55 protein-coding genes (1 of these 55 cut by a window edge) are annotated in these 57671 nt (G+C 41.4%); 17 read left to right on the top strand and 38 right to left on the bottom strand.

Annotated features, from left to right (window positions below):
* Window positions 1-626: 626 nt before the first annotated feature.
* The 4 genes from ACRYKC_RS12770 (at window position 627) to ACRYKC_RS12755 (ending at window position 4357) form a co-directional block, all read left to right on the top strand.
* Entirely contained in the window at window positions 627-1445 is an 819-nt protein-coding gene (locus ACRYKC_RS12770) for a glutamine ABC transporter substrate-binding protein (protein WP_433807114.1), read from the top strand.
* A gap of 107 nt (window positions 1446-1552) precedes the next feature.
* Window positions 1553-2209, top strand: a complete 657-nt coding sequence (locus ACRYKC_RS12765; RefSeq protein WP_433807113.1) for an amino acid ABC transporter permease — start codon at window positions 1553-1555, stop codon at window positions 2207-2209.
* Window positions 2209-2931 carry an amino acid ABC transporter ATP-binding protein gene (locus ACRYKC_RS12760; RefSeq protein WP_433807133.1) on the top strand — a complete coding sequence of 241 codons (723 nt, stop codon included), beginning with the start codon at window positions 2209-2211 and terminating at the stop codon, window positions 2929-2931. The genes ACRYKC_RS12765 and ACRYKC_RS12760 overlap by 1 nt, the downstream gene beginning before the upstream one ends.
* A gap of 229 nt (window positions 2932-3160) precedes the next feature.
* Window positions 3161-4357, top strand: coding sequence for a S8 family peptidase (locus ACRYKC_RS12755; RefSeq protein ID WP_433807112.1), 1197 nt, complete (start codon window positions 3161-3163; stop codon window positions 4355-4357).
* A gap of 203 nt (window positions 4358-4560) precedes the next feature.
* Here the strand turns inward: ACRYKC_RS12755 and ACRYKC_RS12750 are convergent, their stop codons facing one another.
* Entirely contained in the window at window positions 4561-4983 is a 423-nt protein-coding gene (locus ACRYKC_RS12750; protein ID WP_433807111.1) for a CBS domain-containing protein, read from the bottom strand.
* A 429-nt stretch (window positions 4984-5412) separates the two neighbouring features.
* On the opposite strand from ACRYKC_RS12750, the gene ACRYKC_RS12745 reads away from it, so the two are divergent.
* Window positions 5413-6273, top strand: coding sequence for an STAS domain-containing protein (locus tag ACRYKC_RS12745; protein ID WP_433807110.1), 861 nt, complete (start codon window positions 5413-5415; stop codon window positions 6271-6273).
* A 173-nt stretch (window positions 6274-6446) separates the two neighbouring features.
* Here ACRYKC_RS12745 and ACRYKC_RS12740 read toward each other — a convergent pair whose 3' ends face one another.
* The 4 genes from ACRYKC_RS12740 to nagA are packed head-to-tail and all read right to left on the bottom strand — an operon-like array spanning window position 6447 to window position 9855.
* Window positions 6447-7187 (bottom strand): SIS domain-containing protein, encoded by a 741-nt coding sequence (locus tag ACRYKC_RS12740; protein WP_433807109.1) that lies wholly within the window; start codon window positions 7185-7187, stop codon window positions 6447-6449.
* Window positions 7188-7201: 14 nt separating this feature from the next.
* Complete coding sequence (locus tag ACRYKC_RS12735) at window positions 7202-7924, bottom strand: GntR family transcriptional regulator (protein ID WP_433807108.1); 723 nt, start codon at window positions 7922-7924, stop codon at window positions 7202-7204.
* 27 nt (window positions 7925-7951) lie between these two features.
* On the bottom strand, window positions 7952-8677 hold the full coding sequence (gene nagB, locus ACRYKC_RS12730) for a glucosamine-6-phosphate deaminase (protein ID WP_433807107.1): 726 nt from the start codon (window positions 8675-8677) through the stop codon (window positions 7952-7954).
* A gap of 5 nt (window positions 8678-8682) precedes the next feature.
* Window positions 8683-9855, bottom strand: coding sequence for an N-acetylglucosamine-6-phosphate deacetylase (nagA, locus tag ACRYKC_RS12725; RefSeq protein ID WP_433807106.1), 1173 nt, complete (start codon window positions 9853-9855; stop codon window positions 8683-8685).
* Between the two features lie 217 nt (window positions 9856-10072).
* Here nagA and nagE point away from each other — a divergent pair, with 217 nt between their 5' ends.
* Entirely contained in the window at window positions 10073-11443 is a 1371-nt protein-coding gene (nagE, locus tag ACRYKC_RS12720; RefSeq protein WP_433807105.1) for an N-acetylglucosamine-specific PTS transporter subunit IIBC, read from the top strand.
* Window positions 11444-11531: 88 nt separating this feature from the next.
* On the opposite strand, the gene ACRYKC_RS12715 is transcribed toward nagE, so the two are convergent.
* The 14 genes from ACRYKC_RS12715 to ACRYKC_RS12650 form a co-directional block, all read right to left on the bottom strand.
* A complete protein-coding gene (locus tag ACRYKC_RS12715) occupies window positions 11532-12116 on the bottom strand; it encodes a double zinc ribbon domain-containing protein (RefSeq protein ID WP_433807104.1) in 585 nt (194 codons plus the stop codon).
* Between the two features lie 71 nt (window positions 12117-12187).
* The gene (locus ACRYKC_RS12710) at window positions 12188-12994 is read right to left on the bottom strand and encodes a DUF6574 domain-containing protein (RefSeq protein WP_433807103.1); all 807 of its coding nucleotides are present in this window, start codon (window positions 12992-12994) and stop codon (window positions 12188-12190) included.
* Window positions 12995-13030: 36 nt separating this feature from the next.
* Entirely contained in the window at window positions 13031-14449 is a 1419-nt protein-coding gene (locus ACRYKC_RS12705; protein WP_433807102.1) for a TcaA NTF2-like domain-containing protein, read from the bottom strand.
* A 180-nt stretch (window positions 14450-14629) separates the two neighbouring features.
* Window positions 14630-15322 (bottom strand): hypothetical protein, encoded by a 693-nt coding sequence (locus ACRYKC_RS12700; RefSeq protein WP_433807101.1) that lies wholly within the window; start codon window positions 15320-15322, stop codon window positions 14630-14632.
* A 181-nt stretch (window positions 15323-15503) separates the two neighbouring features.
* The gene (locus ACRYKC_RS12695; protein ID WP_433807100.1) at window positions 15504-15800 is read right to left on the bottom strand and encodes a VanZ family protein; all 297 of its coding nucleotides are present in this window, start codon (window positions 15798-15800) and stop codon (window positions 15504-15506) included.
* A 185-nt stretch (window positions 15801-15985) separates the two neighbouring features.
* On the bottom strand, window positions 15986-16885 hold the full coding sequence (locus tag ACRYKC_RS12690; protein WP_433807099.1) for an AEC family transporter: 900 nt from the start codon (window positions 16883-16885) through the stop codon (window positions 15986-15988).
* Window positions 16886-16945: 60 nt separating this feature from the next.
* Complete coding sequence (locus ACRYKC_RS12685; protein ID WP_433807098.1) at window positions 16946-18379, bottom strand: aldehyde dehydrogenase family protein; 1434 nt, start codon at window positions 18377-18379, stop codon at window positions 16946-16948.
* A gap of 21 nt (window positions 18380-18400) precedes the next feature.
* Window positions 18401-19291 carry a class II fructose-bisphosphate aldolase gene (locus ACRYKC_RS12680; RefSeq protein WP_433807097.1) on the bottom strand — a complete coding sequence of 297 codons (891 nt, stop codon included), beginning with the start codon at window positions 19289-19291 and terminating at the stop codon, window positions 18401-18403.
* A gap of 15 nt (window positions 19292-19306) precedes the next feature.
* On the bottom strand, window positions 19307-20038 hold the full coding sequence (locus ACRYKC_RS12675; RefSeq protein ID WP_433807096.1) for a GntR family transcriptional regulator: 732 nt from the start codon (window positions 20036-20038) through the stop codon (window positions 19307-19309).
* The gene (locus ACRYKC_RS12670; RefSeq protein ID WP_433807095.1) at window positions 20022-21194 is read right to left on the bottom strand and encodes a diphosphate--fructose-6-phosphate 1-phosphotransferase; all 1173 of its coding nucleotides are present in this window, start codon (window positions 21192-21194) and stop codon (window positions 20022-20024) included. Before ACRYKC_RS12670 ends, ACRYKC_RS12675 begins: the two co-directional genes overlap by 17 nt.
* 14 nt (window positions 21195-21208) lie before the next feature.
* Window positions 21209-22552 carry a sulfoquinovose isomerase gene (gene sftI, locus ACRYKC_RS12665; RefSeq protein WP_433807094.1) on the bottom strand — a complete coding sequence of 448 codons (1344 nt, stop codon included), beginning with the start codon at window positions 22550-22552 and terminating at the stop codon, window positions 21209-21211.
* Window positions 22553-22620: 68 nt separating this feature from the next.
* A complete protein-coding gene (locus ACRYKC_RS12660; RefSeq protein WP_433807093.1) occupies window positions 22621-24684 on the bottom strand; it encodes an alpha-glucosidase in 2064 nt (687 codons plus the stop codon).
* Between the two features lie 28 nt (window positions 24685-24712).
* Entirely contained in the window at window positions 24713-26467 is a 1755-nt protein-coding gene (locus ACRYKC_RS12655) for a solute:sodium symporter family transporter (RefSeq protein WP_433807092.1), read from the bottom strand.
* 22 nt (window positions 26468-26489) lie between these two features.
* Complete coding sequence (locus ACRYKC_RS12650; RefSeq protein ID WP_433807091.1) at window positions 26490-27155, bottom strand: DUF4867 family protein; 666 nt, start codon at window positions 27153-27155, stop codon at window positions 26490-26492.
* Window positions 27156-27566: 411 nt separating this feature from the next.
* Here ACRYKC_RS12650 and ACRYKC_RS12645 point away from each other — a divergent pair, with 411 nt between their 5' ends.
* Window positions 27567-27953: an ABC transporter permease subunit gene (locus tag ACRYKC_RS12645; protein ID WP_433807090.1), complete on the top strand. Its 387-nt coding sequence runs from the start codon at window positions 27567-27569 to the stop codon at window positions 27951-27953.
* Between the two features lie 17 nt (window positions 27954-27970).
* On the top strand, window positions 27971-28114 hold the full coding sequence (locus ACRYKC_RS12640) for a hypothetical protein (RefSeq protein WP_433807089.1): 144 nt from the start codon (window positions 27971-27973) through the stop codon (window positions 28112-28114).
* A gap of 160 nt (window positions 28115-28274) precedes the next feature.
* Here the strand turns inward: ACRYKC_RS12640 and ACRYKC_RS12635 are convergent, their stop codons facing one another.
* The 3 genes from ACRYKC_RS12635 to ACRYKC_RS12625 all read right to left on the bottom strand — a co-directional run bounded on the left by ACRYKC_RS12635 (window position 28275) and on the right by ACRYKC_RS12625 (window position 30721).
* A complete protein-coding gene (locus tag ACRYKC_RS12635) occupies window positions 28275-28877 on the bottom strand; it encodes a pyroglutamyl-peptidase I (protein ID WP_433807088.1) in 603 nt (200 codons plus the stop codon).
* Window positions 28878-28888: 11 nt separating this feature from the next.
* Window positions 28889-29779 (bottom strand): formyltetrahydrofolate deformylase, encoded by an 891-nt coding sequence (gene purU, locus ACRYKC_RS12630; RefSeq protein WP_433807087.1) that lies wholly within the window; start codon window positions 29777-29779, stop codon window positions 28889-28891.
* Between the two features lie 183 nt (window positions 29780-29962).
* Window positions 29963-30721 (bottom strand): fumarylacetoacetate hydrolase family protein, encoded by a 759-nt coding sequence (locus tag ACRYKC_RS12625; protein ID WP_433807086.1) that lies wholly within the window; start codon window positions 30719-30721, stop codon window positions 29963-29965.
* A gap of 141 nt (window positions 30722-30862) precedes the next feature.
* Between ACRYKC_RS12625 and ACRYKC_RS12620 the strand changes: the two genes are divergently transcribed.
* Window positions 30863-32113 (top strand): PucR family transcriptional regulator, encoded by a 1251-nt coding sequence (locus ACRYKC_RS12620; RefSeq protein WP_433807085.1) that lies wholly within the window; start codon window positions 30863-30865, stop codon window positions 32111-32113.
* Between the two features lie 108 nt (window positions 32114-32221).
* The gene (gene ald / locus ACRYKC_RS12615) at window positions 32222-33349 is read left to right on the top strand and encodes an alanine dehydrogenase (protein WP_433807084.1); all 1128 of its coding nucleotides are present in this window, start codon (window positions 32222-32224) and stop codon (window positions 33347-33349) included.
* Window positions 33350-33604: 255 nt separating this feature from the next.
* Here ald and dhaM read toward each other — a convergent pair whose 3' ends face one another.
* The 8 genes from dhaM to ACRYKC_RS12575 all read right to left on the bottom strand — a co-directional run bounded on the left by dhaM (window position 33605) and on the right by ACRYKC_RS12575 (window position 41508).
* Window positions 33605-33991, bottom strand: coding sequence for a dihydroxyacetone kinase phosphoryl donor subunit DhaM (dhaM, locus tag ACRYKC_RS12610; RefSeq protein ID WP_433807083.1), 387 nt, complete (start codon window positions 33989-33991; stop codon window positions 33605-33607).
* 6 nt (window positions 33992-33997) lie between these two features.
* The gene (gene dhaL / locus ACRYKC_RS12605; protein ID WP_433807082.1) at window positions 33998-34612 is read right to left on the bottom strand and encodes a dihydroxyacetone kinase subunit DhaL; all 615 of its coding nucleotides are present in this window, start codon (window positions 34610-34612) and stop codon (window positions 33998-34000) included.
* Between the two features lie 11 nt (window positions 34613-34623).
* Complete coding sequence (dhaK, locus tag ACRYKC_RS12600) at window positions 34624-35619, bottom strand: dihydroxyacetone kinase subunit DhaK (protein WP_433807081.1); 996 nt, start codon at window positions 35617-35619, stop codon at window positions 34624-34626.
* 81 nt (window positions 35620-35700) lie between these two features.
* On the bottom strand, window positions 35701-37194 hold the full coding sequence (gene glpK, locus ACRYKC_RS12595) for a glycerol kinase GlpK (RefSeq protein ID WP_433807080.1): 1494 nt from the start codon (window positions 37192-37194) through the stop codon (window positions 35701-35703).
* Window positions 37195-37226: 32 nt separating this feature from the next.
* Complete coding sequence (locus ACRYKC_RS12590; RefSeq protein WP_433807079.1) at window positions 37227-38057, bottom strand: MIP/aquaporin family protein; 831 nt, start codon at window positions 38055-38057, stop codon at window positions 37227-37229.
* A gap of 384 nt (window positions 38058-38441) precedes the next feature.
* Window positions 38442-39962, bottom strand: a complete 1521-nt coding sequence (locus tag ACRYKC_RS12585) for a tripartite tricarboxylate transporter permease (protein ID WP_433807078.1) — start codon at window positions 39960-39962, stop codon at window positions 38442-38444.
* Window positions 39963-39978: 16 nt separating this feature from the next.
* Window positions 39979-40482 carry a tripartite tricarboxylate transporter TctB family protein gene (locus ACRYKC_RS12580; RefSeq protein WP_433807077.1) on the bottom strand — a complete coding sequence of 168 codons (504 nt, stop codon included), beginning with the start codon at window positions 40480-40482 and terminating at the stop codon, window positions 39979-39981.
* A 24-nt stretch (window positions 40483-40506) separates the two neighbouring features.
* Window positions 40507-41508 carry a tripartite tricarboxylate transporter substrate binding protein gene (locus tag ACRYKC_RS12575; protein ID WP_433807076.1) on the bottom strand — a complete coding sequence of 334 codons (1002 nt, stop codon included), beginning with the start codon at window positions 41506-41508 and terminating at the stop codon, window positions 40507-40509.
* Between the two features lie 444 nt (window positions 41509-41952).
* Here ACRYKC_RS12575 and ACRYKC_RS12570 point away from each other — a divergent pair, with 444 nt between their 5' ends.
* Genes ACRYKC_RS12570 through ACRYKC_RS12555 form a run of 4 tightly spaced genes read left to right on the top strand, consistent with a single transcriptional unit; the run spans window position 41953 to window position 46204 of the window.
* On the top strand, window positions 41953-43707 hold the full coding sequence (locus tag ACRYKC_RS12570) for an alkaline phosphatase D family protein (protein WP_433807075.1): 1755 nt from the start codon (window positions 41953-41955) through the stop codon (window positions 43705-43707).
* 42 nt (window positions 43708-43749) lie between these two features.
* Window positions 43750-44484, top strand: a complete 735-nt coding sequence (gene tatC, locus ACRYKC_RS12565) for a twin-arginine translocase subunit TatC (RefSeq protein WP_433807074.1) — start codon at window positions 43750-43752, stop codon at window positions 44482-44484.
* Between the two features lie 28 nt (window positions 44485-44512).
* A complete protein-coding gene (locus ACRYKC_RS12560; RefSeq protein WP_433807073.1) occupies window positions 44513-45946 on the top strand; it encodes an alkaline phosphatase PhoX in 1434 nt (477 codons plus the stop codon).
* Window positions 45947-45967: 21 nt separating this feature from the next.
* Entirely contained in the window at window positions 45968-46204 is a 237-nt protein-coding gene (locus ACRYKC_RS12555) for a twin-arginine translocase TatA/TatE family subunit (RefSeq protein ID WP_433807072.1), read from the top strand.
* 484 nt (window positions 46205-46688) lie between these two features.
* Here ACRYKC_RS12555 and ACRYKC_RS12550 read toward each other — a convergent pair whose 3' ends face one another.
* Window positions 46689-46889 carry a hypothetical protein gene (locus tag ACRYKC_RS12550; protein WP_433807071.1) on the bottom strand — a complete coding sequence of 67 codons (201 nt, stop codon included), beginning with the start codon at window positions 46887-46889 and terminating at the stop codon, window positions 46689-46691.
* A gap of 273 nt (window positions 46890-47162) precedes the next feature.
* Complete coding sequence (locus tag ACRYKC_RS12545; RefSeq protein ID WP_433807070.1) at window positions 47163-47747, bottom strand: hypothetical protein; 585 nt, start codon at window positions 47745-47747, stop codon at window positions 47163-47165.
* Window positions 47748-47952: 205 nt separating this feature from the next.
* On the opposite strand from ACRYKC_RS12545, the gene ACRYKC_RS12540 reads away from it, so the two are divergent.
* On the top strand, window positions 47953-49368 hold the full coding sequence (locus ACRYKC_RS12540; RefSeq protein WP_433807132.1) for a PQQ-dependent sugar dehydrogenase: 1416 nt from the start codon (window positions 47953-47955) through the stop codon (window positions 49366-49368).
* Between the two features lie 122 nt (window positions 49369-49490).
* On the opposite strand, the gene ACRYKC_RS12535 is transcribed toward ACRYKC_RS12540, so the two are convergent.
* From ACRYKC_RS12535 to ACRYKC_RS12525, 3 genes are all read right to left on the bottom strand, one after another.
* Entirely contained in the window at window positions 49491-50165 is a 675-nt protein-coding gene (locus ACRYKC_RS12535; RefSeq protein ID WP_433807069.1) for a response regulator, read from the bottom strand.
* Entirely contained in the window at window positions 50162-51760 is a 1599-nt protein-coding gene (locus ACRYKC_RS12530; protein ID WP_433807068.1) for an ATP-binding protein, read from the bottom strand. Before ACRYKC_RS12530 ends, ACRYKC_RS12535 begins: the two co-directional genes overlap by 4 nt.
* A 101-nt stretch (window positions 51761-51861) precedes the next feature.
* Window positions 51862-52935: a YkvI family membrane protein gene (locus tag ACRYKC_RS12525; RefSeq protein WP_433807067.1), complete on the bottom strand. Its 1074-nt coding sequence runs from the start codon at window positions 52933-52935 to the stop codon at window positions 51862-51864.
* Window positions 52936-53312: 377 nt separating this feature from the next.
* On the opposite strand from ACRYKC_RS12525, the gene alr reads away from it, so the two are divergent.
* Entirely contained in the window at window positions 53313-54422 is a 1110-nt protein-coding gene (gene alr / locus ACRYKC_RS12520; RefSeq protein ID WP_433807066.1) for an alanine racemase, read from the top strand.
* 160 nt (window positions 54423-54582) lie between these two features.
* Here the strand turns inward: alr and ACRYKC_RS12515 are convergent, their stop codons facing one another.
* Complete coding sequence (locus tag ACRYKC_RS12515) at window positions 54583-55374, bottom strand: SDR family oxidoreductase (protein WP_433807065.1); 792 nt, start codon at window positions 55372-55374, stop codon at window positions 54583-54585.
* Between the two features lie 403 nt (window positions 55375-55777).
* Between ACRYKC_RS12515 and ACRYKC_RS12510 the strand changes: the two genes are divergently transcribed.
* A complete protein-coding gene (locus ACRYKC_RS12510; RefSeq protein WP_085028879.1) occupies window positions 55778-56083 on the top strand; it encodes a DUF3870 domain-containing protein in 306 nt (101 codons plus the stop codon).
* 44 nt (window positions 56084-56127) lie between these two features.
* Here the strand turns inward: ACRYKC_RS12510 and lhgO are convergent, their stop codons facing one another.
* Complete coding sequence (gene lhgO / locus ACRYKC_RS12505; RefSeq protein ID WP_433807064.1) at window positions 56128-57339, bottom strand: L-2-hydroxyglutarate oxidase; 1212 nt, start codon at window positions 57337-57339, stop codon at window positions 56128-56130.
* A 15-nt stretch (window positions 57340-57354) separates the two neighbouring features.
* Window positions 57355-57671 carry the final stretch of a glutarate dioxygenase GlaH gene (glaH, locus tag ACRYKC_RS12500; RefSeq protein WP_433807063.1) on the bottom strand. 619 nt of this gene lie beyond the right edge of the window, so 317 of the gene's 936 nt are visible here — the last part of the coding sequence; its start codon lies beyond the right edge, outside the window — the gene reads right to left on this strand; its stop codon occupies window positions 57355-57357.

Below are 57671 nucleotides of genomic sequence, written 5' to 3'. Positions count from 1 at the left end.
TTTGTAATTTTATTACTCTTACTTCCCACACATTTGAATGTAAAACCTTCCTTTTGTAAGATGTCATCAAAAATGGTATTTTTTTACTTGATTGTTACATGCAAACACAACCTTTCCCCTATCTAAATCTTGGTAAAAGCTCTCCTTATTCCCTATAAGTTACAAATATTACAAAAGAATTATTTTTGATATTTTTGTTAACTCTTAGACAGAAAAATGGGTTTTAGTTTTTAAATACCAAAAAATCTTTTCTTATTAAATGAACTGGTAACTTCTTTATGTATTCATTTCTTTCTATTTTGTACTCCCAACTTTTTTACCTCTGATAGCTCCTCTCGCTAATATAGACTCCAGTGACGTACAGCTAAATTCCTCCCTGCTAATAAAATGACTCTATTATTCTCATAGAACTCCTTCCTTATTTACCAAAAATTTGTCGAACCTCCACTAAAAAAATGAAGCATTCATGCAATAACGGAAGTAAATCATAAGAAATCGAGGTTTTCTCTTAACAAACGCCGGAATCCTATCGTTTTTTCCCAAATTAAGAATAATTATGAATTTTCAAATTAATAACACAATTTGAGATAATAGAACTGCAAAAGACTAAAGGGGGAGAAGATAAGATGAGAAAGTTTTACTTAATGGTGGCAAGTATCCTATTGGTACTTGTTCTAGCCGCATGCGGAAGCTCAGAAGAGACTTCTGGTTCCGGGGATGAAGGGTCTGATTCTGGCAGCGACGGCGGAAAGACATATACAGTCGCTACCGATAACAACTTTGTTCCTTTCGAATTTCTAAACGAAGATACTGGAAAAATGGAAGGGTTTGATATGGACTTGATCCGTGCTATCGCAGAAGAAGCAGGTTTTCAAGTTGATATTGAATCTATGAAGTTTGATGGAGTTGTCACTGGGATGCAATCTTCTAGATATGATATTGGTATTGCCGGCATGACAATTACAGAAGAACGTGAAAAGACCATCGATTTCTCTGATCCATATTACGATGCAGGTCTTATTCTTGCCGTTCGAGCAGATAATGAAGAAATAAAATCCGAAGATGATTTAGCTGGTAAAAAAGTAGCCACTCGTTCAGGTACAACAAGTGAAACGTACTTGAAAGATAACCACCCTGATGCGGAAGTCGTGACGTTCCCAGGGATTGTTGAAGCCTACATGGACCTTCAAGCTGGTCGTGTGGATGCCGTCATGTATGACGTACCTAACGTTAAATACTATGTGAATAATGATGCTAAAGGAGAACTGAAAACCGTTGGAGATGTTCTTCAAGGGGAGCAATACGGAATCGCTTTTCCTAAAGGATCTGAACTTGTGGGTGACGTAAACGAAGCCCTTCAAACCTTAATTGATAATGGAACGTATGATGATATTTATGAAGAATGGTTTGGAGAGCGTAAATACGGTACGGAATCATCTGAATAAAAAATTCCGGGAAAGCGTGGCAGGTTGGACACTTGTTACGCTTTTCCATTCTATTTACTTAACACCACTGAACTAAATACATTAAGAGATAAGGGGCGTCTTTTCACATGGAAGCAATATTAGATTCGCACTTTGTGCGGGTCCTACCCTTTTTATGGCAAGGGTTAGGTTATACCCTTCTCATAACTGCGGTAGGATTACTTTTTGGCTTCATTTTAGGAGCAATCGTTGGACTAGCACGACTATCAAAGAACAAACTTATTTATGTACTTTCTTCAATATATGTGGAAGTATTACGTGGAACACCAATTCTTGCTCAAATTCTATTTATCTACTTTGGACTTCCGGACTTACTAGGCTTTAATATTGATAAAATCACAGCATCCATCATCGCGATTGCCGTCAACGCCGGTGCCTATATCGCAGAAATCGTACGTGGTGCCGTCTACTCTATTGATAAAGGGCAGAACGAAGCTGGGCGTTCTCTTGGGTTAACAAGAGGTCAAACGATGAGATACATCATCTGGCCTCAAGCTTTCAGGAGAATGATCCCGCCGCTTGGTAACCAATTTGTGATTAGTTTGAAGGATACCTCACTATTCTCCGTTATTGCTGTCGGTGAATTGCTGTACATGGGTCAGCAATATTATGGGATAACTTTTGCAGCTTTTGAAGCTTTGACAATGGTTTGTCTCATGTATCTTGCCATCACTGTACCAACAGCGCTTTATTTACGTAGAGTAGAGAGGAGACTAGACGTATGATGATCACCGTAAAAGACTTGCATAAATCGTTTGGAAAGAATGAAGTATTAAAAGGCATTAACCTTGAAGTTGAGGAAAAAGAAGTGGTCTGTGTCATCGGCCCTTCAGGATCTGGAAAAAGTACTTTACTCCGTTGTTTAAATTTACTAGAAGAAGTAACCTCAGGCGACGTCTTTATCGAAGGAGATAATCTCACAAATCCTAAAATTAATATTAATGAAGTTCGTTCTCGTGTGGGGATGGTATTTCAGCACTTCAACCTTTTCCCGCACATGACCGTACTTGATAATATCACCCTCGGTCCTAGAAAGATTAAAGGTGTCAGCAAAGATCAGGCAGAAAAAGACGCTTACCCGCTGCTCGAAAAGGTAGGGCTATCAGATAAAGCAGATGTCTATCCGGAAAGCTTATCTGGCGGGCAAAAACAAAGGGTCGCCATTGCCCGTTCCTTAGCGATGGAACCAAAGATTATGCTTTTTGATGAACCGACATCTGCCCTTGACCCTGAGCTTGTTGGTGATGTATTAAATGTCATGAAGAATCTTGCAAAAGAAGGAATGACCATGGTGGTGGTAACCCACGAAATGGGCTTTGCCCGTGAAATGGGAGACCGTGTTATCTTCATGGACGAAGGCATCATAATGGAAGAAGACAAACCAGAAAAAATCTTTGGCAATCCTAGTAATCCACGGACACAGGAATTCTTAAGCAAAGTATTGTAACTTCATCCCCATTTCGAAACGTAAATCGTTTTGGAATGGGGTTTTTTGTCACAAATTCACTCTCCACACCCAAGTTTATTAGCCTATTTTTCTAGAACTTGGGAAAGTTGTCTTTTTTAAAGGGTCTTAGTCATAGGAACTTTGCTTAACTATCCCAAGTCCGTTTTCGCAGGAATTCACCCTAAATGTGCGAATTTATAGAGTATATATTTGATAGGAGGAATGTGTAATGAAGTTAAGAAAACTCGCTACATTAGGTCTAGCAGCCTCACTCGCTTTTTTGCCATCAGCAGGTGATGTGTTTGCTGCCAAGTCAGACACCCTGGAAAAGAAAAACTCTGTAAACGTGCAGGAAGAAAAAGGTGAGTATGTAAAAGGTGAAGTTGTCGTCAAGTTTAAAGAAGGAAAGGCATTAAAATCGAACCAACTTGAAAGCTTTGGTGCTAAAACGATTGATCAAGAAGTAGCTGAAGATGAGAATGTGAAAGTATTGAAAGTCGGAAATGTGGAAGCGGCTGTCAAAGCGCTTAATAAAAATCCAAACGTCGAGTATGCTGAACCCAATTACATATTCGAAGCGAGCTGGACTCCAAACGATACTTATTATAGCGGATACCAATACGGACCGCAAAATACAGATACAGAAGCTGCCTGGAATGTGACCCGCGGTTCCAGCAGCCAGGAGATCGCTGTAATCGATAGCGGCGTTGACTACAATCACCCTGATTTAAACGGGAAGACGATCAAAGGCTATGATTTTGTCGATAACGATTACGACCCGATGGACTTGAACAACCACGGTACACACGTTGCTGGAACAGCTGCTGCAGAAACAAATAATGCACGAGGAGTTGCGGGTATGGCTCCAAACACGAAAATTCTTGCTGTTCGCGCATTAGATGCGAATGGAAGTGGATCATTAAACGATATCGCGGATGCGATCCGTTATTCTGCTGATGCAGGCGCTGAAGTCATCAACTTGTCCCTTGGTTGTAACTGTGATACCCAAACGCTTGAAAATGCTGTTAACTATGCATGGAGCAAAGGTTCTGTCATTATTGCAGCAGCTGGTAATGACGGTGTTTCTACAACATTCGAACCTGCTTCGTATGCCAATGTCATCGCTGTAGGAGCTGTGGATCAATACAATAGAAAAGCATCTTTCTCCAACTACGGAACATGGGTAGATGTAACTGCACCAGGTGTATCAATCGCTTCTACAACACCTAATAACGGATACATGTATATGTCAGGCACATCCATGGCTTCTCCACACGTAGCCGGGCTTGCAGGTCTATTAGCTTCGCAAGGACGCTCGAACTCGAACATCCGCGCTGCCATTGAACAAACAGCAGATCCGATCAGTGGAACAGGCTACTACTTCGAGCATGGCTTGATCAACTCATATGATGCCGTAACCTATTAATCTATTTGTTGAACGACCTCCCCCCTAATATAGACGCCTGACATTGCTCAGGCGTCTTTTTAATGGAATAATCTGTCACATCAGGTCATCCATATTCTGGATGACCTGATGTGACAGGTTATGGAAATTCACTTCCATCCCCTCTCCTACATAAAAAACGCAGTAGAAGAAATTCTTCTACCGCGCCTATTTCCAGAATTTATTTAGTTATTGGCGGCACCCTTAGAGACTTCACGTACAATATCAGCTGCGGCTTCAGCGACTCCCTGGGAAGCGACATCACCTAGAGAAACTACCCCTTGGATGGATTCATTTTCTACAACTAATAAGCGCTTAATTTGATGCTCCTGCATTAAACGCGCCGCTTCTGATACGTCCATGTCAGGATAACCGGTAATGATGTTTTCTGTCATAACATCAGAAGCTTTCACATTATCAGCCGTCCCTTTTGCAAGTCCCTTCACGACAATATCACGGTCTGTGACTACCCCTACATATTTGTCCTTCTCTACTAAAGGAACAAATCCAACGTCTTCTTCTTTCATACGCTGCGCCACTGTTACCAAATCATCCGAAGAGTTACAAGTTGCAAGATTCGTTGTCATCAAATCTTTTACTACGCTCATGTTTCCATCCACCTTTCTTTTTGAGATTTAATTATTACTATATTATTCCAATTACCAAGGGTCAGGGGATGGTAAACGCTAAATTAGAAAATGCATCAATAGACTTAATACATTGTAAGCAGTTGATTCTTCAGTTTATCTAACAGATTTGTAACCACATCCATTATTAAGGTACCATTATGATAAGGGATATACCTCCGCTCAATGGCGTATTTTTAACAATGATCTATATAACAATAGAGACTTTAAAAAGAGATGTCACTATTGTTACACTCGGGTTCAAGACACAGTTGTTTTTGGACGTTCTTTAAATATCCAATACCTTCCAACTTTTTACTCTCGTCTACTACATGTGACCCTATTCGAATTTTCAGTTATTATTGTGATAGAATAAAAGAATTAGGTATAGCTTCCATTAGGAGGGCTTCTATGTCAAAAGGCTACAATTTGGATACCTCTCAATTCCATTCTTTGAGAACAGCTTCCAAAAAATTGTTCAAGACGATCAGCAACCGGTTGAACGTAAATACCGCTTATGTGACAAAGCGGGGAGAATATGAAATGACGGTGCTAAGCTCTTATAACGATAAAGAAGAAATTATTCCTGAAGGTTATTCAGTTGAGTATGGTGGGACTTACTGCCGTATTATCATTTCGAACGAAGACAGCCACATGACAACGACTGATTTAACCAGTGACGTTTTAACTAGAGACTTAGACGTGACGCCACAACTGAATGTCAAAGGATTCTTAGGGGTTACTTTGAGAGATACCAATGGCGAAGTGTTCGGTACATTATGTGTAATGGATAGAGAAGAGAAAGAATTTAGCGATGATGATATTATGTTTTTGAAGTCCATGTCCGATGTCCTTTCTCATCTGATTGAACTTGATGAAACCAAATATAATATGGGCCTTTTAAATGTTCCTATTATCCCAATTACTGAAGGAGTATCCGTTCTTACCGTTCAAGGGTTTATTGATGATTACAGGGCTAAAAAGATCCTAGAAGACGTATTAGATTATGGTGCACAGTATGAAATTGATTATTTTATTGTTGATGTATCTGGATTATCGATTATTGATAACGACTTTCCTCAAGTATTAATTGATCTCGTACAGTCATTGGAATTGATGGGTATTGAAACCATTATCACAGGCATCACCCCTGGTCTTGCAAAAAATGAAGTGAATAATACGCAACTCCATAGGTTGAATACAAAAACTGTTTTTAATTTAGAAGCAGCTATGAAATATATTGGTTTTTCATTAATTGAAAATGGCAAATAACAATAAAGCACAGGAGGCCATCGCCTCCTGTGCTTTTAACATTTAATGCCTATATTTGTCTCCTTTTGTCTCCTCAGGTCATCCAGAATTTGGATGACCTGAGGAGACAAATATATGAAAGTTATCTCAAACTAAACAAAAGAGTCTTACACTAAGCAAGACTCTTCTTTAAATCAATCTAGTTTACCAAAATCGATACGGTGTTTGTATCGTTCCATTAACTTCTGGTTGTGCTCTAAAGACCCTGCAACGTTGCCACTTAAGAACACAGGCGGTTCCTCCCCTTTATTAGCCAATAAGCCAATGGCCTCAGCAAACATCGCATTCATAAGAGTTGCACCAACAACCGTCGAAGTTGAAGAAAATCGGACACTTATAGCTTCGTGTTTTAACACAGCATCACCGATCGGGCTTCCATTATCTATTGCTAAATCAGCAACGTCACTAAGATACCTCCCACTTTTATGGCGGGAAGACTGCTGTTCCGTATAGCGGTGTGAGGAAAGAGAAATAACAAATGCTCCCTTTTCTTTTCCCCATAAAGCAACATCCACAGGTACAGGGTTTTTCCCAGAAGTAGAAATGACAATAAGCACATCTTCTGGACGTATATCTTCACCTTCCATAAAAGTTTCAGCAAGACCTTCGCGACGCTCTAAATTCGAGCTGCGTAATGCTCCTTCATGAAGCATCAAACTCTCGATAAATATCGGACGTATCGCTGCTAGTCCACCAGCGCGATAGAAGCCTTCTTCAGCGAGCATATGAGAGTGACCTGTGCCGAATAAGTGTACGACCCCGCCTTGCTCGATAGTTTTAACGATACGTTTAGCGGCATCTTCCAACATACGATATTGAGAGTCGGCTGCTCTTTCCAATAAGGCTTGCACTTCATCAAAATACTGGTGTATCAAATCGCTCTTCCTTTCTAACGCTTCATCTCAGCGACGAATTTATATCGATCACCTCTATACGTGGATTTGACGTGTTCAAAAGGTGAACCATCGCTCAAGTAAGTAGTCCGGCGCAATAACAATACCGGAGAACCGACTTCAATATTCAGCATTTCACTCTCGAGCTCCGTAGCCAAAGAAGGTTCAAAGGACTGGACGGCCCGCTCAATCGATAGCCCCATCTCTTTTTCTATATAGTTATAGAACGACCCTTTGACAATTTCCTCGGAAATAAGTGGAAGCTTTTCCTTTGGTAAACTTAGAATTTCATAAGCCATCGGTTCCCCGTCCCCTAGTCGAAGACGATTCAATTGATAGATCTCTTCTCCTTCAGGAAGCTGCAGTTCGTCACTAACTTTTGCAGAAGCTTTTACAATTTGAAACTCTTTCACAAGTGTTCCGGGTTCGATGCCCCTTCTCCGCATATCTTCTGAAAAGCTTGTCAGCTGCATAAGCGGCTGTTCTATTTTTTGCTCGGCAACAAAGCTTCCTTTTCCTTTTTCACGGACAAGCAGTCCTTCATTCGCCAGGTTTGTAATCGCCTGGCGCACCGTCATTCGGCTGATATCATACTTTTCAGCTAACTCCCTTTCTGAAGGGATGGCCTCTCCGGGGTTCAATTCTTTGTTCTCAATCATCGATCGTAAATGTTCTTGAATTTGATAATAAATCGGGATTGGGGATTGCTTATCTATCATATCTACTCACTCCGTTTAGTATTCAGTTCACAACTTAGAAGCTGCATCTTCATCTACAAAAAGAGTTACATCCGGATGATTTTTAAGTGCAGTAATTGGCCACTCCTCACTCACTTCACCGTTTACAAACTGGTAAATCGCCTCTGCTTTTCTTTCACCACTTGCAAGCAGCACAACTTTTTTTGCATCTAGAATGGTCCCTATCCCCATCGTAATCGCATGCGTTGGAACATCTTCTTTAGAGTCAAAAAAGCGCGCATTTGCTTCTCTTGTAGATTCCTTCAATCTTACTTCGTGTGTCCTCTGAGCGAAAGGAGTCCCGGGCTCATTAAATCCGATATGACCGTTTGTACCTACACCGAGGAGCTGCACATCTATTCCTCCAGCCTCGCGAATGTACTGTTCGTAACGCTTACTCTCCTCACCAGGATCATCCACACTTCCGTTGGGAATAAACGTTTGGGCCTCATTTAAACCAAGGGGCTGGTAAAAATGCTCCTTCATAAAAGTATAGAAGCTTTGTGGAGACTGTGGATCAAGCCCAATATACTCATCCAAATTAAACGATAAAAGCTTAGAAACATCCGTTTCTTCTGTTTGTATAAACTCGGTCAAATGTGTATAAAAACCGATCGGCGTGCTTCCTGTTGCTAATCCTAAGCGTAGGTTTGGATGTTGATCGATCATGTGATAGAACATTTCCGCACTCTTACGGCTCATTTCTTCATAGTCCGATACTTTAATGATTTTCATTCTATTCACCCCATTTTATCATGATTGACTTTATTCCCTCTACAGAAGGTCTGTTTTACACTAAGTTCGGAGTCTAAAACCACTAAGTCCGCGTCTTTGCCTTTTTCGATACTTCCCTTACGATCATCGACGCCTAACGATTTGGCAGCATTCCAGGAAGCCATTTTCATTACATCTAGTTTGGAGCTCTCTTCAAAAGAACTTAAGTGGCGGACGGCATCGCTCATTTTCAGCACACTTCCTGCAAGTGTCCCGTTGGCAAGACGAGCTTCTCCTTCGTTAATCGTTACCTCTTGTCCACCCAGGTCATAGGTTCCTTCTCGAAGGCACTTCCCACGCATGGAATCCGTAATCAGCATCATTCGGTCACTACCTAACGTGCGAAAAGCAAGCCGAACCATTTCATCTGTTACATGAACACGGTCAAATATGATTTCCGCAAGTAAGGATGGGTTTAGAAAAACCGCCCCAACAACTCCTGGTTCCCTGTGGTGCATCGGTCTCATAGCATTGAACAGGTGAGTCGCATGTTTGAGACCGTGGTTCACGGCTTCGCTTACTTCATCAAAAGTCGCATGACTATGCCCAATGGAAGGAATAACACCGTTATCTCTCAAGTAACGGACTAGTGCCATCCCATTTTCTTCTTCAGGAGCGAGAGTGACAACACGGATCAGCCCTTCAGCTGCTTTTTGCCACTTTTCAAAGATTTCTATAGAAGATGGAATGATGCAGGATTCAGGCTGAGCTCCAGCGTGTTGCAGGCTAATAAACGGGCCTTCTAAATGAACTCCAAGCATTTCCGCTCCATCATAATCCGTCTTGCTAAACTTTGCTGCATTTCGTAAAGCCCCTGTTATATGTTCATCTGTATCAGTTATCGTCGTCGCAAGAAAACTCGTTGTTCCCTCTTTTGGAAGAGTTTCAGCCATTACTCGTAGCGCATCCTCTGTCGCATCCATCGTGTCATGCCCAGCCGCTCCATGAATGTGAATATCGATGAACCCTGGCATGACGATATCTGTTTCATCTAATTCGATAGCTTCCCCTTCATCTTTTTGCAAGTTTCCTTTCTGACCATAGTCGACAATCTGCCCGTCTTCGATCAGGACATAACCGTTTTCAATCATTCCTGTTTCGGTAACTACTGTTCCACCAGTCAGTATCTTTCGCATCACAATCACCTGTTTTCCGTCTATTTGTTTATAGCATAGCAGGATGAACCAAAGTTGTCTATACCACTTAAACTTTTGTATAACATTATACCTATAAAAGCTGGGTAAAAGATGATCTAATAGTGATTTAATGGTATAGACAACTATAATTTTATATGATACATTTTGTTTGGAAGCGTTAACAGATTAAAAAATCACCATTAAAGAAAGGGGTACAAAAATGTTTAACTTTATTCAACGAATTGGTAAAGCATTCATGCTGCCTGTTGCTGCCTTGCCAGCGGCTGCTCTTTTGCTTCGTCTTGGACAAGATGACTTGCTTGGGATCCCATTTATGGCTGCTGCCGGAGACGCGATTTTTGCTAATCTTGCACTTATATTTGCTATCGGTGTCGCGATCGGTTTAGCTAAGGATGGAAATGGCGCAGCAGGTTTAGCAGGGGCTATTGGGTATCTGGTTCTCACAGAAGGGGCTATGGCAATAAATGAAGACATCAACATGTCAGTTTTAGGAGGAATCCTAGCAGGGGTTATTGCAGGGTTATTGTATAACCGTTTCTACGATATTAAATTACCAGAATGGTTAGGTTTCTTCGGTGGACGTCGCTTCGTCCCAATTGTTACAGGTGCCGTCATGGTTGTCCTTGCCGGACTATTTGGTTTTATATGGCCGCCAATACAAGAAGGAATCAACGCGCTAGGGGAATGGATCCTAGGAGCGGGTGCCGCAGGAGTCGGTGTGTATGGTTTCTTAAACCGTATCTTAATTCCGGTTGGATTACACCACGTCCTTAATACACTGATTTGGTTTGTGTTTGGAGAATATGAAGGAGCTACAGGGGAAATTGGACGATTCTTCGCTGGAGACCCAACGGCCGGATACTTCATGGCTGGTTTCTTCCCAATCATGATGTTCGGACTACCAGCAGCTGCCTTTGCAATGATCGCTGCAGCTAAAAAAGAAAAACGAAAAGCGATCTCAGGTGGTATGATCGGTATCGCTCTAACTTCATTTTTAACAGGGATCACAGAGCCCCTCGAATTCTCATTCATGTTCTTGTCACCACTGTTGTATTTTGTACACGCAGTACTGACAGGACTTTCTATGATTGTCGCATTCTGGCTCGATATACGTCACGGTTTCGGATTCTCAGCAGGTTTTCTTGATTATGCATTGAATTATGGAATTGCTGAAAAACCAGCCCTTCTCCTTGTACAAGGACTGGCCTTTGGGGCGATCTATTTTATCATCTTCTACTTCTTGATCGTTAAACTGAATTTGAAAACACCGGGTCGTGAAGATGAGGATACAATCGTCGAGGACAGTACTCAGCAAGGCGGAGATAAATATCAACATATGGCCGACCAATTTATCACAGATTTAGGCGGAAAAGATAATATCAGCTCTGTTGACAGTTGTGCAACGCGCCTGCGTTTACAAATTAAAGATATGAGCCGAGTGAATGAAACTGCACTGAAACAACACGGGGCTAAAGGCATTATGAAGCCTGGCGGTAATAATCTACAGGTCATTGTAGGCACGCAAGTAGAGTTTGTGGCAGATGCTATGCGCCGGTCTCATGAAAGCTAATTTGGATTATATGTAAAATATCAAACACCTCAGGTCATCCATATTCTGGATGACCTGAGGTGTTAATTATTTCCAAACTTAACTCTCATTAATGCATGTCGTAGATTAGCCACTTTCCGCTAACTCTCTCCAGTTCAGCAATGACATTGACAGGGTTATCTTCATAATAAGGTTCAGGATAAATATTCACCATGACATCAAGGGTTGCGAAGTCTCCGCTTTGCTCCTTTTGTATATCAACAATTCTTACGGAGGCGTTAGGTGGGACAAAACCTTCTGCTCCATACATGAAATCTCTTTTTACATCTGAATGAAGATAATCACTCGCATCTTCCAGTTCTCCATCAGCAAATTCATTGAAGAAATTTTTCACGGTTTGTTCAGGGGTCATAAGTGATTGAAAGACGTTTGTATTTGAGTAAAAGAGCTGAAGAATAATGGCCGCAATGGCAATTGCCCCAATTACCCACACAAAAGTGGGCACTTTTCTAAACCCTGCTTCACGTATGACTTGGTCCTCCCGAGTCAAAATTGCCACACCACATTCGGGACAAAAATGAGCCTCTACTTTTAAAGAGTACCCGCAATCGAGACACTCCTGCTGGGCACCGCATCGATTGCAGAACTTCTTTTTCTCTTCAAATTCCTCTCCACATGCCACACAAGGTTTCATAAGAGGCCTCCTTTTATGAAAAAAGAAACACACCCTTGAATGAGTAGCCCTCCACCTTTATTCAAAAAGTATTAGAACATACCAAATGGTACATTTCTTACTTCATCTACAATTCTCTCAAAAATACTCATCCATACTAAAAAGTAAATAACTGCCATAGTTAGGTTTGAAATGAACAACCCGTAAAATACATCAAGTCCTTCTTTACTCGATTTTTCTGCATTAAGGGAGAATAATAGAACAACTGTCGATATACCGAACAAACTCAATCCAATAAAAAACAAGAACGTACTAAAAGTGTTTAAAGATATTAGTCCGAACAAACTGGATAAAAAGAAGAATGTTACGGATATTGCATTTAAGGAGCCGAATTTAGCAATCACACCCGGGAATGTAACATCCGACTTCATCATTTTTGCGATTCCGAAATTAACGGCTATAAATACAGTTAGAAAAATCAGGATATAGAAGAATGGTTGAAAAACGGTAGAAAAGAAGGGAACGTCCACAAACCCACTGCTCATATCTCTCATCATTAAATAAAAAATAAAAGAGATAAAGAAAGCCAGCAAAACATTTGCAATGATTCCACTGGTCACATCACGTTCATTTACCTGCCGACTCACGCTGAATGGTGCTTTGAAGGTTTGTGCGGTAAATTGGAAAAACTGTTTACTAATAACTTTCGCTTTACCCACAAAATCACTATTCCTTTTCTTATGCTCTGTCCTCATTGGTAATCTTTGCTGAGCTTGTTGCGCTTCTTGAACATTCGCAACTGGGATCTCACGGGTTTCTTCTTGTGTCAAGGACGCTCCGCATCCCCCACAAAAGTTGGATTCTTTTTCTACCTCAGCACCACAATCTGAACAATACATAGAATCACTTTCCTTTCTAATTGATGGTGGTCAGCCTTATAAGTCACTACGCTTCGTTTCATTTATATCAATTCTATTGATTTTTAGTTCATCGGAGACTTCTTGCAAATAATAGTCTTTCTTACGGTCATAATGAGTTTGAGCGCCCTCATCATTGGTAAAGACGAAGGTTTCCTTCGTTTTGACAACTACTCCATTTCCACTTGTAGATTCGACTGAGAGAATCTCGTTATCGACAAACTCATAAGTAAATTCATTATTTACAAGTCCTTCGATGTACTCCTTCAATTCTTCCTCCGCTTTACTTCCAGATAATAAGTAAGGAGAAATAACGCTAAAATCAGTAGCATTTAACGCACTTTCATAAGCGGCACGGAAATCCAAAACAAGCATTTCAGCTTCTTCATCAAAATCTTCGTTTAAAGCAACCTCTTCTTCCTCTGGAGGGTCATTGTTTTCCTCATAAGCGTCTTCAAAGACAAAATTCAATTCACCCCAAAAAGCGCTGTTTTGGGTAACAGGCTCCGTTTTCAACATGTCTCCGTCTTTGTTTTTCCATTCTGCGTGCAGCTTCACTTCTTTATCGTCCGGAAAAGGACCTATTGTCTTGAATTCAGATAGTTTTTTCTTTGTACTCTTTCCATTCACGAAAAGAGTGGCTTCAGGATGATTTGTGAAAATGGTGAATGTTTCTTCAGGAAAAGCCGCAGTAATAGAAAAATCTCCTGCTCCAGTGGTGTCCACTACAACCTCTTGAGAAATTGTAAACTCCCCGAACTCATTAGACGCTTCCCCCTTAAGCTCATATGTTCCTGGATAAAGCTTAAGGAATTTATGATGATCTTTCGTCTTCCTCACTTCCAAGTTTTCTTTTTCAATAGTAAAAGAGGAGGGGCTGACATTCGTGGATAGGAGTAATTGATTAGGAACGGATTCTATTTCGTATGTATGGTAGAGCCCCGGCATTACCGCCACCTTTTTCATGACGAACAAATCATTTCCGTAGGAGTCATAAATTTTTCTATCAAAATCTGAGGCGTCTTTATCCTCAATGACTTGAGTCATCTGCTCGCGAACCTCTTCCCAGCCAGCCTCATCAATAAAGCGCATAAACTCTTCCTTATGAATAAGGGCTGATTCGTCCAAAGTCACATCTTCAAAAAAAGAGTTAGCATCACCTTCAGTCATTGCCCGGTCCATCATTTGGATACTTTTCACAGGATTGATTATGGACGTGATTATGAAGTGAGCTATAATCATTAATCCTATAAGCGAGCCAGTGGATATCCATACGACCTTAGCCCTTCTAGACATCGGCTTTTTTGAGAGAGTGGATGTCACTTGCTCCGGAGAAGCATTACTTTCCCCATCGTGATTACCTTGTTTCATTCCACACTCGGTGCAGAAAGCTTGGTCATCATCCAACCGATAGCCACAACCCGTACAAAATTTCAATACACAACTCTCCTCTCTAATTGGATGGAGTGCATCTAATACCCCCTTCTCTTAACAATACGACGCGTTTATATGTATGATTACTTATACTCCTTTCATAACCAATTCTCCAAATTAACTCTCCACTTTTTCCAATTCATGTAAAAACCCGGACTTAGATTTACTCAGTCCGGGGTTTTGTTACTCTACAGGTATTAATTTTACTTTGCCATGTGTCTCAATCTGATCACCATCATCTGTGAAAAACACGTAGTCCCCATAAAAATCTTCCCCAAGTATTGTATTTACTGTTGGGTAGCCACTGCTGTCGTAAACAAAAAAGTTTGTACCATCGCCTATGTTCGTTACCTGATAACGACCTGCAGGCAGGTCTTCACCGACAATATATTGACCAGCAATCAACGTTTTAGGCTCCTCCTTCGCTTTTTCCAGCTCTCCTGTCAAACGATCGATTTCTTTCTTTTTCTCGTCTACCTTGGATTGTAGTTTCTTTACTTCGTTTTCTAAACTGGCAAGCTTATCATTTTCCTTTTTCAGCTTACCTTCAATTTCCTCTTTACCCGCTTTTAACTCTTCATCTAATGTGGACTGTTTATCATCTAATTCCTTTTGCAAAGCCGCAACTTCATTAACTAATCCTTCTTTCTGATCAATTAACGCAAGAGTCTCTCTTTTATCGGTTTGTAAAGTCTTTAATTCCTCATCAAGTTGATCAATTTGTTCGTTAGCCGTTATCGCTTCTTCTTCCATTTCTTTTATATCCAGTTTCATATTATTCAGCGTCGTCTCTGCTCCAGTTTTACCAATCATGATTCCAACAAGAAAAATAACAAGAACACCAAGGATGTACCCTGAAATCTTTACGTATTTCATCCATTCCTCTCCCTGCTATTCAGTTTTGATACATCATTATACAGCTCCCCACGAAGAAACATTCTTTGAATTTAAAGATGGAATCCCTTAAATAAATTACCTCCTCAGGTCATCCAGAATCTGGATGACCTGAGGAGGTATATATTTCCAACAAAAATAGACTGTCTTCAATGAAGACAGTCTACGCATCGACCGGAGCCGATTCCTTTTTCTCTTTAAAATGATAGTAGTGGACAAAAAACCAAGTAAGCGATACTCCAAACCAATCCTTTACTAAGTCTATGAAAGTAAAAGATCTGTCGACTACATAGAGTTGATGGATTTCATCTACTAACCCATATACCATAGCAATAATTGCGGCAAATAAATTAGTAGTTTTAGAAAACCTCCGATTTACAACTAGAGCAATCACAATTAATAAATAAAGAAACGCAAATTCCACCACATGAAGGCTTTCAAGCAGCATATTTAAACTCATGGTTGAACACCTATGAACCTCTTGATTTCATCAATCGAATGACTCGACTGTATCCAAATGAGGATCATATAAACGATTGGTAAAAGTGTAAACATAATACGCTTCATTATAAAACCTTCTCTCCTCTAACATTACTATTTATTATGGAGAGAGTGAGCCTGATGTATACCCGTCTAGTATTAGTACTATGAAACTAAATATATGACAACAGGCATAGTTGCAATACTAGTCAGGGTGGTGACAAGGGTAGAACTCGTCACTGTCTGTGGATCGGTTTTAAATTGAATCGCGTACATCGTTGTGTTAGCTGCCGTAGGTGTAGCCGCCATGATAATCATGATTTGCTTCATTAGGGGATCCACCGGCATCCACCAGACAATTAGAGCAGCTATCATGGGAGCTAAAACCAATTTTAGTATAAGCGCTGTAGATACTTTTTTGAAATCCAAGGAACCCAGTTGAATATTTGCAAGCTGCATTCCTAAAGTAAGCATGATGAGAGGAATCGCTGCATCGGCTATGATAGTGACGCCGTCTTGTAAGCGTCCAATTGGAAGGTCGAAGCTATTAAACACTAATCCAATAATAGCTCCATAAACCATAGGCATTTTACGCACGGATTGAAGCGCACTTCGAATTCCATCAGCGTTCTCACTTCCTTTGGCAGCATAATAGACGCCAAGAGTACTCATTAGCAACTGTTGTAAAACCATTAGCACAATCGCCGTATCCATACTTGCTGTACCGAAAAGAAACAATATTAAGGGTGTGCCATAATTCCCGTTATTGGTAAATGCGCAGGAAAGGACGAGGGCACACCGTTCTTGTTCACTATAGGACCTAAACCTAGAAAGCACCGTGACAATTAAAATAATAATTAAACATAGTCCTACCATGTAAATGGCTATATACATATAAGATAAATTTATAGATTCCTGATAAAATGTACGAAAGACAAGGAAAGGAACTAAAACATACAAAGCAAGTTTTGAAAAAACCCCTGTGTCAAATCTGAAGAATTTCTGAACGGCATATCCAACTCCAAAAACAAAAAATATGGGTAGTAATATAGTGATAAAGGTCATCTTTCTTCTCCCTATGAAAATTTGAAAAAGGGAGCTGCAATAAAGCTCCCTTTTCACGTGTTATAGATTAAACACGACGATTTTTTCTTCGGTCATTTCTTCAATCGCGTACCTCGGACCTTCTTTACCTGTGCCACTTTTCTTCACTCCGCCATATGGCATGTGATCTACACGATAGCCTGAAGTATCGTTGATGATTAACCCCCCGACGTGTATTTCGTCAGCAGCCTTCATAGCAAAAGCTAGATCGTTCGTGAATAAACCAGCTTGTAATCCGTATTCTGAATCGTTGACTCTACGAATAACGTGATCTTCATCTTCATATTTATCAACCGCAACAACTGGCCCAAATACTTCCTGGCGGCAAACCTTCATATCATCTTCTACATGGGTTAGAATAGTTGGTTCGAAAAAGACGCCTTTCCTTTTTCCACCTGTTTCCACAACCGCCCCTTGCTGAACAGCTTCGTCTACCCACTGTTCAACTCGTATCGCTTCTTTTTCTGCGATCATCGGTCCCATTTGAGTGTTAGGGTCTTTGGGATCACCTAGCTTTATTGCTGCTGTATTTTCTTTTACTTTTTGTAAGAATTCATCATATCGATCCGTATGCACGTAAACCCTTTGAACAGAAATGCAGACTTGTCCTGCGTTATTAAAACTCTTTTGAGCCACCAGTTGTGCTGCTTTATCGATATCTGAATCGTGGTGGACAATCGTAGCGGAATTATTTCCTAACTCTAGAGCCACATCACGCAGACCAGCTTGTTCTCTGAGAAGTTGACCTACCTTTGGGCTTCCCGTAAAGGTGAACATATGAATGGATTTATTCGAAGTAAGCATTGGGCCCAATTCTTCGCCTGGACCAGTCAAAACATTTAATCGTCCTTCAGGTAAACCTGCTTCTTCAAATAATCGAGTCAATAATAATGCCGTGACAGGGGTTTGTTCAGCAGGTTTTAAAATGACACTGTTTCCTGCAGCAATTGCAGGACCTATCTTGTGGCAAACTAAATTCAGAGGCACATTAAAAGGCGTGATGGCTGCAACAACCCCGATAGGATAACGTCGGGTGAAGGCTTTTCTATTTTCCGATCCAGGGGCTGCCTCGACAGGAATGCCTTCCCCATGAATTCTCTTCGCTTCTTCAGCAGAGTTTTCAAGCGTAAGCGCCGATCGTCCGACCTCTCCTCTAGCTTCTGTAATTGGCTTTCCAACTTCTTCAGCAATAACTTCAGCAAACTCTTCCTCATGTTCTCTTAAGAGCTGAGCTACCTTTAATAAGACCGTGTAACGATCATACATGGAAAAAGGAGTTTGAAAAGCAACATTCGCACTAGTTACCGCATTTTCAACATCGACTGCATTGGCGCGTGCGGTTTCGGCTATGACTTCCTGATTGTACTTATTCAGTACCTGGTCTTTTTGGTCTTTTTCTATCCACTCTCCATCAATAAACAACCCATAATACTGATCAGTAGAGACTACATTCATCATGACAACCTCCTCAATTTATTATAACGTTACGACCTTTTTACCTTTTAACAAATCAAGAGCTTTCTCTTGACTGCCAAATACATGAATCTTTTCTTTCACTTTTTCTTTCATTTCTTTTCGGCCAGCACCTAACGAATCAGCAAGGACAATATCATCTGGATGGCTAGCATAGTGGGCATGTACTCCTCGTGTAAAGGCCTGGCGGAGTTCTGTATCTACATTAATCTTGGAAATCCCTAATTTAATTGCCCGTTGTACTTGTTCATCAGGGACATCTGACCCCCCGTGAAGAACGACAGGACGCTGAACAGCTTTCGATATTTCTTCTAAACGCTCAAAGCGGAGATTAGGGGTTTCTTTGTAAATGCCGTGAGCTGTGCCGATAGAAACGGCTAAGTAATCTACATCTGTTTCGTTCACAAAATCAACAGCTTCCTGAGTGGTTGTTATTAATGCATCCTTTTCGTCCACAGTAATATCATCTTCTGTACCGCCTATTTTACCAATTTCTCCTTCAGTCCCAATACCAAGGGCACGAGCTGCGGCAACGACCCGCCTTGTAATTAATGTGTTTTCTTCGAACGAAAGAGCGGACCCATCAAACATGACCGATTGAAATCCAAGCTGAATGGCATTCATCGTCTGCTCAAACTGCCGGCTGTGATCCAAATGGATCGATATCGGGACAGTGAAACTTTCAGCAAAGCTATCGACCATCTCTTTCATTGGTTTTAACCCTAGTGTTTGAATTACTTTCTGACCAATTTGAATCATGACAGGGGATTGTTCTTCTTCAGCCGCTTCCAAAATCGCCAAAATCGTTTCTGCATTATGTGCACTGAAAGCCCCTACTCCGTATTGGTTATTATAAGCGTGCTCCAACATCGTTTTACCGTCTATAAATGGCATGAACTAACTCTCCCTTTAACGTTTTAATTCCAGGCTATAATGATATTGATCATTTCGGTACTTGGTCTTCGTGTACTCTATCGGACGATCATTAATGCCAAAGCTTAACCTTGTCATTTCTAGTAAAGCTTCGCCAGCCCTGATTCCAAGGGCATCAGCTTCATCAATGGTTGAATTAATAGCAGCAATTTTCTCCGTTGCTCTGTTCAAATAAACATCATAATTTTCAAGAATCTCATAATACCTGGCTTCATTTAAATCATATTTCATTAAAATATCTCCGATGTCTTTTGGCCAGCACGTTCGCTCTAAGGCAACAGGTGTCTCATCAGCTAGACGTATTCTTTCAATTAATAGAATAGGCTGATCATCTTTGATATCCAGCATTGATTTTTCATGAAAAAGGTTATCTTTAAATTCAGCGCGAATCAGTTTACTTCGAGGAGTCTGGCCTCGTTCAAGGACTTCTTCTGCAAAACCCTTTAATTGAGACAGATTCCCGCTTAGTTTACGAGGTTTTACAATGGTCCCGCGTCCCTGTTTCTTTTCGACCAATCCATCTTGAACTAGGATGGATATTGCCTGACGGATGGTTGTTCGGCTGACATCGAATTCTTTCATTAATTCTTGTTCGGTTGGAATGAGTTTATCCGGTTCCCAATGCCCTTTTTGAATTCGATCAATAAAAACTTCTTTCAGCTGCAGATATAGAGCAAGATCCTTGTTAGTGTTAATTTGAGTTTTCACAGTATACGACTCTCCTTTTTGAAAGCGGAGGATAAGAAGGTTTGTCACCCCCTAGTAACGGCATTAACCATGTGTAGTAGGCATCCTTATTCTTGATAAATGTTTGAGGCATGCACCGTTCTCCCTCTTTGATGACATCTTTTAGATTTACAGGCGTCATACTTATTGTATAACAATTTGAGGGTTTACGCTTAACAGCAACCATTACATTGTTCTGGTCTTCCTGGACCCATCGACCGCCTGTTTTTCCAATTTGATAAGCTTCAAGTGCGTCTACTGGGGAGACACTCGACGATGATGAACGCTGATTCATTCCAAGCAGTTCTGCTCTCGTGTTGACATTAAGTTCTCTATTTAGAAATTCACCGATGACCTTTGAAATACCTCCAAGAATTTTTCTTCCACCTACTTGGTTGATTTCCACCTGTGATTCTTCCTTCCACTTCACACCCTCGCTGACGACAACAATCGCATAACCATAGAGATGGAGAGCTTGGCGAACTGATGCCAAAAGCTCCTCTTTATTCAAAGATACTTCAGGTACTGCGATAAAGTGAGGACCTTCCTCGGGGTATTCCTTGAAAACACCTGAAGCAGCCGCTAACCATCCTGCGTTTCTTCCCATCGTTTCCAACACACGCACTTGTTCAAAATTCTTCATTGAATATAAGTCACGACTCATGTTTTTTGTCGTTTCAGCAATATATTTAGCGGCACTTGAAAAGCCCGGGGCATGATCGGTGGCTCCTAAATCGTTGTCTACCGTTTTTGGCAAACCTAACACTTGAAGCTTGAACCCTTGTCGATCAGCTTCCTTACTTACTTTACTCAAGGCTTCCATAGTTCCATTTCCGCCAATGAATACCAGCGTATCAACGCTATGTTTTCTCAGATTGTAAACGGCTGTTTCAATTGCTTGTTGATCAAACGGAAAACGACCTGACTCCAGGCAGGCTCCTGGTACGTTACGATGCTTTAAGACCCAATCATTGATTGAATAGTCTCCTTGGAGAAATCTTTCTTTCACAAGACCTTCATACCCGCCTTCTACAAACAAAAGTTCACACGATTCCATCACCTGATCAACAAACCCTGCGAGTGTGGCATTTATAACAGCGGTTGGTCCTCCTGCTTGCCCAATCGCAATCTTTTTCATCTAGTAACCCCCTTTTATTCATTCTTATAGACAATGGTCTCAAGCCCCAATTGTCGGCCAAGTTCAACTAATTCATCAGCGACGTCTTCATAAACAAGAGCATAGTGCGGTTCGAAACCTTCTTCCATTAAGCTATATAACGTTTCATTTATTTCTGTTTCTAATTCAACTTCCACGGATGTACCGTTAAAACGCTTCGGGGTATCTAGGGCATTTCCTCTCATTACTAAGAGACGGAATCCTTCGGGGGTGTAACCTACTCGGAACATAGTCACTTGCCCAGGCTTTAATCCAAATTCCATTGTGAATCCTAACTTCCTATTAGGATGTACCCCTGGCTTCGCTCCTTGGTCCGGATGTGCTAGGGAATAAGCCCCAGCTCCACAATGCCAGAAAACGACCGAGTTGCTCGCTTCATTTACATGGACCATATCTCCAAGGTAAGGTGCTTTTCCACCACTTAATTGCTGTAAAATAAACATGGAAACTGAGCCGTGTATATCAGACTCACACGCAGAGACGATTCCGTCTTCGGTAAATTGAGATAACGTTGAACACGCGGCCGCTCCAAGTTCATTGAAAAATTCCGGCCAGCATCTAATAGCAAGACCTGTTAAACTTTCTTTTTTAATAATAGATTCAACATAAGTGGTGAACTGCGCAAAACGCTGTACCGTTTCATCATTGCGATTTAGTCCAATAACTTGCTTCTCCGCACGATCAACAGCATGTTCCCATTCTTCCTCTGTAAGTTTTTTTGATTCTTCAAAAGCTTTCATGAGGTCGACTTCTTTTACTTCAACCCCAAGCTGCTTATGTAGGAGATCATCATTCGTTCCCGAGAAAAAGAAACCAGGAGGATGCTCGCCTATTACTCCAACTTTAAATTGTTTTAGATCGTTTATCACTTTCTGTACTTTCAAATGCTTCGTCAAGCGGCCCCGAATTTGAGCTTCTTCTGGGTTTCCAAACAAGAAGGAAAACGGGTGGTTTGCGCACTTCAACACGTGACTCGTACTATTCCCTCCAGTAAGTGAATTCAAGCGCAGCCGCCCGTTAATACTTGGTTCTCGAATGGACCAAACCACAACTGGGGCATCCACTTCTTTAATTAAAGTTTCTACGAATTCGCCATCAGCAAACGTTACACTTTGATAAATAGTTGTAACAACCTTTTCTTTTTGGACCGTTTTCAAAAAATCTTTTAATTCATCAGGTGAAGTAAGGATCCCTTCCGGTTCAATCAATGATACCTCTAACTCTTTTAACATCTCAGAGCTCTTTTGTCTTTGAACTTCTCCAGCCTCTAAATCGAATGTCTTCCTTCCAATTGGTACGTACAAAACACTCATACTCATTATCCGGTCCCACCTTTAACTTAATTTCTTTCACTATACCATACATTACTACCTTTTGTTAAAGGTTATTACCTTTTGGTGATGTTATTTTTTATTGGATGATTATGTCGGATGTTACTGAATAAGTCGTAATACTTGGACGCTTTACGGTAAAATACCGGTGGCTCTCCAATTGGTGCTTCCACTTCTACTGTTCCACCTTGATACTCTGCTCCGCTCCATAAATGAACCCAATCATCTTCTGGAAGATAAACGGTCCATGCCTCTTTAGCTTCTTCGTATACAGGTGCAACAAGCAAATCTTCCCCTAACATATACTGATACTGAATATCATAAGTTTTGGAGTCGTCTTTGTATTCCATAAATAACGGTCGTTGGACAGGAATTCCTTTTTCAGCATTCACTTTAACTAATTCCTTCAGATATGGTGACAATTCAACATGGATGTTTGTCATTCTTGCAAAACTTTCGATAGTTTCATCGTCATGATCATACTGAAAACTATCCGTTGGACGATTCCCTTCATGGCTTCGCATAACAGGTGTGAACGCAGATAACTCTACCCAGCGAAGCAGCAATTCTTTTGTACGCTTATTCCCGTGAAGATTTGTATAACCACCAATATCACTATGATGAAGTCCATTGCCTGTAAGCCCTGCGGAAAGTGCGGCTGGAATAACAGAAGCTATTCCATCATCAAGGTCCCAATTTACACTTTGATCACCTGCCCATAAAAGACGGCAATACTTCTGGCTACCAGTGTATCCTGCCCTCATAAAATAGATGATGTCATCAAGTTTTCCTGCTTCTTCGATCGCTTCATAATTCACTTTAGCCCATAACATCGGCCAAGCATTGTGCATGAGCATCGCAGGCTCTCCATTGTACAGCTTTGCATCCGTAGGCAAATATTCACCGAAGTCAGCCATCCACCCGTCTAGGCCAAAATCAATTAGGTTTTTCTGGATTACCTCTTTATACCATGCGAACGCAGCAGGGTTTGTTAAATCAACAATTCCGCAATCAAACTCACCAAAGTCAACCAAGTAAACTTCATCTGCTTGATTATGAACAAGGTAATCCTGTTCAATAGCTTCTTTATAAAGAGCCCCATCTAAAATGACATAAGGATTAATATAACCTAGAAATTGGATTCCTTGAGCTTTCCATTCTTTTAGTTTCTCATCCAGTTGGGGGTACTCATTTTCATCCCATTTCCAGTCCCAGTTTAACCTTCTGCCAAACGAAGTCACCCTTTTCCCTTGCCAGTCTTGAACCCAGACAGCCCCTAACTTGATTCCTTTTTCTATAGCTCGATCAATTTTAGTTTGTACGGCCTCTGTTCCTCCCTGCATTCCTAGCCAAATGCCATCATACACCCATTCTGGTAATTCTGGCTGACGTCCCAGGTGCTTTGTCAAACGAGAAACAAGGTCTTTAAAGTCGTTTCCGCACTCGAACATAAGTTGTTGAGGCACTTCCCAAACTTGAAGTTCATGGAAAAGGTCATTACGAAAATCAAAATCCGCATAGGCTGTTGTATTTATGTGGCAAAAATACAATTGTGTAGAAAGATAAGTTGGCTGCGGATAATTAGTGTGGTAGTAATCTCCGCCCGCTTTATCATGGAGGTCGGCCTGCCAAGTTGTATAAGTTTTCTTATTACGTCCCACCCCAGGTTCAGATGTCCAGAGCGGAAAGTTCTTTCCTCTCAAATTCAAATGAGACATTTGTTCTCCGCATCCATACACCTTTTCTTCCTGTTCTGCAACAATACGGATCCAAAAACGATTATAATGATCATAATTTCCAGAAAAATCAATCTTAAGATTTTGATTTTCATAGTTTACATGCATGGTTAAATGATCAGTATCCTCTGGTGAGCGTTTTAGCTGAATGGTAAATCCAGTCTCTTCTTCTTCAACTTTAGCGTATCTAAGACCAAAACGTTCTTCCACGTAATCTTCAATATCATAATTGCCCCGATACATCTCTACCTTTTCTTTCCCTAAACCTACATAAATGCAAGGAGAGGATTGAGTATGATGAAGCAGTGTACGACCTTCCACTTCTATTTTAAATTCATTCTCTTTAACATGGACATTCAGTCCTTCTTGAACATTTGTGCTCATATAGGAACCCTCCTAAAATTTTCAAAAGTTAGTTAGCAGCTCTTTTCAGCTGAGTTTGCAAGACATTTGAATACTTCTTCTCCCACCTCTTAATCGCGTAGACAAGGGAGATGGCTGTAAATCCTAACCAAACACCAGAAGCTGCCCAGAACCAGTTAGAAACAACTGCATCAGGATAAGCCAGTCCAATTGGAGAGAATACGATATAGGTGAATACAATTAAACTTAAAAGCCCTATAGCTGTAGGAATGGCATATTTCCACGGAACCATATCCACTTTAGGATTATGGGCAAACGAATATGGTTTAGACAGCGGGCGAATATAGCCTACTATCAACATGATTGCAACTTCAATGACAAATAATATAGCTGAGATGTGAATAAAATTCATGGTGATTTCAATACCGAATAATTGATTTAATCCCCAAACCAGCATGTAATAGGTAACGACGTGGAAAATGACAGCAATCTTTGCACCAAGTGGTGGAACAAACTTAGAAGCAATTCCTACAAGGACAATAGCTATAATTGGAATGTTAAAAAACCCTGTGAACTTACGAATAATATCCCATAGTCCATCAGGCGCACTCATGAGCATAGGGGATATAAAAAAGGAAACGAGTGCTAAAATTGTTCCAAAGAATTTACTTACGCGAATCAGCTGTTCATCGGAAGCATCTGGTTTGAAACCAGGTTTATAAACATCTAAGGCAAACATCGTTGCTGCACTATTTAATAGAGAGTTAAAGCTTGAGAATACCGCTCCAAGCAGTACAGCTAAAAACAACCCAGAGAAAATGGTAGGCATTAAATTCGTGACCATTGAAGGATAAGCTAAATCAACGGTTTGCATGCCAGAACCATATAGATGAAATGCAATAACACCAGGAATCATCATAAGAATTGGAACAACCAGTTTGTAGAAACCTGAAAATAGCACCCCTTTTTGACCTTCAGCCAGGTTCTTAGCTCCAAGCGCTCTTTGAATTACGTACTGGTTAGTCCCCCAATAGAACATATTCATAAAGATCATTCCAGTGAATATGGCGGAGAAAGGAACAGAGTCTTTGCTGCTTCCAATGGCATTTAATTTATCTGCATTTTCTGTTGCCATCGTTTTAAATCCTTGAAAGAAGTTGCCATCCCCTAGAACGAACAAACCAATAACAGGAATCATTAAGCCAATAGCTAACAATCCAATACCGTTTAAAGTATCCGAAACCGCAACCGCTTTCAAACCACCGAATATGGCATAAATGGCCCCGATAATTCCAATCACCCAAATAACCAGCCAAACCGAGGATTCAAAAGAAATACCGAGTAAACCAGGAACATCAAACAATTTCAGTACAGCTAAAGCTCCGGAATACAATACAGAGGGAATGGTTACAAACGCATACCCAAGCATGAATAAAACAACAATGTATCTTCTGACGCCATCGTCAAAACGTGTACTTAAAAATTCAGGAAGTGTAGAAAAGGCGCCACCGAGATATTTCGGCAAAAGGATGAGAGCCATAACGATTACTGCGATCGGTGCAGTAACTTCCCAGGCCATATTTGATAGATTCGTACGATAAGCTTGTCCGTTCAACCCAATCAACTGCTCAGCTGATAGGTTCGTCAGTAATAAACTTCCTGCAATAAACCCACCCGTTAATCCACGTCCCGCTAAGAAATATCCGTCTGAGTCATTCACTTGTCCTTTAGCTTTACGATAAGAGATCCAACCTACTAGTGCCATAAAGAGTACGCATGTAATCAGTGTAAAAGCAATGCTCATTATTCTTACTCCTCCAAATTTTTTATTTTAGGTATTGAACAAAAACGTTAGGACCTTTTATGCCTATATGGGCTCCCTGTGAGACGAAACGTTCGTGTTCTTCGTGAGCAAGAAGCCATTTATTTTTCATGAACAATAATGGGTCTTCTTGTTTTTCTTGATGATCTATGGTTGTATTCGTTCCTTTCGGTAAAATCACAAGACATTTAAATCCATTCTCAGCTACTTTACATGGGGCAAGATGGAGCGTCGTCTGGAATATTTCGAGGGCAGTTCCTTTAGGTATATAAAACGCTTCCAAAAACTTAGTTTCAAAGATATTCTTATAGAGGTGATTGTAATGGCCTAACAATAAGATCATATCGGTTAAAGCTACGTTGATTTCACTCCCTTTGTGAAACTCCAAACCTCCTAAGTTGGAATTGGTACCATTACAGTAACCGATTTGGATATCCATGGCTCCGTAATATTTACGTTCAACTATTTTTTTGAACGCTTCAATTTCTAAACACTCTACTGAAGGCTGGTATTGGTTCCCCTCCTCCGGAATTGGAATCGATCTCATCACATCTTCCAGTGCTTTATAGGAAGGAAAATCCTCAAGCACTCGACCATATTTAGTGAAGGATTCTTCTTGAACATGTCGAATAAACAAATTGGTGTTCTGTTTCCTCAATTTCTCTAACATATGTACCTCCCAACAAAAGGTATCGACCTTTAATTAAACATCACTATCTTTCGTTGTTCTCTATTCTAATGGAAACGCATTCATAATAGCAAGTGGAATTTTCAAAAAAGTTAAAATAAACGAATGTTCCTACTTAATCTGTCGCACATTCAGAAGATCTACCAAAGCTAAATCTCTCACCAAATGTTTTTGATTTCCCCATATCATTTCTACACAGCTAATTGTTCTATGGCTGTTTATTTTCATAATTTTCAAAAAAACATCGCAAAAACTGTTAGATGATATATATAATGAGAAACAATGAAAGCGTTATTAATATTTTAAAGAGTGATTACGACGTTAAAGATCACAACGTTATTAACTAACGCAGGAATGTTGTTATGCTAATTAATAAGGGGGATATTAAAATGAATGGGTGGCTTTCTATTCGGGTTGTTTACCCTAGGCATGATGGATCCCGCGCAGGTAAATATGATCCTCCTTTATTCATTGATTTACGATTTAAATCTACCCAATACGTTAAGCGGATTAATGATTGTGAACATATCTGTTACTCTCCCTGTTGCAGTGTCCATCTTAACAGGATTCATGAAAACAATTCCTAAAGAGTTGTTTGAGGCCTGTACCATTGATGGAGCGAACAACTGGCAAGTGTACAGGAGAATCGCTCTTCCCCTATCGCTGCCTTCATTGTCTGCTACAGCCATTTTATTATTTGTCATGCACTGGAAGATTTATTGTATCCACTTCTGTTTATTACAAAACATGAGTACAAAACCTTACCGCTTGCTTTACTAGAATTTCAGGGGCAATACATGACTAATTTCCCTATGTTATTTATAGGAGTTATGATTGCTTCTGCTCCAATGATCATTGCCTATGTTTTCTTGCAAAGGTACTTTATCGGGTGGTATGACGGCTGGTTCTGTCAAAGGGTAAGAGAATTTTTATCAGATTAGAAGAATGCTTAATGTCGAATCAAATTTTATTTTTTATTAACGAGGACATATAAACACGACGAATTTTTGACTAAAAAAACTGCTGAAAAATTTCAGCAGCTTCTCTATTTGCAGAATATGAACTGTAGAGATCTTATTAGTTGGTTCAAACAAAGATAGATTAAATAATACCAATGACTTGTTTCACCGCTTCAGTTAAATCCGCCTGGGACCAGCTTGGCAAGTCCCTGTGTTCCACAGCTAATTCATGAGACGCAGGCGTGTGGATGAACCCACAGGGAATCTCCGTCTCTTGCTGCTGAAAGTAATACAGCCCCTGATACATCACATGGTTACACAAATAGGTTCCTGCAGTATTCGATATCTCTGCAGGCAATCCGGCTGTATTTAAGTCATCCACAATTCGTTTAATAGGTAACGTTGAAAAAATGCCATCAGGTCCATTCTCAATAATGGATTTACCAGAAGGAGTGTTTCCCCGATTATCTCTTTCTTTGCTTTCGTCACAATTGATCGCAATGCGCTCAGGAGTGATTTTGTGACGATCTGCGGCTAAACCGAGTGAAAGCACGGCATCAGGCTGCACTTCTTCAATATGTCGAAGAAGCTCATCCCCTGACTTTTCATAATCAACACTTAAGACTCTTCCGCTAATACGAAAGCCATTGATCATTTCGCCGTCTAGATCTCGGATTATTTTCTGTGTAGGATTAATGGAAAAGTCGAGAAAGGGTTCAAACCCTGTCAACAAAAGTTTCTTCATCAAATCCCCCTTTAGAAAACGATCGTTTTATTCTCATTCACAATGACCCTGTCCTCAAGGTGCCACTTCACTCCGCGGGCAAGTACACTACGTTCAATTAAGCGGCCTTTCTTTTTCAGATCAGACACGTTATTCCGATGATCTACTCGAATGACGTCTTGTTCGATAATTGGACCTTCATCCAAATCATCGGTCACGTAGTGAGAGGTTGCACCGATCAGTTTCACACCGCGATCATAGGCTCGCTTGTGAGGGCTTGCTCCGACAAATGCGGGCAAGAACGAGTGGTGAATATTAATAATGCTTGAAGGATAGGTCGCAACAAACTTCGGTGTAAGGATCTGCATGTACCGGGCAAGAACAATAAGATCGATGGCGTATTCCTCCATCAGCTCAAGCTGTTTGGCCTCCACTTCTTTACGGATATCTTTATTCGCTGGTATGTAGTAAAAAGGAATGCCGAAGGATTCAACCAGCTCACGACCTGTCTCATGGTTACTAATAACGAGAGAAATATCTGTGACAAGATCGCCACTTTCCCACTCATATAATAACTCACGAAGACAAGTGGTGTCTTTGGAGGCAAAGATCGCGGTTTTCTTTAATTCGTGTAAAAAATTCAAGCGCCACTGCATGGAGAATTCCTCCCCAACGGTAGTGATCGCATCTCTAATTTCATTCTCTTTTGCCTTCATATCATCTGCTTCAAAAACGATACGCAAGAAAAAGGTGCCTTCTACAGGATGAGTAGTGTACTGGCTTGATTCTACAATATTGGCTCCATGATCTCTCAACAGTGTAGAGATAGCTGAAACAATCCCCGGCTGGTCCGGGCAGCTGACAAGGAGTCGTGCTCTATTTTGGTTAGTGGTCAGGTATTGCTGTATTTGTTGGTTATTCATAAAACATCACCTTTCCTCAGTGTTGTCCCAATTATAGAGCAGTGTAACCCAATTATAAAGAAAAACCATATCCTGGATCCTCAGGTCATCCAGATTCTGGATGACCTGAGGAGAGGGCGTTTTTACACTAAACCACATAAAAAAGCCGGAGCCACCACGAGATAGGTTACTCCGGCTATCTTTTTATTTTTGAACGTGATTTGTTAATTTACCGATTCCTTCAATCTCTACTTCTACCTGATCACCTGGTGACAACGGGCCTACGCCAGACGGAGTCCCTGTCAAAATGACGTCGCCAGGTTTAAGCGTCATCACTTCTGTAATTTCCACGAGTACATCTTCAACCTTATGAATTAAATCAGACGTCCTTGATTCCTGCTTCGTTTCTCCATTCAACGTTAGGCTGATACCCACGTCATTTGGATTCAAATTCGTCTCAATGACAGGACCAAGTGGCTTAAATGTAGCGTAGGATTTTGCTCTCGTATACTGTCCATCTTTTTTCTGCAGATGACGATCAGACACGTCATTTCCACATGTGTAGCCGAAAACATAAGATAGTGCATTTTCTCTAGATAGGTCTTTGGCTTCTTTACCAATAACGATACCAAGTTCAGCTTCATAATCAATTCGGTGGTCTAATGTCGGCAGGACAATCTTTTCGCCTTCCCCAATCACTGAGCTCGGAGAGACCATAAACATCATTGGCTCTTCAGGGAGGGGCTTTCCTTGTTCTTCTGCGTGGAGAGCATAGTTCAAACCAATACCGATCACCTGACCTGCATCCACAGGCGGCAAAATCGTCACCTCGTCCACACTTAACGTAATAGAAGTCTGCTCTGCCGTTCCTTCTATGTAATTTCCATCTAATTCTGTAATCCTATCGTCTTCCAATACACCAAAACAAACTTCCCCATCTTTTTTATATCGGAGGTACTTCACCTGTCTTTCCCCTTTCCTTATGCTTTTACTTGAAGATAATTATGGCAATATTCAGCATTCTTATCAAGCAAAAAGAGGGATGCCCCTTTTCCGTAAACAATGATAAAATAAGGCTAACTTGAACTTGAAGGAGCGACAGCTATGAGTCATTCCCTACATCCAAACAACTCTTTCAAAGACTTATTCGACTCCCCGGAAGGATTAGCGGATCGCATCGCCGAAAACTTAGGCTGTCCGGTAACAATTGAGGATGCCAACCATCGGATCGTGTCTTACAGCAAACACGAAACCAATGTGGATGATGCACGTACCGCTACTATCATGCGCAGGAAGGTGCCTGAACACGTTGTAAATGGACTGTGGAAACAGGGCATCATGTCTCATCTTTTTGAAAGTAGTGAACCGATCGTTATTAATAAAATTAGTGAGATCGGGCTTGGAAACCGTGTGGCCATTTCCGTTCGTAAAAATAAAGAAATCCTGGGCTTCATCTGGGCCCAAACAAACGATATTCAAATAGACGCTCACCACTTGCAGCAAATGAAAGATGCATCACAGCTCGTCAGCCACCACTTACTCCGCCAGCAAGCTAAGAAAAGAAAAACCGAAGAGAATCAAAAAGAATTTTTCTGGCAGCTTTTAACAGGCACGTTACGTCACAAAGGGGAAATTAACCGGCACGCAAAACGATTTAACCTCTCCCTTCAAGAGCAGCTTTGTGTGGCTGTATTTGAATTTACTGAAGAGATGAGCCAATCAGTTGAGCGTCATGCCTACTACCTCACAGAAACGCTGCATCAAACACGTGTCGTCACACGCCTTTTTGATGATAATCAGCTGATCTTATTAGTACGCACAGACAACAAGGTCGATGCGGCAGAAGTAAGCCAGGCTTTCATTCGTGATTTTACTCAAAAAATGAAAGAGCGCCTCGGATTTGAAAATATGCGGGCGGCTTTTGGTCTCATCTACGACAGCCCTGAAGCCATAAGTGCAAGCTACAAACAGGCTTTAAAAGTACTTGAGCTGAAAGAAGAATACCCTGAGCCTCTTGCCGATGTCGACAGTTACAAGGATCTTGGTGTTTATCAATTCATCAACGAATTGTCTGCTCTTCAAAAACGGGAAAACTATCGAAATGACACGATTGAGAAAATCCGTGACTATGATGACAAGCATAACTCCATGCTTCTCGAAACATTAAGAGTATTTTTACAACAAAACAGCAATGTTCACAAAGCCGCTGCACATATGCACATTCATACAAATACATTAAATTACCGATTAAAGCGAATTAGGGAAATCGGAAACGTTGATTTTAAGGACGCCAACCAGAAAACCATGCTCTACTTAGATCTATTAATAGAAGAAAACGAGCGGGAGGGTTTGTGATTTTACACAAACCCTCCCGTTTATTTTTTCATATTTCACTAAACAAAAATAAAAAGAGGCAGGCTATACTTTCGTTACAAACAACAAAACGAAAGGTGGACCTTTTCCATGATTATCGGAATCCCAAAAGAGATTAAAAACAACGAAAACCGTGTAGCGATCACTCCATCAGGCGTCGTGAACTTGATAAAAGCTGGCCACACCATCCTTATCGAGTCGAACGCAGGAGAGGGCAGTAATTTTACCAATGAGGAATATAAAGAAGCTGGTGCCACAATTATTGAAAACGCTTCCGATGTATGGGCGCAAGCAGAGATGGTCATGAAAGTGAAGGAGCCGCTTCCAGCTGAGTACGGCTACTTCCGAAAAGGACTAATCCTATTCACATACCTTCACTTGGCAGCTGAACCTGAGCTAACAGAAGCACTGTTAGAGAACGAAGTGACAGCAATTGCCTACGAAACGGTAACAGCAAACAATAAGCTACCTCTGCTTACACCAATGAGTGAAGTCGCTGGGCGCATGGCGACACAAGTCGGAGCACAATATCTTGAAAAATCCTACGGCGGAAAAGGAATCCTTTTAAGCGGTGTACCTGGTGTTTCCCGTGGGAAAGTGGTCATCATCGGCGGCGGAATCGTCGGCACGAATGCAGCTAAAATTGCGATCGGACTTGGTGCCCACGTAACAATTCTTGACTTAAACCCGGATCGCCTTCGTGAGCTTGATGACCAATTCGGATCTGATATTCAGACGCTTATGTCGAATCCGTTTAATATCGCAGAAGCTGTAAAAGAAGCAGACCTCGTGATCGGTGCCGTTTTAATCCCAGGAGCAAAAGCACCGAAACTCGTAACTGAAGACATGGTTAAATCGATGAAGGAGGGCTCTGTAATTGTTGATGTCGCGATCGACCAGGGCGGCAACTTTGAGACGGTTGATCATATCACAACACACGACAACCCAATTTACGAAAAGCACGGCGTGTTGCACTATGCAGTCGCTAACATCCCAGGCGCAGTACCACGAACAGCAACCATTGCATTGACAAATGTGACGATTCCTTATGCGATCCAAATTGCATCAAAAGGTGTAACAAAAGCGATTGAAAATCCAGCAATCGAGCAAGGTGTCAATACGGCGAACGGCAAATTGACATACGAAGCAGTAGCTCGTGACCTTGGTTATGAATATGTCCCAGTTCGTGAAGCATTCAAGCAGCTTGCTCATGCGTAATACTTTAGTCCCCTCCATTTAAGTGGAGGGGATTTTTTAGTTTGGAAGATAATACACCGGTGAAAATAGAGGCAGAGTCTATAAACTGAATTTCGATCATTAATGATAAAAAAACGGCGCGTGGCGAATTTTTCTTCCATTTGGCTGATAAACTGTTATATTTGGTTGATTCACTAGAAGAGTTAAGCGATTTCCCCTTCCCCATGCTGCTTCCATAAAAAGAGGACCTCCAGCACACGGAGGACCTCTTCAAATCTACTTATTTACTTTTCCTCCAAATTCATTCTCTAACTCCTCTAAAATTTCATCAACTGATTTCCCGACACTCGATTCAACAGCGGCTAAATACGCCCCTTCCACTATTGGTGCGTTGGACAAGTGGACATGCTGAAGCTCCTGCATTTCGATGGCCATCTCCGCATTCATCATCGAGCTTCCTAAATCGTAGAAAACCACTGCACCGGATTCGCCGACATTCTTGATGGCCTCATGAACTTTATCAAAACTTGTACCGATCCCACCATCTTCGTTTCCGCCAGCGGCCTGAACCGATACACCGCCAACCATTTCTTCTATCAAAAACCGTATTCCTTCAGCTATTTTTCCACTATGAGAGACGAGCACTATATCTACATTAGCCATGGATCCTCACCCTTTCTCCAATGTTTCTGCTAAGGCTTCAAATATATAATAGGAAGATACTGATCCTGGATCCAGGTGATCTTTTGAGCGTTCCTTCAAATACGCGGCCCGTCCTTTTGTGGCGACCATATCTTTGGTTGCTTCCATGGCGGAGTGGACAGCTTGTCTAATTTTTTCCCCATCAATTTCGGATGCTTCCTTCAAATCATCGAGCAAGGGAGACCAAACGTCGATCATCGTCTTTTCTCCTTCTTTTGACTTCCCGCGCTGTTTGAGGCCTTCAACAGCAGCTTCTACCATCTTTGCAAATGTCTCACCATCAACGTTGGATCCTTTACTCGCCATAGACATTTTTAGAAAAGCGGTACCATACAAGGGGCCGGATGCCCCTCCTACTTTGGACATAACAATCTTGGCCGTTTTCTTCAGAACATCGGACACCTCTTCAAACTCATCATTAGGAAGGGTGTTGGCGACCTCCTGGAAACCGCGTGCCATATTGATGCCGTGGTCTCCGTCGCCAATGGCACGGTCAAGCTGAGATAAATAATCTTTCTGCTCCTGAATTTTCTCGTTAACAGAAATCATCCAGTCTACCGCTTGCTGCACATTAAGTTCCATCAAAAAACCTCCTACTTTCGAAATGCTGGTGCTTTGGATGGCGCATCCAGCAGTTCCTTTAGTTCATCGTTTAATTTCAAAACAGTTAGCGAGCAGCCGGCCATTTCCAGCGATGTCATGTATTCACCGATGAATGTTTCATGCACCTTAACACCTTTTTCAGATAAGATCGCTTGAATTTTGCAATTAACAACGTATAACTCCATCTCAGGTGTCGCTCCCATACCATTTATCATAACAGCTACTTCATCTGAATGGTTCAACTCCAATTCCGGCAAAACTTTTTCAGTGAGTTCCATAGCGATTTCGTTCGCAGAAGCAAGTTTCTTCTTCTCCGTACCTGGTTCACCGTGAATACCTACTCCCATTTCCACTTCGTCATCTGCCAGTTCAAAACCAGGTTCACCTGACGTCGGCATAATACACGGACTTAATGCGACACCCATGGAGCGGACATTAGCAATCACTTTCTCAGCTAGCTCTTTGACTTCAGATAACGAACCGCCAGCCTGGGCTTTTGCTCCCGCTAATTTATGAACAAAGACAGTGCCTGCTACCCCTCTTCGTCCGGTTGTGAAGGAGCTGTCTTCCACAGCAACATCGTCATTAACGACGACTTTCTCTACATTGATCCCCTCTGCTTCCGCTAATTCAGCTGCCATTTCAAAATTCATCACATCACCTGTATAGTTTTTAATGACTAATAAGACACCTTTCCCGCCATCGACCGCTTTAATCCCTTCCAAAACCTGGTCTGGGGTAGGTGAAGTAAAGACTTCCCCTGCCACAGCCGCATCCAGCATTCCTTGCCCAACAAAACCAGCATGGGCAGGTTCGTGACCGCTTCCCCCTCCGCTGACAAGGGCCACTTTACCTTTTACCGGAGCATCTTTCCTAACAATGCTTGTCGTCCCCTCCACTCTTTTCATCAAATCAGGATAACCTGACACGATCCCTTCAAGCATTTCTGTGACGACATCATTAGGGTCATTGATTAGCTTCTTCATTGATTTCTCCTCCACCTTTTTTTAAGTATGAAAACAGGCACCCTTCCATCATTAAAGGTGCCTGTCATTGGTGTTAGCTGTTTACTTGAATTTTCTTGTCGCTTCAACCGCTTTCTGCCATCCGCTATACAATTCTTGCTGCTGGCTTTCATTCATCTCACCAGTGAACGTGCGATCATTTGTGGACTGTGCTTTGATTTCTTCTTTATCTTTCCAGTACCCGACAGCAAGTCCAGCTAAGAACGCTGCACCAAGAGCCGTCGTTTCCTGAACGACTGGCCGCTCCACCGGCACACCAAGGATGTCGCTTTGGAACTGCATCAAGAAATTATTCTTAACGGCTCCTCCATCGACACGCAAAGCTTTTAAATCAATGCCTGAGTCTGCAATCATGGCGTCCAGGACGTCCTTCGTTTGATAAGCAAGGGACTCCAGTGTCGCGCGGACAAAGTGAGCTTTCGTTGTTCCGCGGGTTAGTCCAAAGACCGCTCCACGTGCATCACTATCCCAATAAGGAGTTCCCAATCCAACAAAGGCAGGGACTAAATACACGCCATCGGTAGAATCAACAGACGTTGCATAGTCTTCCGTATCAGGAGCGTTTTCAATCATCTTCAGACCATCTCTTAGCCACTGTATAGCTGAACCCGCTACAAAAATACTTCCTTCCAAAGCATATTCAACTTTTCCATCAAGCCCCCAGGCAAGCGTAGTCAAAAGACCGTGTTCTGATGGTACACCTTCTTCCCCTGTATTCATCAGCATAAAGCAGCCAGTTCCGTACGTATTTTTTGCCATTCCTTTTTCAAAACAAGCCTGGCCAAATAACGCTGCCTGCTGGTCACCTGCGATCCCCGCAATTGGTACTTCATGACCGAAGAAGTGATAGTCAACAGTGTTTGCATATACTTCAGAGGAGGATTTTACTTCTGGAAGCATTGATTTTGGAACACCGAGGATATCAAGCAGCTCGTCATCCCACTTGAGGTCATAGATGTTGTACATCAATGTACGAGAAGCATTGGAGTAATCTGTGATGTGGGCTTTGCCTCCAGATAGCTTGTACACGAGCCATGTGTCAATGGTGCCAAACATAAGATCGCCGTTTTCCGCTTTTTCTCTTGCCCCATCCACATGGTCGAGCATCCATTTTACTTTCGTACCAGAGAAATATGGATCTAGTAGTAAGCCAGTTTTTTCTCTGAACAAGTCATTATGGCCGGCACTGCGCAATTCTTTACAAATATCCTCTGTTTGCCTGGACTGCCAGACTACCGCGTGATAGATCGGTTTTCCCGTATGTCTGTCCCAAACGACAGCTGTTTCCCGCTGGTTCGTAATACCAATACCAGCAACTTGAGAAGGATCCACATCTGCTTTTCTTAATACATCTGCTATACAAGCTAGAACAGATGTCCAGATCTCATTAGCGTCATGTTCTACCCAGCCCGGCTTAGGGAAAAATTGCTCGAATTCTTTCTGTCCTGTTTCTACAATCGTCCCAGACTGGTCGAAAAGAATAGCTCTTGAACTCGTCGTCCCCTGATCAATCGATAAAATGTACTGTTCTGTCATAAATAAATCCTCTCCTCTATATAAAATTTAATTTAGCTGATTTTTTGTTCTACTTTATCACTTACTGTGCTGCCTTTTTTCAGTTCTGATGTTGCAGCTCCTACCACAATCACGGCTACAAGAAGGGTCAGGATCCAGAACGCAGCGGAGTATTCTTGAACGAAAATAGCTTGATAGAAAACGGATCCATAAACACCACCTAAAATAGGTCCAACGACTGGTATCCACGCATATCCCCAATCTGAACCGCCTTTTCTAGGAATCGGCAAAAGAGCGTGAGCAATTCTCGGACCTAAGTCACGTGCTGGATTGATCGCATACCCTGTCGCACCACCTAGAGACATACCGATTGCAACAATTAATAGGCCGACAATCAGTGGATTTAACCCTTCGGTAAACTCATTCGCGCCGATAAATAGAATCCCCATTAGCAACACAAACGTCCCAATCATCTCACTTAAAAGGTTTGAAAAAGGACTACGTACAGCAGGATCTGTAGAATAGACAGCAAGCTTTGCACCTTGATCTTCTGTCTTGTCCCAATGTGGAAGATAATTAAGGAAAACGATACAAGCACCAATAAATGCACCAATCATCTGAGCCGAGATATAGAGCGGAACCTTATTCCATGGAAAATCACCAATGGATGCCAGACCAAGCGTTACCGCAGGATTGATATGAGCACCAGTAAAACTACCAACAGCATAGATCGCCATCGCAACAGCAAGTCCCCATCCAATCGTAATAACGACCCATCCGGCACCTTCAGCTTTGGAATTCTTCAAAACTACACCGCCAACAACGCCTCCACCAAAAATGATCAGAATCATTGTGCCAATAAGCTCTGCAACAAATTCCGACATGAGCCACACTCCTCTATAAGTTTTCCAAGTCACATGCATTTTTGAATAAAAAAGAGACCCACACGGAATAGCGTACTTTTGGTAAAAGTACTGATTCTGTGTGAGTCTCCTCATCTCCGTCACATGCTTAACTTGTTAATCATTACTATAAGTGCAAATGTAAGCGGTGTCAACAAAATTTGGAATATTCCTTCAATTAATGACAAAACAGGATATATTTCCTACTCAAAAAGAGGATTACTTTTAGGATTTTTTTCATATTTCGCGAGTTCGCTGATATAATCACAATTTCGCTGATATATTTCAGCAATTGATGATATATATCGTCATTCGCCGATATACTTTCCCTTTCGCTGATATCCTCATTTTCCAAAAGAACAGCAACTAATTCGCACGATATTGCTGTTCTTCTTCATCTACCACATGTTCTTCTTTTTTACCCTTACGAATGAATGGAACGATAAACGACAATAGACTGACTACAAACAAGGAGATCGAAATAGGATCCTTCACAAACACCATCATACTTCCCCCAGAAGCGGTAAGCGCCTGACGAAATGCCTGTTCCATCATTCCACCAAGGATAAACGCTAAAATAAAGGGCGCAGCAGGAAATGAGAACAACCGCATCAAGTATCCGACTAGACCAAATGCAAGAAGTAAATACAGGTCAAACGTACTGAAACTAATCGAATACACACCGATCAAGCTGAACGTGATGACTAATGAAATTAATAATGGACGTGATATTTTCAATATTTTCGCGATGTAAGGAATGAGCGGCAAGTTCAGAATCAATAAGAAAACATTTCCGATATACATGCTGGCAATGATTCCCCAGAAGACGTCCGGGTGATCTTGTACGAGCAACGGACCTGGTTGAATCCCAAGAACGAGAAAAGCACCTAGCATGACAGCTGTTGTTCCGGAACCTGGAATCCCTAAACTCAACAGAGGCACAAAGGCTCCGCTTGTCGCTGCATTGTTAGCCGTTTCCGGAGCGGCAAGACCTTTGATAGATCCTTTTCCAAATTCATCGGATTTCTTCGACAATCGCTTTTCCGTAATATAGCCAATAAAAGAAGCAATCGTGGCACCAGCACCAGGCAGTACGCCAAGCAGAAAACCAAGAAATGATTGTCGCGACATTGGTCCTTTCATTTCTTTGAAATCCTGTTTATTCAATCTTAGATTTCCAATGTCACTTTGTTTACTTAACGAACGGTCTTTCCTGTTCAGAATTAAAAAGCATACTTCTGCCAAGGCGAAAAGTCCGAGGGCTATAACTAAAAAGTCGATGCCTTCCATTAAATTCGGATTACCAAACGTGAATCGGTTGGTACCTGTCTGGGCATCAATCCCAATGGTCGCAACAATGAAGCCAATCGTCGCAGAAATCAATGCCTTGATGGTTGATCCATCTGACAAACTTGCGATAGCCGTCAGTCCTAAAAACATGAGGGCAAAGTACTGTGGTGGACCAAAGGAAACGGCCACTTGTGCGAGCGCTGGAGCAAAAAGCATGAGCAAAATGACAGAAATCGTTCCTCCAGTAAACGAAGAAATGGCTGCAATCGCCAACGCTTTTCCGGCTTCTCCTCGTTGAGCCATCGGATAACCGTCAAACGAAGTCGCCACCGTTCCTGATATCCCCGGCGCATTTAATAGAATGGAAGAAGTTGATCCTCCAAAGACGGCCCCATAATACACCCCTGCCATCATAACTAAGGCCGTTGACGGGTTCATTCCGTACGTGACAGGAATCATGATCGCAATCGCACTGATAGGACCTAATCCGGGCATCATTCCGATTAACGTACCAGTCACCACACCAATTAGCACAAACAGTATTCCTTGTAAACTAAACGCGACTTGAAATCCTTCTAATAGACCGTCTAGTGCCATAATTTATCCACACCCTTTAAAATGGTAATATTCCTTGAGGTAGACGAATTTGAAGTAAGTAATTAAAAAGATAATAAAGAGCTGAAGGAAAAATGATGGAAACAAGTACATTACTCACCCAATTTTTATAACCTAAGAACCACGAACAGAAAAATACAAATAGAGCAGTTGTTAACAAAAACCCGAGGATCTCAAATAAGAATATATAAGCGAAAATCATGCCTCCGACAGCAAGTAGAACGAGAATTTCTTTTTTCGGTACCGAACGTTTTTTCTTTTCTTCATCAGTTTCTGATGACTTGTCAAAAAACAAGAAAACCGCCAATCCGATTAAAATAAATCCTAGAGCTCTCGGAATAAAGTCAGAGTCAATCGGAACGTATGGATATTCCTTAAGGTTATAAGTCAGATACAAATAACCAGCGCCAAACAAAATAAGAAAGACGCTAATTTTTTGATTCATCGTTTTGATCACGTTCATCACCTTCTTATCTAGTTTTGAGAAAAGGCCTGCATCCAAGCAGGCCTTCCTCCTGTCCCAACCTTATTTTCCAAGACCAAGTTCCTCTAATAGACTGCCAAGCTCTTCCGTCTGTTCTTTCAAAAATTTCTTATATTCCTCACTGTTCATATACATTTCATCCCATCCGTACTTAGCACGGATGTCTGCGAAGGCTTCTGATTCGCTGACCGCTTTGAATTTTTCTTCATAATATTTAACGGCTGCCGGATCCATATCCTTCGGTCCAAAGAACCCTCTCCAGTTTACAAACGTCGCATCGATCCCTTGCTCTTTCGCTGTTTTGAATTCTGAGATAACATCTCCTTCAAGCCGCTCTTCTGATGTGACACCAAGAACTTTAATCTTACCTGCTTTCACTTGCTCAACTGTCTCCGCTACACCTGTTGAGAAGACGTCAGCACTTCCATTTAGAATCTGGGTCAACGCCCCACCATCTTGAGCAGAAACATATTTAATTTTTTTAATGTCCACACCAGCTTCTTTCGCTAAAGCTACAAACTGCATGTGATCCATAGAACCAGGCGAAGAGTACCCTACGACCGTTACGCTGCTCGGATCGTCTTTCATGTCTTCAAACAATTCATCAAGCCCGTCCCATTTAGCGTCTTTCGCTACCGCAAATGCCCCGTAGTCAGCAATAAGGTTAGATAGCGGAGTAAAGTCTTCATAAGATAAATCCGATTGACCATTCAACGGAACAAAGATCAGTGGCGGGGACGATACAAAAAGGTTGTGCGGGTTATTTGTACTGTTGATATATGACCATCCAACAGCACCTCCGCCACCTGGCTTATTGACGACACCGATATCTTCTTTAATGATCCCTTCGTCTTCCATAATTTTTGCGACACTTCTGGCGGTTGTATCCCATCCGCCACCTGCACCACTAGGAGCCACAATTTCGATCGGCTTCTGTGGTGTCCATTCTCCGTCACCGGAATTTTCTGAGCTTGCATTTTCACTTCCACAAGCCGTCATAAAAGCGAGAAAAAATAAAATAGCAAACAAATAAAGTTTCTTCATCAACGCTCTCTCCTTCTTAATTAATTTGATCTTGTATTTCATAGTAAAAGAGAGCAACAGAAATGTAACCGTTTTCAAAATATTCTGTTTTAAAAACATAAACGTGAATAAACCACATAAAAACCACGACTTATCTATGCATGTATATAAACGATAGCTATTTTTAAAGATTCAGAGTGAATGAATTTATTTGTTTAGATTTCTTTTTCCCACTGTTAAAAAAAATGGGCCATAATGAGTAAGGAAAAGTGACGAATTTGGATGAAATTTCTTTTATTTAACGGTTATTTTAATTCCAAGACCAGAACCTACTTCCATTACCCTAGTCCAAATCACCCAACCTTATTTCTCCTTTATTTACATCTATTTACAACAAATTCAAAAACACTCTCTATAGTATGGGTTGTTACATTCATTAAACGCTTTTCGAAAGGAGCATTCCAAATGACAAAGGAAAGGCAAATGGGAGATTGGATTCAAAAGCTTAATGAAGAGACCTTACATAAAGGTGTCGACCGTCGAAGCTTCCTTCAGGGAGCAGGAAAGGTGGCTAGCATTTCTTTAGGAATGGTGATTGCCCAATCAATGGGTGGAATCTCCATCTCTGCAGAAGAAGTCGAGTTTCAAGAATACCCGTTTTTGCTTGGGGTAGCTTCCGGAGATCCTCTATCGGATAGTGTGGTTTTATGGACACGACTGGCAACAGATCCTTTAAACGGAGGAGGGATGCAGGACCGGAAAATTCCTGTCAAATGGGAGATAGCCAAAGATGAACATTTCCGTCATATCGTACAGCGCGGTACAGAGGTTGCAAGCCCGGCGCTCGCACACTCTGTCCATGCAGAAGTAGAAAACCTCGAAGCGAATACGGCATACTACTACCGTTTCAAGGTCGGGAAGGATCTCAGTCCAATTGGAAAGACAAAAACCCTTCCAGCCAAAGGATCTGAGGTTACAAGCCTGTCTTTTGCTTTCGCTTCCTGCCAGCAATATGAGCATGGCTACTATACCGCTTATAAACATATGGCTAAGGAAGATCTTGATCTTGTCTTCCATCTTGGGGATTACATTTATGAATACGGCCCTAACGAATATGTCTCGCGCACAGGAAATGTAAGAACACATAAAGGACCGGAAATTAGATCACTGCAAGATTATCGTAACCGTCATGCCCAGTACCGTTCAGATAAAAACTTGCAGGCAGCTCATGCGGCTTTTCCTTGGGTCGTCACATGGGATGACCATGAAGTTGAAAACAACTATGCGGATATGATTCCCGAAAAAGGCCAGTCTATCGAAGCATTCGTCAAACGGCGAGTAGCAGCCTACCAAGCCTATTATGAACATATGCCATTACGTCAATCATCCATGCCTGATGGAGTTGACATGCAGTTATACCGGCAATTCTCTTATGGGAACTTAGCGAATTTTATGGTTCTTGATTCCCGTCAGTATCGTTCCGATCAGGCCAATGGAGATAAAAGCTCACCACAGACCGAGGAATCCCTGGATCCTACTCGTACACTGTTAGGAGACGAGCAGGAAAAGTGGGTCCTTAATCATCTGGATGACTCAAAAGCGTCCTGGAATATCCTTGCCCAACAAATCTTTTTTGCTAAAAGAAACTATGGTCCAAGCCCTGAGCAGCCGTTATACAGCATGGATGGCTGGGACGGCTATACACCTGCAAGAGAGCGCATTACTGATTTCGCCCGTAAAAAAGACATGGATAATTTTATTGTCTTAACTGGAGATGTTCACGCCAACTGGGCATCGAACATCCTTGCTGACTTTGATGATCCAGCTTCCCAGATGCTTGGTGCTGAATTTGTCGGAACATCGATCACTTCAGGCGGAAACGGTGCGGACAAACGAGCAGACACAGACCGGATCCTTGACCAGAACGATCATATTAAATTTTTCAATGATTTCAGGGGCTATGTTCGCTGCCATGTCACACCAAGTCAATGGAGAACGGATTACCGTGTAGTTCCATTTGTCACAACTCCTGGGGCAGATATTTCTACTAGAGCTTCTTTTGTTTACCAAAAAGACCCTGAAGGACTAAAAGAAGTAGCAACAACAACCGTTCCTCAAGGGAAACAGAAATCTTCTGAAGTGGAAGAAGATCGTCATAAAGCACATGACCGCGCCCATAAAAAACAAGAACATAAAGGTAAGCAGAAGCAAATGAATTAATAGCAAGTAGTGTAAATGGTCGACACCAAGGAGGAAAGTGCAATGGAAGATCGCAACCTGCAGATGATCAGCCATCTGGAAGAGTTACGCAGCAGGGCAATTAAAACAGTCCTCGCTTTTATCGGCTTCCTAATTGCTGGACTTGCCTTTATGAAGCCTATCTACCAATGGCTGATTCGAGACTTAGATATGAAGCTTGCGATTCTTGGACCGAGTGAAATTTTATGGGTTTATTTAATGATTGCCGCCGTATGCGCCCTAGCTGCAACCATCCCTGTAGCCGCCTATCAAATTTGGCGGTTTGTCGCTCCAGGTCTTAGTCAGACGGAAAGGAAAGTAACCTTACGTTTTATCCCAGCCTTATTCTTCCTATTCATCTTTGGCATAGCATTTGGTTATTTTCTTCTTTTCCCAATTGTTTTAAATTTTTTAACGGCTCTTTCGGAAGGACAGTTTGAAACCATGTTCACAGCGGAAAAGTACTTCCGGTTTATGCTGCACATGACTGTACCATTTGGATTATTGTTTGAAATGCCTTTAGTTATCGTTTTTCTTACTGTCCTGGGAATTTTAAATCCAGCTAAATTAAAAAAATCAAGAAGAGTTTCCTACTTTTTGCTGATTGTTATTTCCGTGCTGATTACACCACCTGATTTTCTATCAGATGTGCTTGTGATTCTACCCTTACTTCTTTTATATGAAATCAGCATTTCGTGCTCCACCATCGCCTATAAAAAACGTCTGGCTACTCAGTCAGCAGAATCTAATGTCGCCTAATGGAATCAATCAATAGGAGGTTATCGGTTTGAATAAACCCCATATGAATCGAAGAGATTTTCTCAAAGCAACTGGAATGAGCACCGCTGCACTGGCTTTAGGGACCACTGGTTTAATGTCTTTTGGTGAAAATAAAGTGTTTGCCGGCACAGCGAAGAATAGCAAGGCTACAGGCAAGTATGGTCCGCTCGTTAAAGATCCAGGCGGTGTTATGGATCTCCCACACGGTTTTCAGTATCGTATTATTTCAGAAGAAGGCGGAAAGCTCTCTGACGGCAGACCCATTCCTGCTAAATTCGATGGAATGGCTGCTTATGCTGGCCCTAATAACTCAACCGTATTAGTTCGGAACCATGAGTTAAGCGGAAACACTCAATACCCGGTCATTGGGAAAAACCCTTACCGCAGAGAAGAAACAGGGGGAACCACTTCATTAGTTGTTGGCCCGGACCGTAAAATAAGGAAAGAATATGTTTCCTCTTCAGGAACAATCCGTAACTGTGCGGGCGGACCAACACCCTGGGGGACATGGCTTACTTGTGAAGAAACATTGGAGGAAGGCCACGGCTATGTGTTTGAAGTAGATCCGCATAATCCAGAGAACAAACTTTCCAAAACTCCAATCCGAGATATGGGAGCTTTTTCTCATGAAGCCACAGCGATCGATCCTGCTACAGGAATTGTTTATCTGACAGAAGACGCTGGGCCAAGCTACTTGTATCGTTTCATTCCGAAAGATCGCAGCCAGCGGGCAGGCGCATTGCAAAAGGGAGGCCAGCTTCAAGCAGCAGCGATCGAAGAAATGAGTACAAATGAAACAAGCGAATTCTATACCGGTCGGAAATTCGATATTGTCTGGAAAGATGTAGATCCTGACAAACCGACACTTGATGCTGGAAAAAAAGGATGTATTGCTTTCAGTCGTTTAGAAGGAGCCTATTTCGAAGGCGGAGTCTTCTGGTTTGATGATACGTCTGCTGGAGAGAAAAGCTTAGGTCGCGTTTATCGCTATATCCCATCTACCAATACGCTGGAGCTATTCTATGAATCTACAGTCCAAAATGATTTGGAAATGCCGGATAATATCTGCATCACCCCATGGGGAGATTTGTGGATTGCCGAAGACGGTGGAGGGGTTGACCGTGTTATTGGTATAACACCAGAAGGGGAAAGTTACGTATTCGCTGAAAATAAAATGAATAACTCTGAGCTTGCTGGACCAACATTTTCCACTGATGGCCGAACATTCTTTATTAATGTCCAATCTCCTGGAATGACCTTTGCCATCTGGGGACCTTTTAAGAAAAAAAACGCAGCTCGCAGAAGATTGATGGGACATGCGGCACCACCATCAGCTTATGCACCAAAAGTATCGGACAACCTTTCTGCGTTTGCAGAGCTGCAAGGAATGTCAGACCTAGAAGCTGCCGCGTTCGAACGCAACGGCATGCCTATTCTATAACATTAACAGGAGGCGGATTTTATGTTAACAAATATTGGAATACCAGGGTTAATTCTAGTGTTAGTAATCGCTTTAATAATTTTTGGCCCTTCAAAACTGCCTGAAATCGGTCGCGCATTTGGAAGTACACTCAAAGAGTTTAAAAGTGCAACGAGTGATTTGGTAAACGGAAACAGTGACAAGGAAGATGAAACTACGAGTGAAAACCAGAAGCTGAGAGCCGTAGAAGAGAACAAGAAGCAGAATACAGGAAGTTGATTACCAAAAACCGTCCAGGGTGAATAACTCTGGACGGTTTTTAAAATGACTTTTTCAGTTAAGTAGACTATGAAAGTCTTAGGGTCATCAATCTATTTGTAAAAATCAAATACTCGATATTAAATTTTTCTCCTTACTTACGTATAGGTATTTTACTTGATTTAGGAAAGGATTTATTATTATTCGAATCAGTCCTTAGGTATGTATGAATCTTGGTAAGTTGATGGAAGATACCTAGTAATACACCCAAAATTGCACCTAACAACAATGTGGCGCCAAATCTTTCTGGAATGATTCCTAAAAAGAATGCAACACCTATACTTATTACCATATAGATCAAGACAACCATGGTAACCCTCCTTTTATATTACTAATGATCGCTCTTCATAACTCGAATTTCTAGCAAACTTTATCATTCACACTAGTGGGTCTTATGTATCTATTAATTCCGATCACCAACAAAATAGACAGTTCGAACTTTAGATCAATTGCTATAATCAAATTCCTCTTTAAGCTCTTCCGTTACTCTCTTAAAATAGGCTACGGAATTCCAAAAATCTTGATCCACTTCTTCCTTTTCAAGAGCACGACGAAATTCCCGCCAAAAACTCACCTGGGCGTGTTCAACCCTGTTGTTTAAAGATTCGTCATGGCGATATTCTTCTAGACCTTCAACCACCTGCATTGCTTGACCATCAAAAGCGATTTAAAAATCTTCATGTTTTTGGACTCACTCATTGTGAAACCCTCATTTTCTGCATTTTGAACAAAGCTTTCTAGCCTATCAAAAGAATTCTCAAGGAATATGATACTTTTGATCAACTCCTGTCTTTCCTATTATTGTTCCTCCGTATAGAAGCCTGGGATTGGTCGTGATCAATAAAACAAAGACGGTGCTGACGATTATTTTTTTTATTATTCAAGTAATTACCCCGTTTAAGAATTCTGTATTAAAACCTTATTTACGTTGGGATAACCTGCGAGAAATAACTTTGTTGAAGACCTTGAAAACAGATATGCTCAATTTTTTCCAAACCCAGCTATACATTAAGGAAAAGACAAATGTTCCTAACACAACCATACTATTAAAGTCCGATTTTATCGATGGTCCCAGTATCGAAAATTTAAACCCAAATAACAATATACTGATACCTAGTGTCAAACATAAAGCTGCAAATGGAATAATAAATAGGCTTCTCTTAAAATACTTGAGACCAATGCCTAAACTGAGCCCTAATATCCCTGTAGTAAATAGGAACACCAATAGCTCACTTGGCTGAAGAATGGCTAATAGAAATATGGTAACTAAATAAGTCATCACACCTATTCTAAGTGCCATTAAGCAGGCGAGTACAAGAGGACCAGTGCTCATCATGCTCAGTAAATAACCAACGCCAGTGAAAACCCCCGCCGATTGAAAAATAACGGCTATCGAACCTAATAAGGCACCAACTACTAGCCGCATTGTCTTAGAATAATTCTCTATAGTTGGGATTAACTCATCTCTCCAAACAATAGATGATACTTTTTGAAAAATGACCATATCTGACACCCCCCTATAGGTAAATGCAGTGGGAAAGAAGTTTATGCTTGGAATTACTTAAGACAACTTGACTCTTTTCTAGTCATTATCCTAATAATGCTTCTGTAACGAATGCCTTAAGATCCTCTAGTCCTAATTGGTACTAACAAAACAATTCTAACCATATTCTTATAAAAGAAAATAATTAGGAGGAGTGAAAAAACAGTTGAGAAAAGTAAAGGTTAGATTGCGCCCTATTGTTACTAAGATAAATTTACCAACTGTTTTGAAAACGGCTATACTTCCAGGGGACACAGTGGAAAGATTATTTATTGCAACCCAGGTAGGAGAAATCTTTTACATAGGAGACGGAGATATTAGGACTTTTTTAGATATTCGCCAGCGAATCATAAAACTAGGAGGTTCTGGTGGCGGGTATGATGAGCGTGCATTGCTGGGGTTAGCGTTTCATCCCGCATTTTTTTACAACGGTTTGTTTTATCTTCACTATTCAGCAGCAGGAACACAAGGTCCAGGAGCTCTTCCTAAATCTTTTAATCCTGACCCGTGTGAGCCCAATACTTTCAATCTAAGGTGGACAAATAGAGATACTCAATATGATCATATTGACACAGTGGAAGAATGGATTCTCACATCAAATGGTCAACCTCAAAAAAGACGGACACTACTTAATTTAAGAAGACCTTTTTCTAATCATAATGGTGTGAACAGCTTAAACTTTTCACCTGAAACAGGAAAACTTGTTTTAACAACTGGAGATGGCGGGTCAGGCTATGATCCCTTTAATTTAAGTCAGGACGAGATGGAAATCGCGGGTAAAATAATTGAAATAGATGTAGCTAAACCTACATCTATGAATAATCCCCCCGTAGTCTCACGCTTCAATGAACTACCCGTACCTATTCAGGAAACAATCACGGTTATTGCCAAAGGGGTTCGCAATATCCCCGGGATTTCATTTCAAAGAAATTACAATCAGTATATTAAATATGTAGGAAATGTCGGGCAGGATCTGGTTGAGTCGATATTTTCATTCGTCTATTATAAACCGATCCCTGTTACTCAGCTTGCTGAAGGTTCTTTAACGCAACCCGCGTCTGAGGAAGAAGGAGTTATTAATTTTGGCTGGAGGGGATGGGAAGGTTCTTTTCCTACTTCGATCATAAGGGGCTGTGCTGAAAATCCAAAATTGGATCAGAAAACTATGGCTTTTTACAATGAGGCAGTCGAAACTTCAGTAAAGAGAATTCAACCTTTAATTAGTTATTTCCATCAAGATTCCCGGCCTGATAAGTTCAAAGGCACTGCGCTTACAGGTGTACAACCATACATGGGAAATGGAATCCCTGCTCTAACTGGAAGTGTCGTATTTACGGACCTTCTCCGAAAGCAAGACTCTCAAATTCCGAATAGAGGGGCGCTAGCTTACACCAGAGTAAGACCAGAGTGTAAACTAAATGATTTTAGTGTTATTGAAACCGATCATAATTTTGGGACTCAACCTGCTTATTACGTTAGTTTGGGAACGAATCTTGACCAATCCAGATTGTATTTGGGGGCTTATGGATCTATGAGAGTGACTGATCTTAACCAAGGCAGTATTTTTGAGATTGTTCCGTGATTGGCATCAAATACAGATTGGGATTATTTTATTGAATTTCGCACATCTCGTCTGTTGATCCCCGTTTTAAAAGCTCCCTACTAGACCAGTGTGAATAAAAAGACCGACATCCATCTGTCGGTCTACTCCAAAAAATATTTCCGCTCAGGCCGGCCCACTTTCCCGTAACGCATCTTTGCTTTTCCTTCATCAATAGAAATCAAATACTCTAAATATCTTCTTGCCGTTGTCTTAGAAGCCCCCATTTTTTCACTCGTCTGCTCAGCCGTCATTCCCTCTGGCGTTTCAGCCAGCATGGTTCTCACTTTATCGAGCGTTAAGGGATCGATACCTTTCGGGACAGGCTCTTCTTTGTTTTTAGTAGTTTTCTTTCGTCCGATCAACTGATCCACCATCGCTTGATTGAAGGTTTCTGTAGAGCTCATCATCTGCCGTTTTTGCCTGTATTCTTCGATCGTCTTATGGAAACGCTCAATGGTAATCGGCTTGATGATGTAGTCGATCACACCGTAGTTTAATGCTTTTTCAATCATCGCTTTATCATTGGCGGCAGTGATCATAATAATATCTACACTTGAATGATGCTCTCTTATTTCGTGAAGCAAATCCGTTCCCAGAGAGTCAGGCATGTACACGTCCAACAGCAATAAATCAGGGTTTTGTTCCTTAAGAAGGGCTAAAGTCTCTTTCGCATTCAAGGCTTTGCCGGCCACTTGTACTTCATCAACAGTCGCTAAAAACTTCTCATGTAGCTCGGCCACACGAAAATCATCTTCAGCAATGACGACACGGATCATGAGGATCCTCCTTTCTCCTTAGGAATAAAAATTGAAAAAACCGTTCCTCCGCTTTCTGATTCTCCGACTTCTAATGAGCCGCCCAGATCGCTTACAATATCCTCTACGTTGGAAAGTCCAAAGCCGCGATGCTCTCCTTCTTTCGTGGAAAATCCTCTCATAAACAAGTACGGGATCATGCTTTCCCGAATCCCTGGTCCTGTATCCGATACTTCAAAAACAATTTCTTTACCAACGTCGGTCGCAAAGAATGTCACAGTCTTCTCATTTTCATCCGCAACCGCTTCAAACGCATTATCTATAATATTCCCGAGAATCGTAACCAATTTGGAACGGTTGATATGAGCAGGAATAACGTCCAGAAAAGATTCTTCATCAATGGTAAAATTGATTTTTTGTTCAGATGCTTTGCTAATTTTTCCTAACAAAATAGCTTGTATCGTATCATCTTTAACCTGGTCGAATAAGATCCTGTTCTGGTCCTGCGAAGTTTCAAATTCACTCTGAATCATTTGTGTCGCTTCGTCATAGTTTCCGAGCTGAAGCAAACCTAATATCACATACATTTTATTCGTATATTCATGCGTTTGGGCCCTAAGGTCTTCGGAATACCTTTTCACCTCAGACAAGGCATTCACCATTTCACGGACTTCCGTTTTATCTCTGAAACTAGCGACAACTCCGACGACTTCTCCATCTTCGTAGATCGGTTTTCGATTAACGATGACCACCCGATTATTAAGCGTCATCTCCTGATCACTTTCAGGGAGTCCCGATTCCAGCACACGAGGCATATGTGTGTTCGGAAATACCTCTTCTACCGACTTTCCTTTGGTGTCAAAATTAATATCAAGCATTGTCATGGCGGAGTGATTCATCATCGTTACAAGCCCGTTTTGATCAATCGAAATGATTCCCTCTTTGATTGAGGAAAGAATTGCTTCGCGGTCTCGATATAATGAGGAAATTTCAAAAGGTTCTAAACCTAACGTATCCTTTCGAATGCTCCTTGCTAACATAAAGCTCCCGAACGCTCCGAGCATCAAGACAGCTACAGCAACTCCTGCTATATCCGCCAGCTTAGAAACAAACGCAGAATTAATATCCTCAATTAAGAAGCCGACAGATACGATTCCGATGATTTCTCCGTCATCATTAAATATAGGTGCCTTCCCTCTTAATGAAGGACCAAGAGACCCTTTGGCTTTTGATATGTAATACTCCCCGTCCTTAAGAGCCTTTTCATTATCCCCCCCAACCATGCGCTTCCCGATCTTCCATGAATCAGGATGAGCATAGCGGATGCTGTCTTTATTGCCCACGACAACGAACTCCGCTCCTACCTCCTCTTGAATATGAATCGCGATTGGCTGAATGATCTTAGAAGGATTCTCTCGCTCAAACGCTTCTTTGATCGTAGGCATAAAGGAAACGGTCGTCGCCGCTTGCAACGCAAGCTGTCCCATCTTTTCTTCCGTTTCTTCCTTTTCCCAATAAGCGAAAATTCCAGCAAGTAAGATCGTGACAGAGACGATAATAATGAAAACTAAGCCTAGTATTTTAGTTTGTAAGGATACACGGAAGCCTTTTGACATGGTGAGAGCTCCTTTTATGTAAACGTTATCTTCCAAATATCATAACATATTGGTCTTATTATATATAAAAAAACCCGGCAGAAGCCGGGTTTATCAACTATTTATGCGGATAATCTTTCATGCTTTTTTTGCTCTGCTTTTAATCTAAATGGAGCACTAATTAACGCTACAATTAAAAACAATCCCAGGAATCCAATCAACGGATAGAAGATCGCCACTAGTTCAGTAAATCCTACAAAACTAAGGCCAAAGGCGATGATTCCAGTGATCAGCACAAATTTTTTGTGACTGCTCGTCCCTACTTTTGTAAAACGGGCAGCAAAGGAAAAGAACATGCTTACCGCTGTATTGAATACCATTCCAAATAGAATGATAGAGTAGAAGATTCCAAGTGCTGGAGAGATATCATCTACAAGTTTAAGCATCGGCATATCAAAGCTTGCGACTACATCTACTTTAGAGAAAATGGCGAGGTGACTTAAAACTATGAGAAGTCCTAAAGTCAATCCACCAAGCAGACCGCCAATCGCGGACGTCCGCTCATCCTCTTCATTTCCACCCATCAAAAGAGACATTGAGGCCCCAACAGCTACGTTAAAAGAAACATAGTTAAGTGCGGAAACAAACCAATTAGATAATGCTTTTGGCTGCTCAACAGCTGTAGATTGCAGACTCGAAAAAGATAAGTCCATAGTTGTCAGACTGTAAATAGAAACCATCACCACCATGACTATTAAAAAGGGTGTGATACTTCCAATAACGTTGACCACTTTCCCTACATTCATCATAATTGTGGCCATGACAATGACACTCATTAAGATAATCCCAAACACAGGCGGTAAACCAAACTGCTGACTTGGAATCGAACCTGCCCCAGCGATCATGACCACCCCGACTCCAAAGAGTGTAAATATGATGACATAATCGACAATGATTCCAAGATATCGTCCGCTTACTCTATAAACCGCTTCCTTGTGAGATTTCGCTTTCATTCTCGTGCCTAGCTTAGTAAGCATCATCCCCATATAGGCAAATAAAGCTGTTGCTATGATTGTTCCTATCGTACCTATGTAACCAAAGCTCGTAAAATACTGAAGAATTTCCTGACCAGATGCAAACCCTGCTCCTACAATAATTCCAACGAACGCACTTGCTATCTTTATGATCTTTTTCATAGTCTTCCTCCTTATTTATGTTCTTCTATGGGAGATGAAGCTTAAATATAGCGCTTTCATTTTGGAGGCGCTTCAACAGTGTACCATGAATGCGCTTTCTTTTGTTTCAGTTAAAAATACAAATTCCTCGTACCCTTTTTGTTATTTTTAACAAAAAGCAGAACGACCCTGTATATTTTATCAAAAATCGAAATGCATCCAATCTACCTTTTATCCTATTTAATTCTTAAACATGAAAGGGATATGTGTTTTTAAACAAATGACGGCGTCCAATTTTTAAGTTTCCTCTAAACGATTCCTTTTACAGACACGCTATACTGTTTTGAAAGCGCTCTATTCCATACTTACATTCGCTAAACACCTAGGAGGGATTTGCGATGGAACATTATCGTCCTACACGAGCTGAAATTTCTATAGAAAACTTTCAACACAACATCCTGTCATTTCTCGACCATCTATCTGAAGAATGCGAATTAATGTCTGTTGTGAAAGCAGATGCCTATGGTCACGGACTGATTCCAATGGCTCAAGCAGCTTTAAATGCAGGGGCCAGTCGTTTAGGAGTGGCGATTGTAGAGGAAGCCATTGAGCTACGCAATGCAGGAATCAAAGCCCCCATCCTTGTTTTTGGCTATACACCTCCAGAAGCCGTTCAAGCAGCGATTGAACGTGATATCACTCTCACCGTTTTTACTGAGGATGTAGTCAAGAACGTGATTGAAACAGCAGAAACATTGCAAAAACAAGCCCAATTACATATCAAAGTAGACAGCGGGATGCACCGAATCGGACTGAAACAAGTGGAAGATGTCCTGCACCTCTTACATCAAAACACATCTCCATTTATAAAATGGGAAGGGATTTTCACTCACTTTTCAGATGCGGATGGGGAAGATCCAACTTATACTGAACAGCAATTTGAGCACTTCTTACATGTGGTTGAAACGGTTGAATCTTCTTATGGACATATGCCTGTAAAGCACTGCTGTAACAGTGCAGCTACGATTGCTTATCCTAGCATGCATTTAGACATGGTGAGGGTCGGTGTCAGCCTTTACGGATTATATCCAAATGAACATATGGAAGAGATCATTAATTTAAAACAAGTCATGAGTTTGAAGACAGCACCAGTCATGATAAAGACGGTCCGTCCTGGTGAACCAATCAGTTATGGAAAATCATTCGAGCCTGAGACACCCTCTAAGATTGCGACTTTACCTGTCGGGTATGCAGATGGGTGGTCACGCTCTTTATCCAATCAAGGCGAGGTCACGATTGATGGACAGCGCGCTCCTATCGTTGGGAAGGTTTGTATGGATCAAACAATGATTGATGTGACTCACATAGAAGAAGTAAAAGAGGTTACATTATTTGGGGACAGGAATGAAGGCGCGATTTCAATGCAAGAAGTGGCTGAGCATATGAATACAATTCACTATGAAGTGGCCTGTCTGATTGGAAAACGCGTACCAAGGATTTATAAATGAGAAAAAACCCGGTCTTGGCCGGGTTTTAGTTATTGGAGTATCGTAATTTTCGGTGTTCGCCGATATATTTGATTTTTCGCTGATATAAATCAGCATTGGACGATATATATCAGCGTTCGCCGATATCAACCAAAAGTTCGCCGATAAACGCACTCAAAAATTATAGCGCCTTCACCAGGCCACCATCGACAACAAGCGCTTGGCCAGTCATGTACGTATTCGCACCAGACGCTAGAAAAACAACCGCTTTGGCGAACTCTTCAGGTTCACCGTACCTTCCCAACGGAATTGACTGCTCTGTTTTCTCCCTCAACTCAACTGGCGACAGACCTAACTGAGCCGCCCGCTTCTCATCTAGACTTGCGACACGGTCCGTAGCAATACGACCAGGTCCAACAGTGTTGATTAATATATTATCTTCCGCAAGCTCCTGGGATAGACTCTTCGAAAGTCCCACGATCCCTGAACGGAACGTGTTCGACAAAATTAAATTATCTAACGTTTGCTTAATAGAAGAAGAAGCGATATTTACAATTCTGCCACTCTGTTTAGCCCTCATTGACGGCAGCACTTCACGAATTGCTCTTGTAAAACTTAATAGATTTAGTTCGAACGCATTCTGCCAGTCTTCATCAGAAAAGTCATCAAACCCTCCCGCTTTCGGTCCTCCTGCATTGTTGATTAGAACATCAACGGTTCCATGGAGTTCGATCGCTTTCTGAACTAATTGAACAAGATCATCTATTTTCGTTACATCACAAACTTGATACTCAACGTATTTGTTTCCACTCACTTCCTGGATTTCAGCCTTTGCTTTTTCCAATTCTTCTTCACTTCTGCTTGAAATCAGCACCTTGGCTCCTTCTTTAGCGAATTCTGTACTGATCGCTTTTCCAAGTCCTTTACTTGAAGCGAGTACGATCACGGATTTATCTTGTAAATGTAGATCCATGTCATTTCCTTCCTTTCTATTATTTATTTTTTTGCCTAGACATAATTTCTTCATGAAGCTCACATTCTACATGGGAGAAGTGAAGTCTAATAGAGTATCAGGTTCGATCTCCCTACCTGCTATATTAACTTTAAGTGTATCACTTTAAAAAGGTCCTATGTTACACTATTGGAAGCGATTGCAAAGGATTTTTCCTTCGAATTATCACCAGAAAGTGATAAGGTATGTTCATCCTGTATCAGCTTGATCCTGAGGCTCACATTGCAATGAGTGATGCTATCATTCCATTGCAGCGTTCATTATGTAAGCAAAGAAAGCAGAAAAATAACCACTATTAATCTTTTAAGTAACTATTGAAATAGGATTTTCTATTCTAAATCAAATCATTCAGGAGGAAAGAACGATGAAAACAGTTTTTGTTGCAGGACACTCAAAGCTACCATCAGGAATGGCAGCCAACCATATCTCCGAATCTCTTACTCTCACTTTAGAAGTCGATAAAAAATACGGCGTCATTGTCGATGCCTCTTGTACACTAGCGACAGAGCACGGAAGGAAATTTGTTAAGTCCTTACTCAAAGGCTATAGCTTAAAAGATGGTACGGAGGAACCAATCGCAAGGCTCAAAGAGGGCTATTTAGGAAAAGCAGGTAATGCGTTAGAAGCCGCTTTGAAAGATTCATACAAACAATACCAGCTCTATCAATAATAGATTTATGTAAAAAGGACCAGAAATAAATCTGGTCCTTTGTTCTATCCTACTTTAATTCCAGCCACAAGTGGATCAGGAATTTGTTGAGCTATTTCTTTTCCGATTTCAAGCGAGGCTGTTGCCGCAGGAGAAGGCGCATTACATACGTGAATCGAACGCTTCCCGCGGATCAAATGAAAGTCATCGACCAGACGTCCGTCTTTCAGCATGGCCTGAGCCCTCACCCCGGCCTCTGTTGGAATGATATCATCGGCTTCAATTTCAGGTACAAGCCTCTGCAGACTCTTCACAAAGCTTTGTTTATGAAACGAGCGAACCATTTCCTTCATTCCCTCTTTCATGTTGGCACCGGCCATTTTCCAAAAACCTTGAAAAGCGAGAACCTCTGCCAAATCTTTAAGGTGGATATCTGTTTTCCTATATCCTTCCCGCTTTAGACTTAATACAGCGTTTGGTCCTGCATGCACCCCTCCATCCATCATCTTCGTCAAATGAACGCCTAAGAAAGGAAACGCAGTATTAGGAATCGGGTAAATCAGTCCTTTAACTAGATGTTTCTTTTCTTCTTTCAACTCAAAATACTCTCCTCGAAAGGGTACGATTTGTAACTCGGTATGAATTCCAGTCATACGTACAAGGCGATCACTATGAAGACCTGCACAATTGATTAAGTAACGTGAATGCAATGTCTGCCCACCTTTATCGACGACCACTTCGTCGTTGTATTCATTGATATCTACCACAGGAGAACCCAAGGAGATTTCAACTCCCGCCTCTCTAAGCAGCTCGGCAAGTTTCTCACTGACCGCTTTGTAGTTCACGATCCCTGTTTGAGGAACCTTTAGACCTGCAAGCCCAGCCGCATGCGGTTCAATTTCCTTCAGTTCTTCTCTAGTAATTTTTTGTACGTTTAGCCTATTCTGTTGAACCCGTTCATAAAGAGCTTCCATACGGGGCAGTTCTTCCGGTTCTGTTGCCACAAGAACTTTTCCGCAAACTTCATGAGGGACATCGTGTGTCCTACAAAACTCCACCATGGAATCTCGTCCCTGTATAGCCATTCGCGCTTTCAGACTACCCGGTTTATAGTACACACCTGAATGAATGACTCCACTATTTCGCCCTGTCTGGTGCGCGGAAAGCTCCTGTTCTTTTTCAACCACTACCACTTTAGCTCCTGGATTCTTTTGAATAAGAGCATACGCGGTAGACAGCCCTACGATGCCGCCTCCGATAATCACATAATCATACATTCCATTAACCTCCTGCTACTGAACGAAATGTCCTCTTTGACGAAGTAATTCTCTATGAAGCTCTGTATTTTTTTCAAACCCAGCTCTTCCATGTAACCAGAAACGATTATTTAACATGACAAGGTCTCCTACAGGAAGCTCTAGTTCAATCAAGCCTGAAGAGTTTTCCATTGAGTGAGATAAATCCTTCAAGTACTGAGCTTGCGCAATGGTCTCAGGATAAACAAATTGATCAATAAAGCAAATACATGGCTGGTTATTCCATTCATAAAACGTTTTGCGCTGAACGTCTTCTGATACATTCTTGCTCGCTGGAGCCTTGTAAGTAAAAG

Source organism: Halobacillus sp. A1-3 (assembly GCF_050971765.1).
GTDB lineage: Bacteria > Bacillota > Bacilli > Bacillales > Halobacillaceae > Halobacillus > Halobacillus mangrovi_B.
The sequence above is the reverse complement of the archived record's forward strand: the minus strand, read 5'-3'. Positions and strand labels throughout refer to the sequence as shown.

Coding starts and splice junctions, on each gene's coding strand:
- ACRYKC_RS12535 (WP_433807069.1), bottom strand. CDS start 50,165: ATGATCCGTGTCGTCATTGCTGAAGATGATTTTCGTGTGGCCGAGCTA.
- ACRYKC_RS12515 (WP_433807065.1), bottom strand. CDS start 55,374: ATGGATCTACATTTACAAGATAAATCCGTGATCGTACTCGCTTCAAGT.
- ACRYKC_RS12655 (WP_433807092.1), bottom strand. CDS start 26,467: ATGAGCATTGCTTTTACACTGATTACATGCGTACTCTTTATGGCACTA.
- alr (WP_433807066.1), top strand. CDS start 53,313: ATGGAACATTATCGTCCTACACGAGCTGAAATTTCTATAGAAAACTTT.
- dhaL (WP_433807082.1), bottom strand. CDS start 34,612: ATGGAACTTAATGTGCAGCAAGCGGTAGACTGGATGATTTCTGTTAAC.
- ACRYKC_RS12700 (WP_433807101.1), bottom strand. CDS start 15,322: ATGAAATACGTAAAGATTTCAGGGTACATCCTTGGTGTTCTTGTTATT.
- ACRYKC_RS12550 (WP_433807071.1), bottom strand. CDS start 46,889: ATGCAGGTGGTTGAAGGTCTAGAAGAATATCGCCATGACGAATCTTTA.
- nagE (WP_433807105.1), top strand. CDS start 10,073: ATGTTTAACTTTATTCAACGAATTGGTAAAGCATTCATGCTGCCTGTT.
- ACRYKC_RS12640 (WP_433807089.1), top strand. CDS start 27,971: ATGACTAATTTCCCTATGTTATTTATAGGAGTTATGATTGCTTCTGCT.
- ACRYKC_RS12555 (WP_433807072.1), top strand. CDS start 45,968: ATGTTAACAAATATTGGAATACCAGGGTTAATTCTAGTGTTAGTAATC.
- ACRYKC_RS12750 (WP_433807111.1), bottom strand. CDS start 4,983: ATGAGCGTAGTAAAAGATTTGATGACAACGAATCTTGCAACTTGTAAC.
- ACRYKC_RS12660 (WP_433807093.1), bottom strand. CDS start 24,684: ATGAGCACAAATGTTCAAGAAGGACTGAATGTCCATGTTAAAGAGAAT.
- lhgO (WP_433807064.1), bottom strand. CDS start 57,339: ATGTATGATTATGTGATTATCGGAGGCGGCATCGTAGGGCTGTCTACC.
- tatC (WP_433807074.1), top strand. CDS start 43,750: ATGGAAGATCGCAACCTGCAGATGATCAGCCATCTGGAAGAGTTACGC.
- ACRYKC_RS12530 (WP_433807068.1), bottom strand. CDS start 51,760: ATGTCAAAAGGCTTCCGTGTATCCTTACAAACTAAAATACTAGGCTTA.
- dhaK (WP_433807081.1), bottom strand. CDS start 35,619: ATGAAGAAGCTAATCAATGACCCTAATGATGTCGTCACAGAAATGCTT.
- ACRYKC_RS12710 (WP_433807103.1), bottom strand. CDS start 12,994: ATGTATTGTTCAGATTGTGGTGCTGAGGTAGAAAAAGAATCCAACTTT.
- glpK (WP_433807080.1), bottom strand. CDS start 37,194: ATGACAGAACAGTACATTTTATCGATTGATCAGGGGACGACGAGTTCA.
- ACRYKC_RS12770 (WP_433807114.1), top strand. CDS start 627: ATGAGAAAGTTTTACTTAATGGTGGCAAGTATCCTATTGGTACTTGTT.
- ACRYKC_RS12685 (WP_433807098.1), bottom strand. CDS start 18,379: ATGAATGTAGTCTCTACTGATCAGTATTATGGGTTGTTTATTGATGGA.
- ACRYKC_RS12680 (WP_433807097.1), bottom strand. CDS start 19,291: ATGCCATTTATAGACGGTAAAACGATGTTGGAGCACGCTTATAATAAC.
- ACRYKC_RS12735 (WP_433807108.1), bottom strand. CDS start 7,924: ATGATAGATAAGCAATCCCCAATCCCGATTTATTATCAAATTCAAGAA.
- ACRYKC_RS12745 (WP_433807110.1), top strand. CDS start 5,413: ATGTCAAAAGGCTACAATTTGGATACCTCTCAATTCCATTCTTTGAGA.
- ACRYKC_RS12510 (WP_085028879.1), top strand. CDS start 55,778: ATGAAAACAGTTTTTGTTGCAGGACACTCAAAGCTACCATCAGGAATG.
- ACRYKC_RS12760 (WP_433807133.1), top strand. CDS start 2,209: ATGATCACCGTAAAAGACTTGCATAAATCGTTTGGAAAGAATGAAGTA.
- nagB (WP_433807107.1), bottom strand. CDS start 8,677: ATGAAAATCATTAAAGTATCGGACTATGAAGAAATGAGCCGTAAGAGT.
- ACRYKC_RS12545 (WP_433807070.1), bottom strand. CDS start 47,747: ATGGTCATTTTTCAAAAAGTATCATCTATTGTTTGGAGAGATGAGTTA.
- ACRYKC_RS12575 (WP_433807076.1), bottom strand. CDS start 41,508: ATGAAGAAACTTTATTTGTTTGCTATTTTATTTTTTCTCGCTTTTATG.
- ACRYKC_RS12585 (WP_433807078.1), bottom strand. CDS start 39,962: ATGGCACTAGACGGTCTATTAGAAGGATTTCAAGTCGCGTTTAGTTTA.
- sftI (WP_433807094.1), bottom strand. CDS start 22,552: ATGAGTATGAGTGTTTTGTACGTACCAATTGGAAGGAAGACATTCGAT.
- ACRYKC_RS12670 (WP_433807095.1), bottom strand. CDS start 21,194: ATGAAAAAGATTGCGATTGGGCAAGCAGGAGGACCAACCGCTGTTATA.
- ald (WP_433807084.1), top strand. CDS start 32,222: ATGATTATCGGAATCCCAAAAGAGATTAAAAACAACGAAAACCGTGTA.
- ACRYKC_RS12755 (WP_433807112.1), top strand. CDS start 3,161: ATGAAGTTAAGAAAACTCGCTACATTAGGTCTAGCAGCCTCACTCGCT.
- ACRYKC_RS12570 (WP_433807075.1), top strand. CDS start 41,953: ATGACAAAGGAAAGGCAAATGGGAGATTGGATTCAAAAGCTTAATGAA.
- dhaM (WP_433807083.1), bottom strand. CDS start 33,991: ATGGCTAATGTAGATATAGTGCTCGTCTCTCATAGTGGAAAAATAGCT.
- ACRYKC_RS12635 (WP_433807088.1), bottom strand. CDS start 28,877: ATGAAGAAACTTTTGTTGACAGGGTTTGAACCCTTTCTCGACTTTTCC.
- ACRYKC_RS12715 (WP_433807104.1), bottom strand. CDS start 12,116: ATGAAACCTTGTGTGGCATGTGGAGAGGAATTTGAAGAGAAAAAGAAG.
- ACRYKC_RS12620 (WP_433807085.1), top strand. CDS start 30,863: ATGAGTCATTCCCTACATCCAAACAACTCTTTCAAAGACTTATTCGAC.
- ACRYKC_RS12525 (WP_433807067.1), bottom strand. CDS start 52,935: ATGAAAAAGATCATAAAGATAGCAAGTGCGTTCGTTGGAATTATTGTA.
- ACRYKC_RS12650 (WP_433807091.1), bottom strand. CDS start 27,155: ATGTTAGAGAAATTGAGGAAACAGAACACCAATTTGTTTATTCGACAT.
- purU (WP_433807087.1), bottom strand. CDS start 29,779: ATGAATAACCAACAAATACAGCAATACCTGACCACTAACCAAAATAGA.
- ACRYKC_RS12695 (WP_433807100.1), bottom strand. CDS start 15,800: ATGAGTTTAAATATGCTGCTTGAAAGCCTTCATGTGGTGGAATTTGCG.
- ACRYKC_RS12645 (WP_433807090.1), top strand. CDS start 27,567: ATGGGTGGCTTTCTATTCGGGTTGTTTACCCTAGGCATGATGGATCCC.
- ACRYKC_RS12765 (WP_433807113.1), top strand. CDS start 1,553: ATGGAAGCAATATTAGATTCGCACTTTGTGCGGGTCCTACCCTTTTTA.
- ACRYKC_RS12690 (WP_433807099.1), bottom strand. CDS start 16,885: ATGACCTTTATCACTATATTACTACCCATATTTTTTGTTTTTGGAGTT.
- ACRYKC_RS12590 (WP_433807079.1), bottom strand. CDS start 38,057: ATGTCGGAATTTGTTGCAGAGCTTATTGGCACAATGATTCTGATCATT.